Origin of the sequence: Paenibacillus ginsengarvi (genome assembly GCF_003626695.1) — a bacterium.
GTDB classification, from domain to species: domain Bacteria; phylum Bacillota; class Bacilli; order Paenibacillales; family NBRC-103111; genus Paenibacillus_AB; species Paenibacillus_AB ginsengarvi.
Window position 1 is genome coordinate 56,294 of record NZ_RBAH01000007.1, and the last position, 57,671, is coordinate 113,964.

General features: G+C 55.1%; 59 protein-coding genes and 1 riboswitch (2 of these 60 running past the window's edge). Of the genes, 7 read left to right on the forward strand and 52 right to left on the reverse strand.

Annotation, left to right across the window (positions count from 1 at the left end):
* Positions 1-87, forward strand: the 3' portion of a protein-coding gene (gene serA, locus D7M11_RS11520; protein WP_120747363.1) for a phosphoglycerate dehydrogenase. The gene continues 1,506 nt to the left of window position 1, outside the view; only the last 87 of its 1,593 coding nucleotides appear in the window; the start codon falls outside the window, past its left edge; its stop codon occupies positions 85-87.
* 201 nt (positions 88-288) lie between these two features.
* Here serA and D7M11_RS11525 read toward each other — a convergent pair whose 3' ends face one another.
* The 10 genes from D7M11_RS11525 to D7M11_RS11570 form a co-directional block, all read right to left on the reverse strand.
* Complete coding sequence (locus D7M11_RS11525; RefSeq protein ID WP_338042487.1) at positions 289-2,112, reverse strand: ATP-binding protein; 1,824 nt, start codon at positions 2,110-2,112, stop codon at positions 289-291.
* Entirely contained in the window at positions 2,113-2,832 is a 720-nt protein-coding gene (locus D7M11_RS11530; RefSeq protein WP_120747364.1) for a response regulator transcription factor, read from the reverse strand.
* A gap of 123 nt (positions 2,833-2,955) precedes the next feature.
* Positions 2,956-4,215, reverse strand: coding sequence for a cytochrome c biogenesis protein CcsA (ccsA, locus tag D7M11_RS11535; protein WP_120747365.1), 1,260 nt, complete (start codon positions 4,213-4,215; stop codon positions 2,956-2,958).
* A complete protein-coding gene (gene resB, locus D7M11_RS11540; protein WP_120747366.1) occupies positions 4,212-5,891 on the reverse strand; it encodes a cytochrome c biogenesis protein ResB in 1,680 nt (559 codons plus the stop codon). The genes ccsA and resB overlap by 4 nt, the downstream gene beginning before the upstream one ends.
* A gap of 16 nt (positions 5,892-5,907) precedes the next feature.
* Entirely contained in the window at positions 5,908-6,432 is a 525-nt protein-coding gene (gene resA, locus D7M11_RS11545; RefSeq protein WP_120747367.1) for a thiol-disulfide oxidoreductase ResA, read from the reverse strand.
* A gap of 74 nt (positions 6,433-6,506) precedes the next feature.
* Entirely contained in the window at positions 6,507-7,256 is a 750-nt protein-coding gene (locus D7M11_RS11550; protein WP_120747368.1) for a pseudouridine synthase, read from the reverse strand.
* A 16-nt stretch (positions 7,257-7,272) separates the two neighbouring features.
* A complete protein-coding gene (locus D7M11_RS11555; RefSeq protein ID WP_120747369.1) occupies positions 7,273-7,614 on the reverse strand; it encodes a hypothetical protein in 342 nt (113 codons plus the stop codon).
* Positions 7,615-7,751: 137 nt separating this feature from the next.
* Positions 7,752-8,294, reverse strand: a complete 543-nt coding sequence (locus D7M11_RS11560) for a spore maturation protein (RefSeq protein WP_120747370.1) — start codon at positions 8,292-8,294, stop codon at positions 7,752-7,754.
* A 6-nt stretch (positions 8,295-8,300) separates the two neighbouring features.
* Positions 8,301-8,900: a nucleoside recognition domain-containing protein gene (locus tag D7M11_RS11565; protein WP_120747371.1), complete on the reverse strand. Its 600-nt coding sequence runs from the start codon at positions 8,898-8,900 to the stop codon at positions 8,301-8,303.
* 24 nt (positions 8,901-8,924) lie between these two features.
* Positions 8,925-10,103 (reverse strand): D-alanyl-D-alanine carboxypeptidase family protein, encoded by a 1,179-nt coding sequence (locus tag D7M11_RS11570; RefSeq protein WP_120747372.1) that lies wholly within the window; start codon positions 10,101-10,103, stop codon positions 8,925-8,927.
* Between the two features lie 390 nt (positions 10,104-10,493).
* Here D7M11_RS11570 and murA point away from each other — a divergent pair, with 390 nt between their 5' ends.
* Positions 10,494-11,798 (forward strand): UDP-N-acetylglucosamine 1-carboxyvinyltransferase, encoded by a 1,305-nt coding sequence (gene murA, locus D7M11_RS11575; RefSeq protein ID WP_120747373.1) that lies wholly within the window; start codon positions 10,494-10,496, stop codon positions 11,796-11,798.
* Between the two features lie 131 nt (positions 11,799-11,929).
* Here the strand turns inward: murA and D7M11_RS11580 are convergent, their stop codons facing one another.
* On the reverse strand, positions 11,930-12,661 hold the full coding sequence (locus D7M11_RS11580) for a FadR/GntR family transcriptional regulator (RefSeq protein ID WP_120747374.1): 732 nt from the start codon (positions 12,659-12,661) through the stop codon (positions 11,930-11,932).
* A 134-nt stretch (positions 12,662-12,795) separates the two neighbouring features.
* On the opposite strand from D7M11_RS11580, the gene D7M11_RS11585 reads away from it, so the two are divergent.
* Both D7M11_RS11585 and D7M11_RS11590 read left to right on the forward strand, forming a co-directional pair.
* A complete protein-coding gene (locus tag D7M11_RS11585; RefSeq protein ID WP_120747375.1) occupies positions 12,796-14,220 on the forward strand; it encodes an FAD-binding oxidoreductase in 1,425 nt (474 codons plus the stop codon).
* Positions 14,207-15,622, forward strand: coding sequence for a (Fe-S)-binding protein (locus D7M11_RS11590; protein WP_120747376.1), 1,416 nt, complete (start codon positions 14,207-14,209; stop codon positions 15,620-15,622). The genes D7M11_RS11585 and D7M11_RS11590 overlap by 14 nt, the downstream gene beginning before the upstream one ends.
* Before the next feature lie 67 nt (positions 15,623-15,689).
* On the opposite strand, the gene ytfJ is transcribed toward D7M11_RS11590, so the two are convergent.
* From ytfJ to D7M11_RS11640, 10 genes are all read right to left on the reverse strand, one after another.
* Complete coding sequence (gene ytfJ, locus D7M11_RS11595) at positions 15,690-16,196, reverse strand: GerW family sporulation protein (protein ID WP_120747377.1); 507 nt, start codon at positions 16,194-16,196, stop codon at positions 15,690-15,692.
* Between the two features lie 109 nt (positions 16,197-16,305).
* Positions 16,306-16,599, reverse strand: coding sequence for a hypothetical protein (locus D7M11_RS11600; protein WP_193556171.1), 294 nt, complete (start codon positions 16,597-16,599; stop codon positions 16,306-16,308).
* Positions 16,600-16,805: 206 nt separating this feature from the next.
* Entirely contained in the window at positions 16,806-17,480 is a 675-nt protein-coding gene (locus D7M11_RS11605) for a DUF2953 domain-containing protein (RefSeq protein WP_120747378.1), read from the reverse strand.
* Positions 17,481-17,578: 98 nt separating this feature from the next.
* Positions 17,579-18,178, reverse strand: a complete 600-nt coding sequence (gene scpB / locus D7M11_RS11610; RefSeq protein ID WP_120747379.1) for an SMC-Scp complex subunit ScpB — start codon at positions 18,176-18,178, stop codon at positions 17,579-17,581.
* Positions 18,147-18,929 carry a segregation and condensation protein A gene (locus D7M11_RS11615; RefSeq protein ID WP_120747380.1) on the reverse strand — a complete coding sequence of 261 codons (783 nt, stop codon included), beginning with the start codon at positions 18,927-18,929 and terminating at the stop codon, positions 18,147-18,149. The genes scpB and D7M11_RS11615 overlap by 32 nt, the downstream gene beginning before the upstream one ends.
* A gap of 73 nt (positions 18,930-19,002) precedes the next feature.
* Positions 19,003-19,470 carry a 6,7-dimethyl-8-ribityllumazine synthase gene (ribH, locus tag D7M11_RS11620; RefSeq protein WP_120747381.1) on the reverse strand — a complete coding sequence of 156 codons (468 nt, stop codon included), beginning with the start codon at positions 19,468-19,470 and terminating at the stop codon, positions 19,003-19,005.
* 36 nt (positions 19,471-19,506) lie between these two features.
* Positions 19,507-20,727: a bifunctional 3,4-dihydroxy-2-butanone-4-phosphate synthase/GTP cyclohydrolase II gene (locus tag D7M11_RS11625; protein ID WP_240041061.1), complete on the reverse strand. Its 1,221-nt coding sequence runs from the start codon at positions 20,725-20,727 to the stop codon at positions 19,507-19,509.
* Positions 20,728-20,796: 69 nt separating this feature from the next.
* Positions 20,797-21,459, reverse strand: a complete 663-nt coding sequence (gene ribE / locus D7M11_RS11630) for a riboflavin synthase (RefSeq protein WP_120747383.1) — start codon at positions 21,457-21,459, stop codon at positions 20,797-20,799.
* Positions 21,441-22,574 (reverse strand): bifunctional diaminohydroxyphosphoribosylaminopyrimidine deaminase/5-amino-6-(5-phosphoribosylamino)uracil reductase RibD, encoded by a 1,134-nt coding sequence (gene ribD / locus D7M11_RS11635; RefSeq protein WP_193556172.1) that lies wholly within the window; start codon positions 22,572-22,574, stop codon positions 21,441-21,443. Before ribD ends, ribE begins: the two co-directional genes overlap by 19 nt.
* Before the next feature lie 269 nt (positions 22,575-22,843).
* Positions 22,844-23,019, reverse strand: a riboswitch (FMN riboswitch).
* A 195-nt stretch (positions 23,020-23,214) separates the two neighbouring features.
* A complete protein-coding gene (locus tag D7M11_RS11640) occupies positions 23,215-23,466 on the reverse strand; it encodes a YolD-like family protein (protein ID WP_120747384.1) in 252 nt (83 codons plus the stop codon).
* 167 nt (positions 23,467-23,633) lie between these two features.
* Here D7M11_RS11640 and D7M11_RS38035 point away from each other — a divergent pair, with 167 nt between their 5' ends.
* Positions 23,634-23,945: a cyclic-phosphate processing receiver domain-containing protein gene (locus D7M11_RS38035; RefSeq protein ID WP_120747385.1), complete on the forward strand. Its 312-nt coding sequence runs from the start codon at positions 23,634-23,636 to the stop codon at positions 23,943-23,945.
* Between the two features lie 84 nt (positions 23,946-24,029).
* Here D7M11_RS38035 and D7M11_RS11650 read toward each other — a convergent pair whose 3' ends face one another.
* The 19 genes from D7M11_RS11650 to D7M11_RS11740 all read right to left on the reverse strand — a co-directional run bounded on the left by D7M11_RS11650 (position 24,030) and on the right by D7M11_RS11740 (position 42,802).
* The gene (locus tag D7M11_RS11650) at positions 24,030-24,467 is read right to left on the reverse strand and encodes a peptidylprolyl isomerase (RefSeq protein WP_120747386.1); all 438 of its coding nucleotides are present in this window, start codon (positions 24,465-24,467) and stop codon (positions 24,030-24,032) included.
* Between the two features lie 92 nt (positions 24,468-24,559).
* Entirely contained in the window at positions 24,560-25,768 is a 1,209-nt protein-coding gene (locus D7M11_RS11655; RefSeq protein WP_120747387.1) for an MFS transporter, read from the reverse strand.
* A 147-nt stretch (positions 25,769-25,915) separates the two neighbouring features.
* The gene (lysA, locus tag D7M11_RS11660; RefSeq protein WP_120747388.1) at positions 25,916-27,250 is read right to left on the reverse strand and encodes a diaminopimelate decarboxylase; all 1,335 of its coding nucleotides are present in this window, start codon (positions 27,248-27,250) and stop codon (positions 25,916-25,918) included.
* A 195-nt stretch (positions 27,251-27,445) separates the two neighbouring features.
* The gene (locus D7M11_RS11665; protein WP_120747389.1) at positions 27,446-29,023 is read right to left on the reverse strand and encodes a spore germination protein; all 1,578 of its coding nucleotides are present in this window, start codon (positions 29,021-29,023) and stop codon (positions 27,446-27,448) included.
* Positions 29,024-29,059: 36 nt separating this feature from the next.
* On the reverse strand, positions 29,060-29,485 hold the full coding sequence (locus tag D7M11_RS11670) for a stage V sporulation protein AB (protein WP_120747390.1): 426 nt from the start codon (positions 29,483-29,485) through the stop codon (positions 29,060-29,062).
* Between the two features lie 3 nt (positions 29,486-29,488).
* A complete protein-coding gene (locus D7M11_RS11675) occupies positions 29,489-30,169 on the reverse strand; it encodes a stage V sporulation protein AA (RefSeq protein WP_120747391.1) in 681 nt (226 codons plus the stop codon).
* Between the two features lie 164 nt (positions 30,170-30,333).
* A complete protein-coding gene (sigF, locus tag D7M11_RS11680) occupies positions 30,334-31,089 on the reverse strand; it encodes an RNA polymerase sporulation sigma factor SigF (RefSeq protein ID WP_120747392.1) in 756 nt (251 codons plus the stop codon).
* Between the two features lie 12 nt (positions 31,090-31,101).
* The gene (spoIIAB, locus tag D7M11_RS11685; RefSeq protein WP_120747393.1) at positions 31,102-31,548 is read right to left on the reverse strand and encodes an anti-sigma F factor; all 447 of its coding nucleotides are present in this window, start codon (positions 31,546-31,548) and stop codon (positions 31,102-31,104) included.
* Positions 31,545-31,898 carry an anti-sigma F factor antagonist gene (gene spoIIAA, locus D7M11_RS11690; RefSeq protein WP_120747394.1) on the reverse strand — a complete coding sequence of 118 codons (354 nt, stop codon included), beginning with the start codon at positions 31,896-31,898 and terminating at the stop codon, positions 31,545-31,547. The genes spoIIAB and spoIIAA overlap by 4 nt, the downstream gene beginning before the upstream one ends.
* A gap of 208 nt (positions 31,899-32,106) precedes the next feature.
* Positions 32,107-33,297, reverse strand: a complete 1,191-nt coding sequence (locus D7M11_RS11695; protein WP_120747395.1) for a D-alanyl-D-alanine carboxypeptidase family protein — start codon at positions 33,295-33,297, stop codon at positions 32,107-32,109.
* 208 nt (positions 33,298-33,505) lie between these two features.
* Positions 33,506-34,534 carry a type 2 isopentenyl-diphosphate Delta-isomerase gene (fni, locus tag D7M11_RS11700; RefSeq protein ID WP_120747396.1) on the reverse strand — a complete coding sequence of 343 codons (1,029 nt, stop codon included), beginning with the start codon at positions 34,532-34,534 and terminating at the stop codon, positions 33,506-33,508.
* 155 nt (positions 34,535-34,689) lie between these two features.
* The gene (locus D7M11_RS11705) at positions 34,690-35,991 is read right to left on the reverse strand and encodes a pyrimidine-nucleoside phosphorylase (protein ID WP_120747397.1); all 1,302 of its coding nucleotides are present in this window, start codon (positions 35,989-35,991) and stop codon (positions 34,690-34,692) included.
* A gap of 48 nt (positions 35,992-36,039) precedes the next feature.
* The gene (locus tag D7M11_RS11710; RefSeq protein WP_120747398.1) at positions 36,040-36,891 is read right to left on the reverse strand and encodes a purine-nucleoside phosphorylase; all 852 of its coding nucleotides are present in this window, start codon (positions 36,889-36,891) and stop codon (positions 36,040-36,042) included.
* 166 nt (positions 36,892-37,057) lie between these two features.
* Complete coding sequence (locus D7M11_RS11715) at positions 37,058-37,885, reverse strand: purine-nucleoside phosphorylase (protein ID WP_120747399.1); 828 nt, start codon at positions 37,883-37,885, stop codon at positions 37,058-37,060.
* A 54-nt stretch (positions 37,886-37,939) separates the two neighbouring features.
* The gene (gene deoB, locus D7M11_RS11720) at positions 37,940-39,112 is read right to left on the reverse strand and encodes a phosphopentomutase (RefSeq protein ID WP_120747400.1); all 1,173 of its coding nucleotides are present in this window, start codon (positions 39,110-39,112) and stop codon (positions 37,940-37,942) included.
* Between the two features lie 116 nt (positions 39,113-39,228).
* Positions 39,229-40,131 (reverse strand): site-specific tyrosine recombinase XerD, encoded by a 903-nt coding sequence (gene xerD / locus D7M11_RS11725; RefSeq protein ID WP_120747401.1) that lies wholly within the window; start codon positions 40,129-40,131, stop codon positions 39,229-39,231.
* A 197-nt stretch (positions 40,132-40,328) separates the two neighbouring features.
* Positions 40,329-40,565, reverse strand: coding sequence for a DUF4227 family protein (locus D7M11_RS11730; RefSeq protein ID WP_120747402.1), 237 nt, complete (start codon positions 40,563-40,565; stop codon positions 40,329-40,331).
* A 275-nt stretch (positions 40,566-40,840) separates the two neighbouring features.
* Complete coding sequence (gene fur, locus D7M11_RS11735; protein WP_120747403.1) at positions 40,841-41,302, reverse strand: ferric iron uptake transcriptional regulator; 462 nt, start codon at positions 41,300-41,302, stop codon at positions 40,841-40,843.
* 159 nt (positions 41,303-41,461) lie between these two features.
* Positions 41,462-42,802, reverse strand: coding sequence for an ABC transporter substrate-binding protein (locus D7M11_RS11740; protein ID WP_120747404.1), 1,341 nt, complete (start codon positions 42,800-42,802; stop codon positions 41,462-41,464).
* Positions 42,803-43,193: 391 nt separating this feature from the next.
* On the opposite strand from D7M11_RS11740, the gene D7M11_RS11745 reads away from it, so the two are divergent.
* Positions 43,194-44,183 carry a LacI family DNA-binding transcriptional regulator gene (locus tag D7M11_RS11745; RefSeq protein WP_158606561.1) on the forward strand — a complete coding sequence of 330 codons (990 nt, stop codon included), beginning with the start codon at positions 43,194-43,196 and terminating at the stop codon, positions 44,181-44,183.
* A 4-nt stretch (positions 44,184-44,187) separates the two neighbouring features.
* Here D7M11_RS11745 and spoIIM read toward each other — a convergent pair whose 3' ends face one another.
* From spoIIM to D7M11_RS11760, 3 genes are all read right to left on the reverse strand, one after another.
* Entirely contained in the window at positions 44,188-44,829 is a 642-nt protein-coding gene (gene spoIIM, locus D7M11_RS11750) for a stage II sporulation protein M (RefSeq protein WP_120747406.1), read from the reverse strand.
* A gap of 106 nt (positions 44,830-44,935) precedes the next feature.
* Positions 44,936-46,111, reverse strand: coding sequence for an endonuclease Q family protein (locus D7M11_RS11755; RefSeq protein ID WP_120747407.1), 1,176 nt, complete (start codon positions 46,109-46,111; stop codon positions 44,936-44,938).
* Positions 46,108-46,689, reverse strand: a complete 582-nt coding sequence (locus D7M11_RS11760; protein ID WP_120747408.1) for an NUDIX hydrolase — start codon at positions 46,687-46,689, stop codon at positions 46,108-46,110. The genes D7M11_RS11755 and D7M11_RS11760 overlap by 4 nt, the downstream gene beginning before the upstream one ends.
* A gap of 123 nt (positions 46,690-46,812) precedes the next feature.
* Between D7M11_RS11760 and mciZ the strand changes: the two genes are divergently transcribed.
* Entirely contained in the window at positions 46,813-47,043 is a 231-nt protein-coding gene (gene mciZ / locus D7M11_RS11765) for a Z-ring formation inhibitor MciZ (protein ID WP_120747409.1), read from the forward strand.
* On the opposite strand, the gene D7M11_RS11770 is transcribed toward mciZ, so the two are convergent.
* The 9 genes from D7M11_RS11770 to D7M11_RS11810 form a co-directional block, all read right to left on the reverse strand.
* Positions 46,943-48,136 carry a DUF3866 family protein gene (locus D7M11_RS11770; protein ID WP_158606562.1) on the reverse strand — a complete coding sequence of 398 codons (1,194 nt, stop codon included), beginning with the start codon at positions 48,134-48,136 and terminating at the stop codon, positions 46,943-46,945. The two genes, mciZ and D7M11_RS11770, sit on opposite strands and share 101 nt — an antisense overlap.
* A 172-nt stretch (positions 48,137-48,308) precedes the next feature.
* On the reverse strand, positions 48,309-49,184 hold the full coding sequence (locus tag D7M11_RS11775) for a sugar phosphate isomerase/epimerase family protein (RefSeq protein WP_120747411.1): 876 nt from the start codon (positions 49,182-49,184) through the stop codon (positions 48,309-48,311).
* Between the two features lie 46 nt (positions 49,185-49,230).
* Positions 49,231-50,223 (reverse strand): Gfo/Idh/MocA family protein, encoded by a 993-nt coding sequence (locus D7M11_RS11780; protein WP_120747412.1) that lies wholly within the window; start codon positions 50,221-50,223, stop codon positions 49,231-49,233.
* A gap of 220 nt (positions 50,224-50,443) precedes the next feature.
* Entirely contained in the window at positions 50,444-51,490 is a 1,047-nt protein-coding gene (gene purM / locus D7M11_RS11785; RefSeq protein ID WP_120747413.1) for a phosphoribosylformylglycinamidine cyclo-ligase, read from the reverse strand.
* Positions 51,491-51,517: 27 nt separating this feature from the next.
* Positions 51,518-52,519 (reverse strand): hypothetical protein, encoded by a 1,002-nt coding sequence (locus D7M11_RS11790; protein WP_147433422.1) that lies wholly within the window; start codon positions 52,517-52,519, stop codon positions 51,518-51,520.
* 270 nt (positions 52,520-52,789) lie between these two features.
* Entirely contained in the window at positions 52,790-53,929 is a 1,140-nt protein-coding gene (locus D7M11_RS11795; protein ID WP_120747415.1) for a M20/M25/M40 family metallo-hydrolase, read from the reverse strand.
* A gap of 276 nt (positions 53,930-54,205) precedes the next feature.
* The gene (locus tag D7M11_RS11800; protein WP_120747416.1) at positions 54,206-55,573 is read right to left on the reverse strand and encodes a dihydrolipoamide acetyltransferase family protein; all 1,368 of its coding nucleotides are present in this window, start codon (positions 55,571-55,573) and stop codon (positions 54,206-54,208) included.
* Between the two features lie 109 nt (positions 55,574-55,682).
* On the reverse strand, positions 55,683-56,666 hold the full coding sequence (locus D7M11_RS11805; RefSeq protein ID WP_120747417.1) for an alpha-ketoacid dehydrogenase subunit beta: 984 nt from the start codon (positions 56,664-56,666) through the stop codon (positions 55,683-55,685).
* A gap of 3 nt (positions 56,667-56,669) precedes the next feature.
* Positions 56,670-57,671, reverse strand: partial view of a thiamine pyrophosphate-dependent dehydrogenase E1 component subunit alpha gene (locus tag D7M11_RS11810; protein WP_120747418.1) — the 3' portion only. It continues 9 nt past the right edge of the window; only the last 1,002 of its 1,011 coding nucleotides appear in the window; the start codon falls outside the window, past its right edge; its stop codon occupies positions 56,670-56,672.

The following is a 57,671-nucleotide window of genomic DNA, read 5'->3' on the forward strand; positions in this document are numbered from 1 at the left end:
ATCGACAGACAAGCGACGAAGACGGTGCTGGACCAGTTGTCCGCCCTGCCTGAAATCAAGCGTGTTCGCGAAATTACGCTCGACTAATGCCACTTGAGGCCGTTTAAGGGGAATGTTTCACGAACAACAAGATTTGTCGCGCTTGTTCAACAATTTATAGCCTTCTATCGACTTCCGATTTGACGCTTTCCGTCATGCGGCCGTCGAATCACCGGGAAGTAAGGAACTGAAGAAATCGAAACGGCGGTGAAGCTTAGCTTCGCCGCCGTTTTTTGGTACGTTCTTAACCTATACCGATCTCGCCCGATTCGGGAGCTGGATCGTGAAGGTGGTGCCTTGACCTAGCTCGCTCTGCGCCCCAATTGTCGCCTGATGCGCGTCGACAATATTTTTGACGATCGCAAGGCCGAGACCGGTGCCGCCGGAAGAACCTCTTGTTCTTGCCTTATCCGCTTTGTAAAATCGCTCGAAAATAAACGGCAGATCCTCCGGCGGAATTCCCCGGCCACCGTCCGCGATTTCGATGACGACCGTCTCGCCCTGCTGCTCCATTTGCGTGTTCACCCGGATTTCGACCCACGCCCCCTCCGGCGTATGCCGGATCGCATTGTCGAGCAGATTCGTCAGCACCTGTTCCAGCCGGTCCTCATCGGCATGGCGCATCGTGATGTCGATCGGATGCACGTTCAGCTTCAGGCTGATGCCGCGCTCCTTGCAAAGCGCGCCGAACTTGCGATGGACGCGCTGGAGAAGCGGCTCCAGCTCGAATTCGCGGAAGCTCATCTCCATATGTCCCGCTTCCATACGGGCCAGATCGAGCAAATCTTTGACGAGACGTCCCATACGAAGCGACTCGTCATGAATGACCTGAGCCAACTCGCGCCGTTCCTCGGGAGTCGCGGCAATATCGTCAAGCAGCGCTTCGCTATAGCCCTGCAGCATCGACAGCGGCGTACGCAGCTCGTGCGAGACGTTGGCGACGAAATCTTTGCGCAATTTATCGAGCCGATGCTCCTCCGTCACGTCCCGCAACACGGCGACCGTCCCGCGCAAACCTTCTATGGAATATAGCGGCGCCATAACAACCGAGTAAACGCTGCTGCGAACGCGAATCGTCGAAGCGATATCCCGATTGCTTTTGACGACGTCCTCGAACAGCGGCTGCAAAGGGTCCGGGGCGCGCATTTTGCCGGAATGATCTCCACTTGAATCTTCCCAGCCGATTTCATGCCATTCCTTGACCAGCTTCTCTCCTTGCGGATTCGTCAGCACGACACAGCCGTCCGCATCCAGCGTGATGACCGCGTCGGTCATGCTGCGCAGCACGCTCGACAGATGCTCCTTCTCCTGATTGAGCGCATTGATCGTATGATCGAGCCGTTCCGTCATCTGGTTGATCGCCACCGCGAGCTGCCCGATTTCATCCGACGACGTTACGGGAACACGGGTCTTGTATTCGCCGAGCGTAATGAAATCTGCCGCCTTTTTCATTTGCAGCAGCGGCTGCGTAATCCGGCTCGACAGGAAGAAAGCGAACAGTGTCGTTAACAAAAAGCCGATAATACCGGCGATAACAAACAAATTCTGAAAATACGCCTGCGTATAGTCGAGCGCGATCTGCGCCTGGTACAAAATAACGACGCCGATCGCCCTGCTTTTGTCTGCCTCGTATTGGGGAACCGCGACGGCCAAAAAGCGCCTGCCCGACTGCCCATCGAAATAGATCGAAGGTCGTGTGCTCCCTCCGAGCACCTGCCTGAGCTGATCCGGCTCAAACAAGCTCAGCGCATTCAGCTTCGGAATTTGCGTCACCTTCGAGGCCGGAATCATCTCGTCCAGCTTGTCGTTCAACACAATCATGGCCGCATCCTGCGCATCCAGCAGCTCCGCCACCGCATTCACATATAAAAATTCATCGCGATGCAGCGTCAGATCCGCAGACACCTTAGACGCCAGCTTTTGCAAGCTGCGTTCCTGGTCTTTGGAATTGGCAAAATTCGTATCGAGAAATTGCCCCATAAAGATGCCGTTGATCACAAGAACAACGGCAACCAGTCCGATAATCGTCATCCATAACTTGCCGACAACGCTTTTCCATGTCCACAGCTTCACTTATTTAGGCACCTCGAGTTTGTAGCCGACTCCCCATACGGTCGTAATCATCGCAGCGGCATCCGGCGAAACTTTGTTGAGCTTCTCGCGGAGCCGCTTCACATGCGTGTCGACCGTGCGCAAATCGCCGAAAAACTCGTAGTTCCATACGTCCTTCAGCAGGTCTTCGCGCGAAAAAACTTTATCCGGCGAGGTAGCCAAATAATGAAGCAGCTCGTATTCCTTCGGCGTCAGCGCCACCTCTTGTCCGCCAGCCGTCACCCGGTGGGCGTCGTGCTCGATGACGAGATGCGGGAATACGATATTGTTGCTCGCATGAATGGCATCCTTAGCCAAGTATGCGGTCGCGGACGAACGGCGCAAAATCGCCTTCACGCGGTAAATCACCTCGCGCGGACTGAACGGCTTGACGACATAATCGTCTGCGCCGACTTCAAAGCCTTGTACCCGATTCGCTTCCTCGCCCTTCGCCGTCAGCATAATAATCGGCGTCGCCTTCACTTGTCTCAGTCTGGCGCATACTTCCGTTCCGTCGATCCCCGGCAGCATCACGTCCAGCAAGATTAAGTCGTAATGGCCCTCGAGCCCTTTGGCGAGCGCCGTCTCTCCATCCTCGGCTTCGTCAATGACGAAGCCTTCTTTCTCCAGGTACATGCGAAGCAAACGGCGAATGCGCTCCTCGTCGTCCACAACGAGAATATTAGCTTTCAAATCCACCATATTCGCTCAACTCCTTCAGCAACTTGGAATCAGGATATCCTATTTCGATTACATCTTTTGAGGGGCTCCCCGCAAAGTAATTGGAATATGCTTCGAAGCCTGGGCTGCACTTTGCGGGGATATTTATACCCCCGCGTACGAGTGAAGCCCGGCAATAATCAGGTTGACGCCCACATTCGTAAACATGACGACAACGAAGCCGATAACGGCCATCCAGGCCGACTTGCGGCCCTGCCAGCCGCGGGACAAGCGGAAGTGCAAGTAAGCGGTATAGTACAGCCAAGTAATAAGCGCCCACGTTTCTTTCGGGTCCCAGCCCCAGAAGCGTCCCCACGCCTCGTGAGCCCATATCATCGCGAAGATGAGCGCGCCCAGCGTAAACAGCGGAAACCCGATTGCAATCGCGCGGTAGCTAATTTCATCCAAATCCTCCGCGTCCATGCCCGACATCGCCGGCTGGATCGCCGCACCGATCTGCTTGCGCAAGGCGAGACGAATGAGCACATACAGGATGGCGCCGGCGATCAGCGACCATATAAACGTATTCAGCTTGCGCCCTGCATTGATACCGTTCATCCAAGACGGAGCCGTCATCAGAGGCTCGTCCATGCCGAGGAACGGCTGCATCGATACGACCGTGCTGCTGAACGGCTGGACGATCGGCGGGAGCACGTAGTCTACGATGCTCGTTTCGACCGTTTCTTGACCGGTTTGACTGATCTTCGTAATTTCCTGCTTAAACTGCGCCTCATAACCGATTCCTTTAAAAATAAACACGGTGATGACGAACGCCAGCGTAGTGATGACGACAAAAATAACGACTTCCACGCCGCGCCGCTCTTTGATGTCCGCTTTGGACGTACCCTTGAAATTAACGACACGCAGCAGGTACATCAGACCGGCCGCAAAACCAACGGCGTAGAACGCTTCCGAGAAGGCGGCCATCGTGACGTGAATTTTGAGCCAGTAGCTTTGCAGCGCCGGGATCAGCGGCTGAATATCCGGCGGGAATACAAGCGCATAGGCGAGGATCAGTATGCATACCGGCATCGCGAACAGGCCAAGCACGGCAGTCCGGTATATGGCATACACAATAATGAAGGCAAGCGCGATCATCATCGACAAAAACGTTAAAAATTCGAACATATTGCTGACAGGAATATGCCCTGCCGCAATCCAGCGGGTAATGAAATACCCGAACTGGAAGAGAAGACCGAAAACGGTAAGCACCAGTCCCAGTCTGCCCCACCGCTTCACATGCTTCTCCGGGTCTCGCTCGCTCCATTTTTTCCCCGTCACCGCAATGCCGAAAATGATGAACGACAACGTATACAGGATAAAAGCGATCAATAGAAACGTTCCGCTAAGCGACTCTGTCGTCAAGATTTGTTCACCTCGTTAGCCAACTGTTTCGGAGTAACGGCGATGCCTGTTTTATTCAGCACAGCTGCCACTTCGTTTCTCAGTCCGTACCAGTTTTTATTCGTGTGCGCTCCAAGCGTCAGCTTATCTCCGTCGTCAAAGCGGAGCCAGATGCGCCGGTGCTGCCAGTATAACCCCATCACAACCCCGATAAGGAAAATCATGCCGCCGGTGAAAATGTACGGCAGCGCCGTATCGCGCCGGATGTTCAAATAACTCGTAAAGTTGGCGATTTCGACATCGTTCATCGAGTTCACGGAGATATCCCATACGCTGCTGAACGCTCCGTTAATCTGATCCTGACTATATTTCACCTTGTCGATCTCGCGCGGGAAGTACAAATAGGACTGCCCTTCCTTCGGCATATCCGGTCCCGTAATGAGGAAGACGAAAGCCGGTGCGTTCGGTTCGTTCGACACCGTAATCGGAACTCCCTTATCATTAATCGAGAAGTCGGGGAAATACTCCTTCAGCTCAAGCTTGTACGGACCGGCGGTGTAGGAGGACTCCGGATTTTTCATTCGGATCGTTAGCGGGCCGTACGACTGTCCGGTCGTTTTGTTTTTCAGCAGCGGCCTTACCGATAGCAGCTTCGGCGTTTGCGAGTAATCGAACTGATAGGCTAACAAGCCCTTGTACTTCAGCGGATGGTTGACGGTGATCGTCTGGCGGGTAACCTCCTTCAGCTGAGGCTGCTTGTCCGGGTTGTCGCAATCGGCGACGCATTCGTACAAAACGGCCTTCGTCTCATACAACTTTGCTACCGTTTGCCCCTTCTCGCGGAAGGCTTCCGTCATCTCATTCTCGTTGTAAAACTCAACATTAAACTGGTCGTTCTCGAGATAATACCGCGTGTCCGGAATTTTCGTCGGCTCCCCTTCGAGAAAGCCGATATACTGGTCCATCTGCCAGCCGGGAAGCGTTCGCAACAAAATCGTCAGCAAAACGATAATGAGGCCGATATGGTTGACGTACGGCCCCCATCGGCTGAAGCGGTGCTTCTCCGCGAGCAGCGCCGCGCCGTCCGTATGTACCCGATATCCTTTTTTGCGCAGCTTGGCGGCGGTATCCTGCACCCATGCTTCAGGCTCCGCTATGGTAGAGCCGGAGGAGGCCAGCGTGCCAGTGTACACGACATTTTGACGCATCAAGAAGCTCATATGCTTGCGGATCTGCTGCTTGCTAAGCGCACGATATAGCGGAAGTACCCGGTCCAGACTGCATATGACGAGCGAGGTCCCGATGCATACAAGCAGTCCGATAAACCACCACGAGCTGTATGTGTCGGACAAGCCGAGCTTGTAATACAGATCGCCGGTCCAGCCATACGTTTCCTTATAATACTTGGCCGGATCCACATTCAGAAACGTATTTTCCTGCGGATAAATCGATCCGAGCGTAGAGCCGACGAGCGTGGCCAAAATCAGATAAACCGCTACCTTCACGGATGAGAAAAAATTCCACAATCGATCGAGCACAGACGGGTTCGTTTTTTGCGATCGTCTGGCTACGCCGTCGTATCTCATCTCGAGCGGAGCTTCGCCCTTGTCGTCGAAAAGCGGTTTCCCGCATGACTCGCATAAGACGGTACCCACATGATTTTGGTGTCCGCACTCGCATTTCGTATTCGCAATCACGGAGTGTATCGCTCCTTTACTGTTTCAGCAGCGGCTGGATCGTCTGCTCGATATAAGCGTCGTCCATTTCCAGAACCGCAATTTTGACGATTTTCCCTTGCGGATCGATAAAAAACGTCGTCGGATAATAACGAACCGCATAGCGGTCCCGCATCCGCAGCTCCTTGTCGAACAACACGGGAAACGTAACGCCGGTTTGCTGAACAAAGCTTTGCACGGTCACCCTGCTTTCGTCGAGATTTAGTCCGAGCACAACAAGCCCTTTGTCCTTCCACTTCTCGTACTGGCGCTGAATGGCCGGCATCTCGCGAATGCACGGCTCGCACCAGGAGCCCCAGAAGTTGACGATGACCGGCTTCCCGCGGTAATCGGACAAAGATACTTTGCTGCCGTCCAGCCCCGTTAACGAAAAATCAGGAGCAGTGCTCCCTTCCCGCGGAATGTCTTCCTTGGCGAACAAGCTGCTCCCTATCGTATATCCCCCGATCAGCAAAACCGCAGTTAAAATGATGCCTTGAATCCACTTATTACGTCCGCGCATCTCGGATCACCTTCGCTTCCTTTCATCCATGCGGCTACACTCATTATAGCGAAATCGCATCAGAAAAAACCGCGTCATTCCGAAGTTTTTTGAACATTATGTGACTGCACCGCACTTTGCCGGAGCTCCTCGACTTCCTGGGCTGTGAGCTTCCGATGCTTCCCTCTTTGAAGCCCTGCGAGCAGCAGCGACCCGAACTGTACGCGCTTCAGTCGGATAACCGGATACTTAATCGCCTCGAACATGCGGCGCACTTGCCGGTTGCGTCCCTCGTGAATCGTAATCGAAATGATCGTTTCGTTTTTCTCCGGGTCGATGTCGAGATATTCCAGCTCCGCCGGCGCGGTCATGCCGTCCTCCAGCTTGACTCCCGCTCGGAGCTTGTCCAGCAAATCGCCGTGCGGCACGCCTTCGACGGTTGCATGATACGTCTTCGGCACATGATGCCTCGGATGCGTGAGCAGGTTGGCCAGCTCCCCGTCGTTCGTGAGCAGCAGCAGTCCTTCGCTGTCATAGTCGAGACGCCCGACCGGATAAATTCTTTCTTTAATATCCTTCAAATAATCGTTCACGACGCTGCGCCCTTCCGGATCGGTCGTGCTTGTAATGACGCCTTTCGGCTTGTTGAACAAAATGTACTGATTCCGCTGCTTGTTAATCAGGCGTCCGTCCACTTTTATACTGTCTACGGCCGGGTCGACCTTCACCCCCAGCGTCGTAACGGTTTCATCGTTCACCTGCACCCTGCCTGCCGATATATACTCCTCGCATTTGCGCCTGGAAGCTACTCCGGCCTGGGCCAACACTTTTTGCAATCGCTCCACTAATCGTCACCTCAACCTAATGATAACCATCCTTAGGCGAAATCACAAGTTCCGACCACGGAAAGTGCTTCCCCGGACAACAGTCCGTATGCGAGATCAAGTTTCCCGCCTCAAAGCCGAACGTTTCCGCAAGCCGGAGCACCAGCTTCCGGACGATGTAAAATTGCTCTTCCCTGTAGCCGGACGCCGTTTCCTCGGGACGTGAAAAGTCGCCCTCCACGCAGATATGAATCCGCTCCGGATCGGTAGATTCGGCGGACGGAACAATATCTCCGTTTCTTGTAATGTAAAAATCGTATCCTTTGCCGTTGATCTCGGAGCAATACGATTGATGGATCGTGATGCCGATCGGCCGCATAGTCGCTTCACCCGTTCTTCGATCTGGCTACTATTATATGTAGGCATGCGAAAAAAGTGCGCGCGCCAAAAAAGCCCCGACCAACGTTCAGGGCCATGTTGTATCCTTTATATGAACATCAACCTTGGCACAGCTGTTTACCCGGTCAAGCCGAACACGAGCAAGCAGATGGCAACCGATGCCGCAAAGCCGACCAGATCGGAAAACAGCCCTACCTTAAGCGCATAACGCCCTTGCCGGATGCCGACCGCCCCAAAGTAAACGGTAAGCACATACAACGTCGTATCCGTGCTTCCCTGAATGGTCGAGGCCATTCGCCCGATCAGCGAATCGGGGCCGTATTGGCCGATGAGATCGGCGGTATAGGCGAGCGAGCCGGACCCCGTTATCGGGCGAAGTATCGCGAGCGGCAGCACCTCGCTCGGCACCCCGGCATAAGCGAGCAGCGGCTTCAGCCAGCCGATCATCAGGTCCATCGCTCCCGAAGCGCGAAACACGCTGATCGCCACCATCATGCCGACCAGATGCGGAATGATTTTTACAGCCGTATCGAAGCCGTCTTTGGCGCCTTCGACAAAGGACTCGTAAACAGGCACCTTCCTCGACATTCCGTATAAAGGGATAAGGGCGATTAGTACTGGAATCGCCCAGGCGGATAAAATGGAGACGAGCGAGTACAACCGCGATCACCCTTTCGGCACTGTTTTGGCCAGCAGCCTTCTTCGGCAATACCGGTCGGCCGCAATGGCGGCAAGCGTAGCAACGGCGGTGGCGAGAAGCGTCGTGCCGACGATTTCCGCCGGATTCGCCGAATTGTAGTTCATCCGGATCGCAATAAGCGTAGTCGGAATAAGCGTAATGCTGGCCGTATTCAAGGCAAGCAGCGTACACATGGCCGGGCTAGCCGTGCTTTTGTCCGGATTCAGCGTCTGCAGCTCCTGCATCGCTTTGATACCCATCGGCGTCGCGGCATTGCCGAGCCCGAGCAGATTGGCGCTCATATTCGACATGATGTACCCGACGGCCGGATGATCCTTCGGAACGTCGGGAAACAGCAGGCGCACGAGGGGCCGCAAGCCTTTCGCCACTTTACGCAGCAGTCCGGAATCCTCGGCGATCCGCATCATGCCGAGCCAGAAGACGAGAATGCTGATGAGTCCGAAGCTGATCGTCACGCCGTTTTTGGCGCCGTCGAACACCGCCTTCGTAACCGCGTCAATATTGCCCTGGGCGGCGGCGACGGCAAATCCGCATACGATAAAGAACAGCCAGATCCAGTTTACGATAGCCCTCTCCCCCTTTCTCCCGGCTTATTCCTGCAAGATGAAAAGCCTGCGGACAACCTCCAGCAGCCGCAGCTGCCATAAGCGAAAGCCGGAAGCCTCGTACGTTTCGCTTTCCTGATAACCGAAAGCAGATTTCTCCTTGACCGCAAGCAGCGGGCTGTTCTCCGCATACAGCGGCACAGAGCCGATTCGGCTATTGCCGAGCAGGAACGTGAGCGTCCCCCGTTCTCCGAGCTGATAAGCCGAAGAAGATGGATCGAGCAGCTCAGCCTCCTTGCGAATCGTTCCCCGCTCTTCCTCAAGCAGCGGATAAACAAATGAACGCCCGATGGCAACCGGCATGTTCTCGATTTTGTCGCCCTTCTTCACAAGCTGTTCGGGCTTGTAATACTTGAAGCCATAATCGAGCAGCTTCGTATGATCGACCCAATCGTCCGGATCGTTCAGCGTTACGACGGCAAGCTGCTGCCCGTTCCGGGTCGCTGACGAGACAAGGCATCTTTTCGCCAGCTTCGTATAACCCGTTTTAACGCCGTCGGCCCCGTCATAAATGGAGAGCATTTTGTTTTTGTTGTTCCATCTATAATCCCAGCTCTCGTTCGGATTCGGCGCGCTTTTCGATTTCGTTTTGACAATGTCTCGAAAGACGGGATTGCGCATTGCATACGCGGTCAGCCGAGCCATATCGTTCGCGGTCGAATAGTGGCCTTCCTCGTCCAGTCCGCTCGGATTTTTGAATAACGAGTGCGACATGCCAATGTTCGCCGCCTTCTCGTTCATCAGATAGACGAACCCTTCGAGCGAGCCTCCAACATGCTCGGCGATCGCGGTGGCCGCATCGTTGCCGGAGCGCAGCATAAGTCCGTACAGCATATTTTCCAGGCTCATCTGTTCGCCGGCTCGCAAATAAATGGAGGACCCTTCCTTGCCGGCCGCCCTGCTGCTCACCTCGACCTGATCGGACAACGAGCCGTGCTCGATAGCGACGATGGCAGTCATAATTTTTGTCAAACTGGCGATTCGCATCGGCTTGTTGCCGTTTTTGCTTACGAGCAGCCTTCCGGAAGCGACGTCGATGAGCGCCGCTCCTTCCGCATTCGTCTGTATGCCCGGCGGCGCCGCATGGATAACATACGGCCACAGCAGCGCCCATACGAGCAGCACCGGAGTCAGCCGCAGCCTGTACCTCCCATACTTTTCCATCTTTCCTAGTTCACCCCGTTCGTGGCGAATACCGCCGATTGGTACAAGTATATGCGGACAAGATCGCGTTATGAACGGGAAATGGGACAACCGCAGGCGGTCAATCGCCCTGCATTCACACTAAGGCTCTACATACTATATACTGGAATACCCGCTAGACCGCATGCTTCATTTCGCTCGCTTCGTTTGATTACGGACATTATTCGGCGCCTCTGTGCGAATGGTATACCGATGAATGCGCTGTCGCCCGCGTTTTCACCGGGCCAAATAGAAGCGCGCGAACTTGGGGAGAAAAATTAATTCCTTCGGTTCCTTGTACTTATTGACTTTACGGCCCAAACATGAATAAATAGTAAAAGTGACGACTTTACCGGAAAGTGGGAAACTGCGTTGAATATCATTCGCCTCGAACGATCAGGGCCTCTGCACGGCTCGGTTAAAATACAAGGCTCCAAAAACAGTTCTTTATCCCTCATGGCTGCCTGCTGCTTATGCGAAGACCCGGTTACGCTGTCTGGCGTACCGGATATTTACGATATCCGGGTTATCGAAGAGATCGCTTCCGATATCGGAATGACCGCCCAGCGCCAGGAAAACGGCGATATGATACTGGACCCGAGATCGATCCACAGCGCCAACATCGACAAAGCGAAATCTTCCTCCTACCGCGCATCCTACTATTTTATCGGAGCGCTGCTGGCGAGGTTCGGCAAAGTGTCGATCGGGTTTCCCGGCGGCGACAACTTCGTGTCGAGGCCGATCGACCAGCATTTGAAAGGGCTCAAAGCGATGGGGGCGACGTTTACGTTCCATGAGGACTATTATGTCGTGGAAGCGAAAAAGCTGACCGGGGCCGACATTTACTTCGATACGATTACATCGGGCGCCACGATCAACTGTATGCTAGCCGCGGTGCTGGCGGAAGGCAGAACGGTTCTGCGGGGGGCGGCGAAAGATCCCGAGGTCGTCGACACGGCGATCATGCTGAACGAGTTCGGAGCGAACATTTCCGGTGCGGGCACCGATACGATTCGAATAACCGGAGTCAAGCATATTGAGGGGGGACATCATACCGTCATTCCCGACCGGCTTATCGCCGGCTCGTTCCTGATGTCCGCTGGCGTTGCCGGCGGCTCGGTAACCGTAACCGACGTGATTCCCGACCATCTCGGCTCATGCATCGCCAAGCTGACGGAAATCGGCCTGCATATCGAATACGGCGATCAGAGCATTACGGCAAGCTCCACTGGCAAACTGAAGGCGACGAGAGTCCGGACGGCCATGTATCCGGGCTTCGCTACCGATTTGCAGCAGCCGCTGACCGCCTTGCTCACCCAGGCGCGAGGAAGAAGCATTATTAATGAAAAAATATATCCGCATCGTTTCCAGCATGTCGCCCAGCTTCGGCGTATGGGGGCCGACATCGAAATGCGGGGAAGCGCGGCGTTCATCCGCGGCGGCGCACCCTTGAAAGGAAGCTGGGTGCACGCTTCCGATATTCGCGCTGGCACATGCCTTATTCTGGCGGGAATGGCGGCCGAAGGCATTACGACAATTACCGGCGTGGAGCATATTGAACGCGGTTATGAAGATGCGATTCGTGCGTTCCGCTCCATCGGAGCCACGATCCGGCTCGAGCAGGTCGATGCGGCGCAAGCGGAGGAAAAGCTTCGAATCAGCTCCATCCAGCAGTAAATTCCCACTTTAGAGCGAAAAGAAAAGACGGCGCCCGTTCGTACCCGAACGATAGCGCCGTTTTTGTTTCGGGGCTCCCCGCAAAGTATTTGAAAAAGCCTCGAAGCCTAGGCTCCACTTTGTGGGGTTATTTACGGATTACGCACGGACGTGTCAAAACCGGCAATAGCTTCACGCAGCACATTTTCAACCTTAAGCAGATGCGAGCTCATCGCTTCGAACGCCTTCCGCTCGTCCTGCTGCCGAATCGCGTCATAGATATCGGTATGCTCACGCAGCAGCCGCCTCGCTTCGGCGCGCTCGCCGTAGAACCAGAGCCTTCTCGACTCGCGCATGCTGTCGTGAAGCCGTTCCGACAGCGATTCCATCATCGGAATAAGCAAGGAATTATGCGTCGCAGCCGCCAGCTTCAGATGAAACCGGACGTCCGCCTCTTCCCCCTTCGCTTCGTCATGCAGCGAAGCTTCCATAAGCGCAAGCTCTTCCCCGATCGAGCGCAGATCGTCTTCGGTGCGATTGCGGGCGGCCATCGACGCGCAGCCCGTTTCGAGGATGATCCGCACCTCGAGAAGCTCGCGGATGGACTGTGCATTGGCGAACAAGGACTGGCTTTCCGCCGGTTCCTCCTTCGATTCCGCACTTACGTAGGTGCCTCCGCCCTGACGAATTTCGACGAGCCCGATCGCTTTGAGCGCGCTTAGCGCCTCGCGGATCGTCGACCGTCCGACGCCGAAACCGGCCGCCAGATCCACGACGGAAGACAGCTTCGTGCCGGGCGCAAACTCTCCCGACGATATTCTCGCTTTGAGCTGCTCCATGACAAGCTCGGAGCTTTTGGGCGGCTTGACCGGATTAAATGTCATCCTGACTCGGCTCTCCTCTTCCTATGTTCACTTGTACGGATTTATGGTGTACATACATTCTATAGTAAGCTATAATGAGTGAAAAGTCATCTGATGACCTGATTAATTTTGTTATTGATGAGGGGGACAACACCATGCTTGATCCGTCCATTCGCTCCAAACTGTTCGGCATTGTCGGCGAATCGTGGTTTAAAGACGATATGGAAGCTTTGGTCAGCTATTCTTACGACGCCACGCCGATGCAGCAGGCATTGCCGGACGGCGTCATTTTCCCGTCCACGACCGAGCAAGTATCGGACATTCTGAAGGTCGCGAACGAGCATCGGATTCCGATTATCGGACGCGGAGCGGGCAGTAATCTTTGCGGCGGCACGGTTCCGCTGGAAGGCGGGCTCGTCGTCGTGATGAACCGGATGAACAAGCTGATCGAGATCGATACCGATAACTTGACGGCGACGTTCCAAACCGGACTGAATACGAAGCAGTTCCATCTGGCCGTAGAAAATCTCGGGCTGTTTTATCCCCCCGATCCGAGCAGCATGGTCATTTCTACGCTCGGCGGCAACATTATGGAATGCGCCGGAGGCTTGCGCGGGCTCAAGTACGGCACGACCAAAGATTACGTGCTCGGACTCGAAGCCGTACTGCCTAATGGGGATATTATCCGCACAGGCGGCAAGTTGTACAAGGACGTAGCGGGCTACGATCTGACGAAGCTGCTGGTCGGCTCCGAAGGAACGCTCGCAATCGTGACCGAGGCAACCGTCAAGCTGATCCCCGCCCCCAAATACAAAAAAACGATGGTTGCCCATTACAAGGATCTCGGCGCCGCCGCCCGTTCCGTCTCTGCCATTGTCGGCAACCGGATCATTCCGGCAACGCTCGAATTTTTGGACAACGCTACGATTCGCGTCGTGGAGGGCTTCAATAAAATCGGACTGCCGATCGATATGGAAGCGATCCTGCTGATCGAGCAGGACGGTATGGACGAAGCCGTCGTTGAAAAGGATATCGTTGAAATCGTACGGATCTGCAAGGAGCAAGGCGCTGTCGAGGTGAGGATGGCCGCCGACGCGGCCGAGGCCGAGAAGCTGATGCTTGCCCGGCGGAGTGCGCTGTCCACATGCGCGCGCATTCGGCCGACGACGATTTTGGAGGATGCTACGGTTCCCCGTTCCAAGATTGCCGAAATGGTCGTGGCTATCAACGAAATCGCCAAAAAATATAAGGTGCAAATATGTACGTTCGGCCATGCCGGAGATGGTAACCTCCATCCTACCTGCACAACCGATGCGCGGGACGCCGACGAGATTCATCGCGTGGAGATGGCGTTCGAGGAAATTTTCGAGGCGGCGATCAGCCTCGGCGGCACGATTACCGGCGAGCACGGCGTAGGCGTCATGAAAGCTCCATACCTCGAATGGAAAATCGGTGCGGCCGGCATCGAATTGATGAAGGGGCTCAAAAAAGCGTTCGATCCGAACAATATTATGAACCCCGGCAAAATTTTCGCCAAACAAACGCGGAAAAGAGTGGTGATCGATCATGGCAGCCGTTAACGATACAACGCACACCGAACCGCATACACCGTGGGGATCGTCGCCGGAGAAAAAGCCACTTAATCCGCTTGCCCAGACGATGAAGCTTCAACTGAACTATGACGAGCTGACCAACTGTATGCGCTGCGGATTTTGTCAGGCGGCTTGTCCGACCTTCCTGGAAACGGGACTGGAGGCTGCCTCTCCACGCGGGCGAATAGCGCTCATGAAAGCGGTCGTCGACGGCGTGATGGAGCCGGATCAGAAGTTCCGCGAACAAATGGACCTTTGTCTCGGCTGCCGGGCTTGCGAGCCCGTATGTCCGGCCGATGTCAAATACGGTCATCTGCTCGAAGAAACGCGAGACTCGCTGGAGCAGCACGAAGAACATCGCTGGTTCATCAAGGCCGCACGCAAAGTCGCGTTCAAGGAAATGTTTCCAAAGCCGAAGCGGATGAAGCTGGTCGGCAAGCTGCTGCGCACGTACCAGAAGTCCGGCCTGCAAAAGATAGCCCGCGGAACGGGCATTATGAACCTGTTCCCGAAAAATATGCGGGATATGGAAAAAATATTGCCGGAAGCTTCCGGTCGCGGCATCGTCGAAACGCTCGGTACGAGAGTTGCTGCGAAAGGGAATAAAATCGGCACGGTCGGCATGTTCCGCGGCTGCCTCATGGACGTCATGTTTACGCAGACGAACCTGAAAACCGTACAGCTCCTTAGCGAAGCCGGCTTCGAGGTGTTAATTCCGGATACGCAGAACTGCTGCGGCGCGCTTCACGCCCATTCCGGCGAGATCGATGCGGCCAAATCGCTCGCCAGACAAAATGTCCGCGCCTTCCGCGAAGCGGGCGTCGATTACATCGCCTCCAATGCGGGCGGCTGCGGCGCGCTGCTCGTCGAATACGACCATCTGCTGCACGACGAGCCGGAGTATGCCGATGATGCCAAATGGTTCGCTTCCCGCGTTAAGGATGTCAGCCAGCTTTTGCTGGAAAAAGGCCGCCTGCCCGATTTCGCCCAACCGGCGAACAGAGCATCGGACGGACAGCCGTTTACGATCACGTATCAGGACTCCTGCCATTTGCGCAACGTCATGCGCTCGTCTAACGCTCCGCGCAACTTGATGAAGCGTGTAGCCAACGTCAAGTTTGTCGAGCTGCAGGGCGCAGACCGCTGCTGCGGCTCGGCGGGCATCTACAATATTGTGCAAACCGAGATGGCCAACCAAATCCTCGAGCACAAGATGGAGCATGTCAAGGAAACGAACGCCCACGTTCTCATTACGAGCAACCCGGGCTGCTTGCTGCAAATGAAGCTCGGCATCGAGCGCGAGCATATGTCGGATAAAATGGAAGCCGTTCATATCGTGGACTTTTTGTACGATCGCCTCGCAAACGAACCGTCTGCTCGCAAATCATAAGAGCACAAAAAACCAAACCCAAAAAGCGACCCGCAGAACGCAAACGTTCTGGCGAGTCGCTTTTCGTTTAGTCCATCATACTCGAACCTGCATACGTGTTTGACGACGTCATGTCCGCCATATTGCCGGTTACGGGCGTATTCCGGGTCGTACGGAACATGCTCTGAATTTTGTCGACCATTTGCGGCGCCTGATCGATAATCCGCTCGTACAGATGCGTCTGGTTGTCGAGCGGCACCACCTTGACCCCTTCCTTCCCGACAACGAGGAAGGCGATCGGAGTGATCGAGACGCCTCCGCCGCTGCCTCCGCCGAAAGGCAAAGCGCCACCCTGGGCGTTATGGGCATCGTGGGTGTCGTTTACGCGGTTGTGGCCCATTCCGGAATCCGAATCGGACTCCATCGAAAATTCGCTGCCGCCTGCGGCAAAGCCGAAGCCAACTTTGGAGATCGGCATAATGACGCTGCCGTCCGGCGTTTCCACCGGATCGCCGACGATCGTATTAACGTCGACCATTTCCTTAATATTTTCCATTGCGGTTTTCATCAAACCTTGAATGGGATGATCAGCCACATTGATTCCTCCTCTAAAGTAGCTCATTCGCTGAATCGAAATAAAGATTTCGCATACAGCCATAGCATTGCCCTTAGGGGGAGGAGTTATGTACTTGCCCCGTCGTCCATTATACGGAGAGGGATAAATTCGACAGCTCCGACATCATGCTGCCCAGCAAAAGGACAAATACGACGACATAGAGGACGATACCGATTGCCATCCAGATGAGAGTGGCCTTGGCGTAGTTAGCCTTGCTTGGATTGGTGCTGCCGCCGAAAGCCCAAATACACAACAAAATGATGTTGACGACCGGGATGATCATCAGCAAAATGGTAATCATCCAGTCCTTCAAAGTAACAACCTGCGAAGTCTGGGTATTTGCAGCAAAGGTATGCTGCGTTTGGTTCAATTGTGGTTCCATGAAAACGCTCCCTTTTTATGCGAATGAAAAACAGGCGGGACTTTCACGTTATAAACGCAATAGCCCGATGACCAAAAGTCCCGCCTGCGCATGATATTTCAAATAATAGTCGATTTTTGGAAAATAATCAAGAAGGAATTCATAAAAATAACCACCGCAGTCAGCCCATGTAAACTATTTTTCGGCTTACCGAATTTCTGACGCCGTTAAGAAGGACGGAACAACAACTTTTGCCAAAAGCGGAAGCCGCCCTTCACTTTCAAAATACGGTGTATCAGCACGATGCCCGCATACAAGGCGTACACCGTCTTGATCTTGAAAAGGACGTTCGCCTCCGTTACGAACTTGAGAGAATTGAAATGAGGCTGTACGCTTAACTGAGGCATCGTTTCCGGGCGAACATGACGGAACAAATAGCTGACGACTGACGTTTTGACGCCCCATACGATCCCGGTCGTAACCGCCGTATCCGCCGCATCTCCGAGCCCGATATGCGTCGTCCAGCGCAGATCCTTGCAGACGACGCGCGCCAGCACCTTCCTCATCCACTCGGTGAGCTGGACGGTATGCGCGAGCAGCTCCTTGGCCATGTGGAAATACTCCTCGATCTTCTCTCGCGTAATCGTCACTTTCTGATCGTTCATCGTTCGTTTTGAGTTGCTGTTCACCGTTTTTGTTTTTACATGCAGTCCGTTTTCGTTCCAGATCAGCTTGGGCACGGAATAACGAAACCGGATCAGGCCGTAACAGCCTTTCACATCGATCGTAATCTCGTCGTTCCACGCCTGCCGGGACACCCGCAGCCTGACCGCAATGCTGCTGCAAACAAACAAGAGCATTCCCGTAAGGAGAATGCCCGCGATTAACCATGCCCATATCATGCGCCTGATCCTCCGGTCATCCCTAAACTTGAGACCCTATAACCAGTCTGTATCCAAGCTTAGTATGACCTTCGGGACAAGACCTATGCGTTCTAGCTTCATTCCGCGTCGTCGATCGTCAGCTGATGGCCTTCGAGCTTCTCGAACAGCATTCGCGTTTCTTCCTCAAGATCGTCGGGGTTTTGCAAAAATGCCGCCTCCGGAAGCTCGTGCAGGCCGGCAAGCCCGAAATAATCGAGAAACGACTTCGTCGTACCGTACAAAATCGGCCTGCCGATTTGCTCCGCCCGCCCCACTTCCAAAATCAAGTTTTTGGCGGTTAGCGTCTGCAAAGCCCGATCCGCCTTGACGCCGCGAATTTGCTCGATATCGACTCGCGTAATCGGCTGCTTGTATGCGATGATGGCGAGCGTCTCCAGCGCCGCCTGCGACAGACTGGACCGTGTCGGCGACTGGGCCAGACGCTCGAAATAGGGTGCGTGTGCGGGCAGCGTCGTCAGTTGAAACGCGCCGGCGATCTCCATAATCTGGATGCCGCGTTCCTCCTGCTTGTACGCCTCCGTCATCTGCTTCAGCAGGCCGGTAACTTCGTGGGTTTGCATCTCGAGCACATCCGCGATTTGCTTCGCATCAAGCCCTTCGTCGCCGGCTGCAAACAGCAATCCCTCAATCACCGATTGGATCTGACGGTAATTCACCCTGAACCCCCCCTTCTTTCCGCTGAATGACGATGTCGTCGAACAGCCGCTGCTGGTAGCAGGCGATGTGCTTCGTCTTCATCAGCTCAAGCAGCGCCATAAACGTCACTACAATTTCTTCGCGGGACATCTCGTAATCGAACAGCTTGGAGAACAGCAACCTGCCTCCCCGCTCGGATAACAGCGTCAGCACTTCGCCCATGCGCTCCTTGACCGAAATTTCGTCGCGGCGAATTTTGGCGACCGTATTGCGGCTCATCGCCTTGCGCAGCGCCCGCTGGAACGCAATGACCAGATCGGAGACGTCAAGCCCTTCTACCGGATTCACCTCGACCTCGCGCACATAAGGTGTCAAGTCTTCGGGTTCCCGCGTAAAGATGAGACTGCGCGCCAATTCCTTGTCCCGCAGTTCCTCCGCAGCCGCCTTGTACTTCCGGTATTCGAGCAGCTTCTGAACGAGCTCGGCGCGGGGGTCGAAATTTTCGTCTTCATAGAACATGTCATCCAGTTCAACCGGAGGCGGCTTCGGCAGGAGCAGCTGGCTTTTGATGGCGAGCAAGGTGGCCGCCATGACCAAAAACTCGCTCGTCACTTCCAGCTCCAGCTCCTGCATGGCGGCCAGTACTTCCATGTATTGCTCGGTGATTTCACTGATCGGGATGTTGTATATGTCGATTTCTGCCTTGTCGATCAAATGAAGCAGCAGATCGAGAGGACCTTCGAACGTTTCCAATTTGTAATGCGGCTTCAATCCGGTCCACCTCTACACTAGCGATTCCAAATTTACAGATGTGCCCTTTCGTTTGGTACGTCAGTCTCCAGCGTCAGCCTTTGAGCTGCTGCGTCAAATTTGCCATTTCGATCGCAGTGGTCGCCGCTTCCCAGCCCTTATTACCCGCTTTCGTTCCGGCCCGCTCGATCGCTTGCTCGATCGAATCCGTCGTCAGGACGCCGAAGACGGTCGGCACGCCAGTTTTCAGCCCAATTGCGGCAACGCCCTTGGCCGCTTCGTTGCATACGTAGTCAAAATGCGGCGTCGAGCCCCGGATAACCGCTCCGAGCGTAACGACGGCGTCATATTTGCCGCTCTCCGCCATTTTCTGCGCGATGAGGGGGATTTCAAACGCTCCCGGTACCCAGGCGATATCGATCTCTTCCTCTTTCGCTCCGTGGCGCTTGAAAGCATCGAGCGCGCCGCCCAGCAGCTTGGACGTAATGAACTCGTTAAACCGGCCGACTACGATCCCGTATCTATATCCTGCGGAAATTAAATTACCTTCGAAATGTGCCATTATGATATGCTCCTTCGTTGTTTTCTATAGTTGTGTTTATGCGTTTTCGCCGGCTTCGCTGCCGCGATCCATATTCAGCATATGCCCAAGCTTAACCTGCTTCGTGCGCAAATAGGTGCGGTTATCGTCATTCGCTTCCATCTGGATCGGCACTCGTTCCACTATTTGCATGCCGTATCCTTCAAGGCCGCGGATTTTGCGCGGATTGTTCGTTAACAGCCGGATTTTGCGGACGCCGAGATCTTTCAATATTTGCGCGCCGATGCCGTAATCGCGCAGGTCGGGGGCGAATCCTAATTTAATATTCGCGTCCACCGTGTCAAATCCCTGCTCCTGCAGCACATAAGCTTTCAATTTGTTGATCAGCCCGATGCCCCGGCCTTCCTGACGCAAATAAACGAGCACGCCGCTGCCTTCCTGTTCGATCTGCTCGAGCGCAGCCGCGAGCTGCGGACCGCAGTCGCACCGGTGGGAATGAAAGACGTCGCCGGTCAAGCATTCCGAGTGCATACGGACGAGAATCGGCTGATTCGGGTCGATCGTTCCTTTGACGAGCGCCACATGCTCCTGGGCGTTCACTTCGTTCGTATAGGCAATCGCCTTGAACATCCCGAAGTCGGTAGGAAGCTTAATCTCCACCTCGCGTTTCACGAGCTTTTCTTTTTCATTGCGGTAGTGGATCAGATCTTTGATCGTAATCATCTTGATGTTGAGCTTCCCGGCAATCTCCATCAGATCCGGGACGCGGGCCATCGTGCCATCCTCCTTGATAACCTCGCATATGACCGCTGCCGGATAGGAGCCGCACATGGTAGCCAGATCGACGGCCGCTTCCGTATGACCGGCCCGCCGCAGCACGCCGCCCTTTTTGGCGATTAGCGGAAAAATATGCCCCGGACGCCGCAAATCGTGCGGCTTCGTCGCCCCGTCGATCAGCGCTTGGATCGTCCGGGCTCGCTCATGGGCGGATATGCCGGTGGACGTTTCGCTATAATCGACCGATACGGTAAATGCCGTGCCGTGGTAGTCCGTATTTTTCTGCACCATCGGCGGCAGATCGAGCTCCTGCGCCCGCTCCTCGGTAATCGGCACGCAGACGAGTCCGCGGCCTTCCTTGATCATGAAATTAATCACTTCGGGCGTCGCCTTCTCGGCCAAGGCGATAAAGTCCCCTTCGTTCTCGCGGTCTTCGTCATCTACGACAATGATCACTTTGCCCAGCATCAGATCGTAGATCGCTTCTTCGATCGTGTTCATTTGGACGGGTTGTTGCATGGTACCTCACCTCTCCGTTTCCGTCTGTCTATAGTCTGATGAATCTAAAAGTCAAACGAAGCCGTTATTTGCCAAAAACTCCATCGTCAAGCCGCCTCCGGCCCGCCCGCTTTCCCCTTCGCCTCGAAAGTTCAGAAGCCGGTCGATATACTTGCCGAGCAAGTCGTATTCGATATTAACTGAATCGCCAGGATGTTTATGCTGAAGAATCGTTTGCGCGAGCGTATGCGGAATAATCGAAACCGTAAAAGAGCGCTCGCTTGCGCTCACGACTGTGAGACTGATGCCGTCTATCGTAATGGAGCCGTGAGGCAGGACATACTTCATCTCCGACGGATCAAGCGGCTCGACGCAAAAGACGACTGCATTTTCATCCGGCTGACGCGACACGATCCGTCCCGGCGTATCGACATGCCCTTGCACGATATGACCGCCGAAGCGACCGTTTGCCTGCATCGCCCGCTCCAGATTAACCGGTGCGCCCGGCTTCAGATCCTTCAGTGTCGTCTTACGGAATGTTTCAGGCATGACGTCAACCGTAAATGCCGTTTCGTCGAACTGCACGACGGTTAAACAAACGCCGCATACCGAGATGCTGTCGCCGAGATGAACGTCCTCCAGCACCTTGTTCGCCTCGACGGTTAAAATCATCGCCTGCCCCTGCTTGCCGACACGGCGGATACGGCCGATCTCTTCTATGATTCCGGTGAACACGTTTCCTCTTCTCCCCTTTCCAAACGCGGATAACCCGTCAAGCAGCAATCATCCCCGAAACGCTCCATCGTCATCCGCTCCAGCACGATCGCATCGGCCATTCGTTCAAAGCCTTCAAACATGAAGGCGCCGGGGCTATTCGCTCCTCCGACGATTTTGGGAGCGAGGAACAGCATGATTTTGTCGACCAGCCCTGCCTCCAGCATCGCGCCGTTCAGCCTGCCGCCGCCTTCCAGCAAAATCGAGCCGATCTCGCGTTGAGCCAAAATCGATAGCGCCTTACGCAAGTCGACGCGGGGACCGTCGCCGCACTTAATCACCTCGACGCCAAGCGCATTAAGCCGCAGGATTTGCTCGATAGACGCTTGGTTCGTCGACAGGACGATCGTTTTGGTCGTGCGGTCTTTGACGACCTGCGCTTCGAGCGGAATACGCAGCTTCGAATCGACGACAAGCCTTACAGGCTGAAGAGAGGTTACTTCCAAACGCGCGGTAAGAAGCGGATCGTCCGCGATAACCGTCTCTACCCCGACCATGATGCCTTGATGACGGTGACGCAGCATATGCACGCGGGAGCGGGACAACTCGCCGCTGATCCATTTGCTGTCGCCCGTTCTGGAGGCGATTTTGCCGTCGAGCGTCGTTGCCGACTTCAGCGTGACGAAGGGCAGCTTGGTCGCAATAAATTTGTTGTACATTTCATTCAGCGCCCGCGCTTCGTCCTCAAGCACGCCGACATCGACCTGGATGCCGTGGCTGCGCAGCTTCTCGATGCCGCTGCCGGCCACCTTCGGGTTCGGGTCCGTGCAAGCGACGACGACGCGTTTAACCTTTTCCGCAACGAGCCTATCCGCGCAGGGCGGCGTCCGCCCGTAGTGGCTGCAGGGCTCGAGCGTGACATAGGCGGTCGCTCCTTCCGCTTCCTTGCCCGCCATTTGCAGCGCATGCACTTCGGCATGATGGCTGCCTCTTTGCAGATGCGTGCCGATGCCGACGATGCGCCCGTCCTTTACCAAGACGCATCCGACGACCGGATTGATTCCGGTTTGTCCGAGCGATTTCTCTGCGAGCTGGAGCGCGAAGCGCATGTAGTACTCGTCACTAAGCAATTCCAACCGTTCTCACCGCCTGTCGCTTATTTAAGGCCAACCTGCCGACAAAAAATACAAAAACCCCTTTACCGGTCGTAAAGGGGCGGGATAGCGGAACAGCGGCTGTACCTACAAGCCGATGCATCCGTCTGCATGCGCAAACAGACGTCGCCAACCGGGCCGAATCGAGCCCGCTGCATACGTGTCTGACACATGGACATGCAAACTAGAGCCGGCAAGCATGTGAAAAAATACACATACTAAACACAGCAAATGATGCAAAGCCGTCAGCGCGACTCCTTCTCCCATCCAGACTATACTGTCGGTCCCGGATTTGCACCAGGTCCACCGGCCGGGCTATTTGCTCGGCACGGGTCACGGACTAATTCGGCGCGGCAACGGCAATTCGCCGCCGCTACTCACCGAAATCACCGCCGGTTGGGAATCTCACCCTGCCCCGAAGGATCGCAGCTTTATTCAATTGTTGACGAGGGTTTCATCTCGTTCCGCCATGCCTTAGTGCGAACTGTCGGCACAGTCGGAAAATTCAGGACGACACCTGACGTTGTATTGAATAGTACCATATGCAAATTAAAAAAAGCAACATTCCGCTTTGAAAAATTTGCTTGTATGCAAGAATTACTAGTAAGATGAACGATTGAATCTAGTCTCTTGGATAATCCAATTGCATAATATCCATGAATGGAACCTTTACGAGCTCACTTGGTTTTTGAACATGCACTTTTCCTGTTCGAGAATCCAAATGTACAATCTGCCCCCTTAACTGCTGCTCCCAACCCCAAACCGTCAATAACACTTCTGACTTCTCATGATAAGCCTCTGTAATTTGATTCCCTAGTTCCTCTAATACAAACTCATCGCGTGTCGGTCGCTTTGGTACTTTTGCTTTAGCCATGTTTACTCCCCCCTAATTGTTCTATTTCTATTAATATCTTACCTGATTTCTACTGATCTGTACTTTTATATTTCTATGAGTAAACATTCATATATGGCCCAAGCAATGGGTAGGATTACTTCATACAATAACAGAATATTGTACTTTCCCTTGTAGGTGATAATGAAATGATTAATGTATATTTGGACGATCTTCGGCCTTGTCCAAAAGGATATAAGTATGTGCAAACAGCTGATGAATGTATAAAGCTTATCTCAAAAAATAGCGTCAACGTACTTTCCTTAGATCACGATCTTGGCTTTGGCAAGCCTTCCGGTTACGAAGTGGTCAAATACATGGTACAGAACAGAACATATCCCAAAAAGATTGTGATTCACTCAGCTAACCCATTCGGAAGGTTTAGAATGCTCAGACTCTTGATCAAACATAAACCAAGAAAAGTTATCCTATTGGTTAGACCTGAGCCGTTATATATTTAGCTTAACGTTGGTTTAGTTTGCCAGCAAAGCGGAATATGTGAAAGCAAAAAAATTCCCCAAATGATTGAGGAATTTTCAAAAGTATTACTCGTCCCAAACCTTTACTTCCTTCATCTTGTCATTCGGTCTAATGGCGTCCACAAACTCCATGCCTTTAGAAACCTTGCCGAACACGGTATGGCCCCCATCCAAATGCGGTTGAGGTTGATAACAGATGAAAAACTGGCTTCCACCTGTGTTTGGTCCTGCATGAGCCATAGACAGTGTCCCTCGCTCATGTTTGCTTGTATTGGTTTTGGTTTCACATTTGATGGTGTAGCCGGGGCCGCCAGTTCCGGTTCCATTCGGGCAACCACCTTGGGCGACGAAGCCTTGAATAACACGATGGAACGTCAGGCCGTTATAAAATCCGCTGTTTGCCAGCTTTTCGAAGTTGGCAACCGTATTGGGCGCTTCCTCCGGGAAAAAATCGATTTGTACTTTCTCGCCGTTTTCCAGCTCGATGCTGCCTTTTTTTGCCATTTTTATTCTCTTCCCTTCGAAATTAATGATAAAATCTTACCATAATCACCAATTGATTAGCAAATTTAATACCGTTTTTGTCGACATTTTTCTCAGCTTCCTTCCCCATCCGAGGCCCCTCTTACCGCCCTCCGGCTTTGCAGGCGAATCGTCACGGCCGTAATGAGAAGCAGCAGCCCGTTCAGAACGAACACGACCGGGATCGAGATCCAGCCGCCGAGCGCCCCGCCCGCAATCGGCCCCGCCATATTGCCGAGCTGATTGGCCGACTGATTGAGGCTGAATGCCCGACCGCGGAAATTGGCCGTCGTCGCCTTCACGATCAGAGCGTTCAAGGACGGGTAAACGGCGGCGAAAAACAGCCCGTACACGAAGCGAAGCACCCCGAAGCTTACGATATTGTGAAAAAACACTTGCAGCAGATTGCCGATCCCGCCGCCCATCAAGCCGATGATAAGCGTATTGCGGTAGCCGATCCGCTGGCCGATTTTCCCCCATTGCGGGGCAGCAAGTATCGTCGCGATGCCGACGGCGGAGAAGATGATGCCCGAGCTAAGCGAAGCGTCCGAGTGGGAAACGCCCATTTTCAGCACATAAATCGTAAGCAGCGGCTCCAGCACCATGACCGAGCTTGACACGACGAGGGCGATCATTAGCTGCCTCATCAGAGGCGGATTGGCCGCCGCTTCCTTCAAATCGTCGAGTACGTGCGAACGCGGACGGCTGCGGTCGAAGCTTTCTTCCTTGACGAAAAATACGGCGACCAGCGCCGAAACAAGCACAACGGCACCGGATAACAGAAACGCCTCGCGGTACCCGACGAATTTGCTCATCATCCCTCCGACCATCGGCCCGATGATGCTGCCGGCGGCGGATGCGGTCGACATAATGCCAAGCGCATAGCCGACCTTCTTCTCGGGCGTATTCGTGCCCACAAGCGCTATCGCGGACGGCACATAACCGGCAAGCAGCCCGGACAAGATGCGGACGGCGATCAGCTCGTACGGATTCCGCACAAGCGCGGTCAGCACGTACACGGCGCACAACGAGAAGCCCGATCGGATCAGCATCGGCCTGCGCCCGTACTTGTCCGAAAGCGAGCCCCAGAACGGGGAAATCAGCGCTCCGGCAAGAAACGTAATGCCGAAGGCGAAGCCGGACCACAGCTCCAAATGCGACTCGATCCCCAGATCGTTGCTAATATATAAAGATAAAAACGGGACAACCATCGAAAAAGCCATTCCGCAAAAAAAGACGCCGATCCAGAGTACGATTAAGTTTCGTTTCCAATAGGTTTCCAAGCAGAAGTTCTCCTCGTTGGTCTTAGTTAGCTATAAACGGAATAAACTCGGCGGCAATGACGAAAAAAGAACAACGCCTCAGCTTCTCCGGGAGCTGTGTAGCTCCCGGGGCGCCGGCGCCGTCCTTTTTCCTTTTCACCAAAATGCTCAGCTTTTTGCAACCGCCTGCTTACGCAAACGTTCCGGCAGCGTATCCTTGCCTGCCACGTCCTCGTACGTTTCGCGTCTGACGACCAGATCCGCCTCGCCGTCCTTGACGAAGACGACGGCCGGACGCCGCAGCCGGTTGTAGTTGCTGGACATCGAATAGTTATATGCGCCCGTACACGACACCGCCAAAGTGTCACCAGGCTTTGTTGTAGGCAGTTCCAAATCCCAAATGAGCATATCTCCGGTTTCACAGCATTTCCCTGCAATCGAAACGGTCTCATCGTTCGGATCGTTCGCGCGGTTCGCCAGCATCGCCTCGTACTTGGCTTCGTACAGCGCTGGACGCGGGTTATCCGTCATGCCGCCATCGACCGATACGTATTTGCGCACGCCCGGTATCGTCTTCGACGAGCCGATCGTATACAGCGTCGTTCCGGCGTCCCCGACGATACTGCGGCCCGGCTCGATCCATATTTCCGGCAGCGGATAGTCGTACCGGTTGAAAAGCGTCTTGATCGAATCCGTAATCGCCTGCACGTACTGCGCGAGCGGCAGCGGGCTATCTCCCTCGATATAACGGATGCCGAAGCCGCCCCCGAGATTGATAACCGGGAACGTCACGCCCAGCTCCTGGCGAACCGTCTGGGCAAATTCTGCCACGCGCTCGGCCGCCATCGCGAAGCCGTCCACCTCGAAAATTTGCGAGCCAATGTGCGAGTGCACCCCGAGAATGCTCACATGCGGCAGCTCCATCGCTTCGCGAATCGCCTGGAACGCGGAGCCGTTGCCGATATCGAAGCCGAACTTCGTATCCGTCTGGCCGGTCGAAATGAATTCGTGCGTATGCGCTTCTACGCCCGGGGTTACACGGAACAGCACCTTCATGACCGTTCCTTTTTCCTTTGCCGATTCGTTCAGCAGATGAAGCTCGTTGAAGTTGTCGACGACGACGCAGCCGATTTTGGCGTCCAGCGCCATCTCGATTTCTTCGAGCGTTTTGTTGTTGCCGTGAAAATGGATGCGTTGCGGCGGAAATCCGGCGCGAAGCGCTGTGTATAGCTCCCCGTCCGAGACAACGTCGAGCGACATCCCTTCTTCTTCGGCGATCCGGCACATGGCCATGACGCAGAACGCTTTACTCGCATAGGCGACCTCGAACTTCATGCCTGTGGCGCGGAACGCCTCCACGAACTCGCGGCAGCGGCGGCGAATCAGTTCTTCGTCATAAACGTATAGCGGTGTTCCGAATGTTTCTGCGAGCTCAGCCGTATCGCAGCCGCCGATTTCCAGCCTGCCGGCCTCGTTGATTTTACTTGTGCCATGCAAATACATGTTCCGGTTCCTCTTTCCCTGGATCAGATTAAGATGTGTCGAAAGGCTTTCTTCTAAATTACCACAGCACCGCCGCGAAGACAATCCAAAACGCCCATAATCGCGGCTTGACCGCCGAAAAAGAGCGGGCAAAAATTTCAGAAATCGCCAAGAAGCCCGTGACAGCCACGGGCTTCGCTACTTTTCGGCGCCGCCCTATTCGGCGGGCTGCCGACTCTTGTCTATCGCATTTGTAATACTCGGCCTAGTCGTCTGAGACAGAACCGGCCGCCGGACAAGAATGGCCATGAACGCCTTGAAGTTGAACGGCAGAAAAGGCCACATGTACGGCGTGTTGTACGTACGGTTGATGGACAAGTAAATAATCCAGGCAGTGATCCCGATGACCAATCCCGGAATTTTGAATACGGCGACCAGTACGAGCAGCAGCAGCCGGACGAGACGGTTGGCAAGCCCGAGTTCATAGCTGGGTGTCGCAAACATCCCGACCGCCGCGAAAGCCATATACATAATGACTTCGTTGATAAACAGTCCTGTCTTGACGGCGATGTCGCCGACAAGAATCGCCGCTACGAGACCCATCGCCACCGTCAGCGGCGATGGCGTATGGACGGCGGCAAGCCGCATCAGATCGACGCCGATCTCGACGAGAAGAAACTGAATCAGCAGCGGCAGTTCTCCTGTTTTTTGCGGCCCGAGGAAGTCGAGACCGGGAGGTTTCAGTTCCGGATTGCTTACCATCAAGAACCAAAGCGGCAGCAGAAAAAGCGAAGCGAATATGCCGATAAACCGGACCCATCTCAAATAACTGCCCACGATCGGAGTTTGGCGGTATTCCTCCACATGCTGAACGAGATGAAAAAACGTGGTCGGCAGTATCATGACGCTCGGCGACGTATCCGCGAAAATGATAACATGCCCTTCAAGCAAATGAGCCGCTACGACGTCGGGCCGCTCCGAATAGCGGACGGTCGGATACGGGTTCCACCCTTTGCCGATGATCGCTTCCTCAAGCTGCTTGTCGCCTAGCGGAATACCGTCGATTTTCACTTTGCCCACCTTGTCGCGCAATGATTCGACCAGCTTCGGATCGGCGATATCGCCGATGTAGCCGATACATACATCCGTTCGGGAACGGATGCCTACCGTCATCAGCTCCAGCTTGAGCTTCGGATCGCGAATGCGCCGGCGGATCAGCGTCACATTTGTCAGCAGCGTCTCCACGAATCCGTCCCGTGCACCCCGGACGACTCGCTCCAGGTCCGGTTCCTCAATCGAACGGACCGGATACATCTTGGCATCGATGCCGAGCGCGCTCTCCTCCCCCTCGATGAAGAGCACTGTGGCACCTATCAGCATGAAATGGACCGCTTTCTCGAACTCGTCGATCTTCTGCACCTGAATATGCGCCACGTACTTCTCCATGAAATCGGTAAGCGTATCGGGCACGATCTGATCTCGCTGCAAGTAGCTCAGCCTCGTAATGATGTCGGTCAGCACCGTATCCTTGGCAAAGCCGTTGGCGTAGAAAAACGCCGTCTTTTTCGTCGCGAACTCCATTTCGCGAAACACCAGATCGAAGCTTGTATCCAGCCCGACCTTTTCCTGGAGCGTTTGCTTCACTTCCTCCAGATTGCGGGGAATGCCGTGTTCGTCGGTAAGCCCCATCTCTTCGTCTGTAAGCAGCTCACGCGCATCGATTTTCAAATCGTCGATTTTTTTCGGACGTTTCATCTGTTTCTCGGGCGATTTTTTGTCCGTATCGGTAGACATGTCGATCTCCTCCTGCCGCTATTGATATAGGTTAGGTCAAGCGCGAAACACAATCCATTCAAACAGCGACCCGGCCACTTTGCCTAGCACCATCGCCATTAGCAGCCATACGATAAAAGCCCCCAGCCCAAGCCGCTTCGCCATAATGGGCAGCACGTTCAGTACTTCGGTCAATGCGCCTGCAAGCATACCGTTGAAACAGCCGACCAGCAGGCCGACCACAACCGTTACGAGTGGGGAAAGCGCAACGTGCCAATTCAGAAAATCCGCAAACGTCCAGAACAGCACCCCCGTCACCATAGCTCCCTCGAAAAAATGAACCCGGTGAAAAGCTCTTGTGATTTGGGCCAGCCGAGGTACGATATCCAGCACGATCAGGAAGGCGACCATACCTCCGCCTACGGCCAGGCCGCCCGAGACGCCAACGATAACAACGGCTATCAGGCTCAGCACCGTCATCATGCTTCAGTCGCCTCCATCGGGGCGCTCCGTCCCGGCAGACGGCTTTGCAGCGTTTCCGGATCGCGGCGCTTCCAGCATTTTCTGGTATTCCTCGGTAATGACGTAATGGTTCAAGCTTTCCTGGTACGAGAACATTTCCACTTCCAGCGGGCTTGGCTCTTCGGTGAACCGCTTTTTGAACAACTGGTTGAAGAACAGCACCATCCCCGCGCCCAGTCCGAACGAATACGGAATTTGCAGCCAATACGGATGTTCGACCCGGCTGCCCGTAATCATCTCATAGATGCGCTGATGCACCTCCAGCATACTTACGTCTTCATGGAAGTTCATAATGGCGAGGCCCGAGCCGAGAAACAACAACAGCCAGACTACTATAAGTGCCAACCGGTTCGGAGGCCGGGACTTCAGATCGATATCGATGAGCGTATGCGGCTCGCCAAAATACTCGATTTTCATATCCGGATAGGCGGTGCGGATCGTCCTAACGATCAGCATCATATCGACGAGAACAATGTTGCCGTCCTTTTTCGTCGGTTTCACGAGCGGCAGCTCCATCAGCTCCCGTTCCATTTCCGGCTCGGTCAGCAGCCGGGCGATGCGCCCGAGCGTAACCGTTTCACCGACGGCGATCGAAATTCGTTTGCGAAGGCGTATGTATACGGTTGGAGTGAACGTCCGTTCCACCTGAATCGCTCCCTCTCCTTTTTTCGGCTTTGTACTAGTATGCGAAAGCAGGTTCAGGATAAACCCTCTATATTTTGGCAAGGCCGCAGCATTCCGACAAAAATGAAAAAACCGTTCCCGGCCCTTTCGGGCCGAAAACGGCGACGCCTTTGTTTGCGGTGCGATTATTGCGCGATTTGCTCGCGTATGGACTGCAAAATCTTTTTCTCCAGCCTGGATACTTGAACTTGCGAAATACCGAGCCGGCTGGCTACCTCCGACTGCGTCTGGTCGCGGAAGTACCGCAGATACACGATCAGCCGCTCCCTTTCCGTCAGCGCATTGATCGCTTCGCTGAGCGCCAGCTTGTCGAACCATTTCTCCTGGTTCTCGTCCGCGATTTGATCCATCAGCGTGATCGGGTCGCCATCGTTTTCGAACACCGTCTCGTGGATCGAGGACGGCGGCTTGTTGGCCTCCTGCGCGAACACGACATCCTCCGGCGTAATGCCGAGATCTTCGGCGACCTCTTTGATCGTCGGCATCCGGCCGAGCCGCTTGGACAGCTCATCCTTCTTCTTGCGCACCTTGTTGGCCAGCTCCTTGAGCGAACGGCTCACCTTGACCGTACCGTCGTCGCGCAAAAACCGCTGGATTTCCCCGATAATCATCGGTACCGCATAGGTGGAAAACTTGACGTCGTACGATAGATCGAATTTGTCCACGGACTTGAGCAAGCCGATGCAGCCGATCTGAAACAAATCTTCCGGCTCATAGCCTCGGTTCAAAAATCGCTGCACGACGGACCAAACGAGACGAATATTGCAATTCACGAGCGTTTCCCGAGCCAGCGAATCCCCGGACTGACTGAGAGCGATCAGCCGCTTGACCTCGCTATCGTCCAAGTACGTATGAGAGGCATGTTTCAAATCGACGTCCATATCGCATAACCCCTAGTTAAAAAGCGCTTTTTTTGATTCGATTCGCTTAACCATAACGATTTTCGTGCCTTTGCCGGGCTCGGAGTAAACGTCCATTTCGTCCATGAAATTTTCGATAATTGTGAACCCCATGCCGGATCGCTCCAGTTCGGGCTTGGACGTGTACAGCGGCTGGCGCGCCAGTTCCAAATCTTCGATACCCTTGCCCTTGTCCTCGACCGTCAAGTAGAAACGGTCATCCTCGATTGTCGCCGTAATTTCGATTTCCTCATCGGGCGAGCTGTCGTAGCCGTGAATGATCGCATTCGTTACGGCTTCGGACACAACCGTTTTGATATCAGTCAGCTCTTCCATTGTCGGGTCGAGCTGCGAAACGAAAGCGGCTACCGTTACCCTTGCAAAAGACTCGTTCTCGGATATGCTGGCAAAGCGCAGCTGCATACGATTGTTTCGGCTCATGACACCACCTCCAGGCTGGATAAGGCGAGTCTTTCATTCTCTTGGATTGACAATATTTTGAACAGGCCGGACATTTCGAACAGCCGGTGCACCGCCGGATTGACGTCGCATACGACCATTTTGCCGCCTCTTGCCGTGATCAGCTTGTAGCGGCCCAAAATGACCCCGAGCCCCGAGCTGTCCATAAAGCTTAGTTCCTTCATGCTGAGGACGACATGATTCACATCGCCTCTCAAAATCGCCTCTTCCATTTTGACCTTAACGGATTCCGCGGTATGATGATCCAGCTCCCCGCTCAGCCGAACGATCAACGTTCTGCGATGATGCTCCATGTCGATGTGTAAACTCAAGGCAGGCTCACTTCCTTTCGTTCTTGATGACTATGATTTCTACGAAATGGACGAAAACTCCTGCATGGTGACAAAACTAGAAGAAAAACGCTAAAAATAGTAGATGGACGCCAAATTTCATCAATTAATGCCCGAATTCGCGAGATTCCGCCAAAATGGATAGACGTCCCCGGACACCGCATGCGGCATCCGGGAACGCGCTAATGGCTCAGTCGGCCATGAACAGCTTCATCGACGTTCGTTTGAACAGCTTCCACCAGCCGGCTTTATTGACCTCGGCAGGGGATTCGATCGGAAATTCGCTGATTCGCTGGTCGCCCTTGTACACGATGATCTTGCCGATCGGCTGTCCGTGAGCGACCGGCGCCTTCAGCGGCATTAGCTCAAGCTCGTGGCGAATGTCCGCCGCCCCGTCTCCTTTGCGAAGCAGCACGCTGTACTGGTGCTTGGCCTTCAACTGCAGCTCGCTTTGCTCGCCCTTCTCGACCCGCACGGTTCCCATCGTATCGCCGGTTTTGAATATCGGATGCGACATGTACTGGGAGAACGCGTAGTCGAACATTTGTGTCACTTCGGCGTTGCGCGTTTTCGTGTTAGGCTCGCCGAGCACGACGGCGATCACGCGCAAATTGTCGCGCCTAGCGGTAGCCGACAGGCAAAACTTCGCTTCGCTCGTATAACCCGTTTTCAAACCGTCCGCGCCGGTATAAAACCGCACAAGCTTGTTCGTATTGACGAGCCAAAACGGCTTCTCCGAATCTTTGCGCAAATAATCCTGATACAAGCCGGTATATTTCGTAATCTCCTCGTATTTCAGCAGCTCTCGGGACATGAGCGCGATGTCGTAGGAGGATGTATAGTGATTTTCGGCAGGCAGTCCGTTTACGTTGACGAAATGGCTGTTGTTCATGCCAAGCTGCTTCGCTCTTTCGTTCATCATTTTGACGAAGCCTTCTTCGGTGCCGCCGATTTTCTCGGCCATCGCCACCGATGCATCGTTGCCGGATGCCATCGCGATGCCTTTCAGCATATCGTGAACGGTCATTTCCTCGCCCGGCTCCAAAAAGATTTGCGAGCCGCCCATCGAAGCCGCGTATTCGCTCGTCCGCACTTTATCGTCCAGCTTGATTCTTCCTTGATCCAGCGCTTCCATGATTAGCAGCATCGTCATAATTTTCGTAATGCTGGCCGGAGGCAGTTTCTGATCCCGGTTTTTCTCGTACATGATCGTACCCGTGTCAGCGTCGAGGAGCACGGCGGAGCTTGCATTCGGCGCCAAATCCACCTGCGGGCCGGACTCTTTCGCTTTTCCCGTCTTCTCCTCCGCATAGGCGGCAGGCATAACAAGCGCCGTTGCCAGTAAAGCGCAGGCAAACCAGGCAAATCCTCGTTTGAACATTAGATAAAACCCCTCCTGATCCTTGGTCGATTCATGTTCCATTCGTGCTTACTGGCACATGGATGGACTATCTTCTATCCAGTTTTGACAATCCGGAGGAAAAATAAACAACAAAAAGACGTATTTCCCGGCCAAATCGATAAACGATTATGAACCGGAAATACGTCTATACATAAAGCGCCGCCTGTCGAAGAAGGAGACAGTTTCGCTAGTTTCGTGAAACAAGCCGGGACGTACCGCGAAGCTCAGCGAGTTTACCCGCCCCAATGCCGAACATGGCCGCGCGGAGCTCGAACTCGATTCGCTCCAGCCGGGCGGCCGCCTCCTCGGCGGACTTGACCCCGGCGCCAAGCAGCGAGCGTCCGAAGCCGGCGATGTCCGCCCCCAGCGCGATCGATTTCGCCGCGTCGACTCCTGTAGCGAGGCCTCCGCTGGCGATCAGCGGTAGGTTCGGGGCAACCGCTCTCGCTTCGGTGACGCAGACGGCGGTCGGAATGCCCCAGTCGGCAAACGCTTCTGCCGCCATTTTCCGGCTCGGGTCGCCCGTCCGGTATTTTTCGACCTGGCTCCACGACGTGCCGCCCGCGCCCGCGACGTCGAGGAACGATACGCCGGCATCGGCCAAACGTTTAGCCGTTTCCCCGTCGATTCCCCAGCCAACCTCTTTGACGCCGATCGGAATCGAAAGCTGCGCACATAACGCTTCGATTTGATGCAGCAAGCCTTTAAAATTCGTATTGCCTTCGGGCTGGAACAGCTCCTGCATACCATTCAGGTGCAGCACGAGCGCGTCAGCCTCGGCAAGCTCCGCTGCCCGCCTGCACTCCGCCGCGCCATAGCCGTAATTGAGCTGTACAGCGCCTAAATTCGCTACAATCGGGATCGAAGGGGCGACATCGCGGACGCGGAATGTTCGGACCAGCTCCGGACGCTCGATCGCGGCACGGACGGAACCGATCCCCATCGCCCAACCCCTGCTCTCCGCCGCCTCCGCCAAATTCCGGTTAATCGCCCACGCCTCTTCCGTGCCGCCCGTCATCGAGCTGATCAGCAGCGGAGCCCGCATCGATCGGCCGAGCCAGCGCAGCGAGGTGTCGATTTCGGCGAAGTCGATTTCCGGCAGCGCGTTGTGGCGAAACCGGTAGCTGTCGAAGCCAGCACCTCCCGTCCTGCTGCCCACATCCTCTTCCAGGCATATTCGTATATGCTCCAGTTTTCGTTTCTCCGTACTCATCATCGTCCCCCTATGGTCCTGCTTTCTCTGTATCGGAGTCTCTCCATTTTCTCTATTAGGTTCGACGAGGCCCCCGCTTTTTTCCTGCAATAGTTCGAAATGTCCAAAAAAGGCTTCCCCTATCAGTCGTAAGGAAAGCCTTATGTCAATGCCATAGCTCACTCAATCACTTCGTACACGACGGGAACGAGTTCGGGCTTATCCGCACCGATCGCATATGCGTGAAGCAGCCGTTCCATACTATCCTGATTTTGCTCGCGATTGCTGTGAATCACCGCGAGCACATCGCCGAATGCGACGGCGTCGCCCACTTTTTTGCGCAGCGAGATGCCGACTGCATAGTCGATCGGGTCCTCCTTCGTCGCCCGCCCGGCTCCGAGCAGCATCGCCGAGACGCCGACCGCTTCTGCATCGATCGCCTGCACGTAACCTTCCTGTTCCGCCCGCACCTTGACCTGATAAGCCGCCTGCGGCAGCTGACCCGGGTCATCGACTATCGCCGGATCGCCGCCCTGCGCCTCCACGAATTTGCGGAATGTGGCGAGCGCTTGTCCCGAGTCCAGCAGCTCCTTTAGTCCTAGCTTGGCGGCGGCGAAATTCGGATAGGCGCCCCCCGCTAACGCCATGTAAGCAGCCAGCGTCAAACAAATTTCGGTCAGCCGGGCGTCGCCGTGCCCCCGCAGCACCTCGATCGCCTCCGCCACCTCGGTTGCGTTACCTACTTCCGTGCCGAGCGGCTCGCTCATATCCGACAGCACGGCGATCGTTCTGCGGTTCAAGCTTTTGCCGATCGAGACCATCGCGGACGCGAGCGTCTTCGCCTCTTCGAGCGACTTCATGAACGCCCCGGAACCGACTTTTACATCAAGAATGATGGCATCCGCCCCCGACGCGATTTTTTTGCTCATGATCGACGAGGCGATCAGCGGGATCGAGTTTACCGTAGCCGTTACATCCCGCAGCGCGTATAGCTTCTTATCCGCCGGAGCCAAATTTCCGCTTTGGCCGACGAGCGCCATTTTGTTCTCGTTTACGTTCCGGATGAACTGCTCCTTGGGCAGCTCGATGCGGAATCCGCGGATCGATTCCAGCTTGTCCACGGTTCCCCCGGTATGCCCGAGCCCACGGCCGGACATTTTGGCGACGGGAACTCCAGCCGCAGCGACAAGCGGCACGACGATCAGGCTCGTCTTGTCTCCGACTCCGCCCGTCGAATGTTTGTCAACCTTCGTTCCGTGAATGCCGGACAAGTCGACAACATCCCCCGAGCTTGCCATCGCAAGCGTCAGATCGGCGATCTCCTCCTCGTCCATACCACGGAAGTAGACGGCCATCGCGAAGGCGGACATTTGGTAATCCGGAATGTCTCCCCGCGTAAATCCGCGGACGATATCGTAAAGCTGCTCCCGCGACAAACGTCCGCCATCCCGTTTTTGCTGTATGAGATCGACCATTCTCATGACCGTTTCCTCCTTGATCCGATTGCGCCGCGTAATCCGGATGAATCGTTACACGTTTACTTCGCGAACGAACGATTTGACGAGCGCGGCGAATTTCGGCTTCGTCCGGTTCGCCACCTCCATCACCTGCTCATGGGTCAGCGGTTCCAGCTCTTCGCCGATCGCCATATCCGTTATGCACGAAATGCCCAGAACGTTCATGCCGCAGTGACGCGCGGCGATTACCTCGGCCACCGTGGACATCCCGACGGCGTCTCCTCCAAGTATGGCGAGCATCTTCAGTTCCGCCGGCGTCATGTAGGACGGGCCGCTGATGCCGCAATAAACGCCTTCCTGAAGCTCCAGCGAGTCGCCTTCGTCGCTGCGAATCTGACTCGACAACCGGTGCGCGAGCTCGCGGAATGATTTGTTGTAGGCTTCCGACATATCCGGAAAGCGCGGTCCCAGCGTCGCCTCGTTCGGACCGATCAGCGGATGATCGCCGGTCATATTGATATGATCGCAGATCAGCATCAAATCGCCCGGGCGGAAAGCTCGGTTCATCCCGCCCGCCGCGTTCGTGATGACGACGGCGCGAATGCCGAGCTTTTGCATCACATAAATAGGCGCAACGACTTTGCGCATCGCATAGCCTTCATAATAATGAAACCGGCCTTGCATGACGAGTACGGTTTTGCCTTCCAAAGTCCCTATAACGAAACGGCCGGCGTGTCCTTCAACCGTAGATACCGGAAAATGAGGCACATCCGCGAAAGGTATGATATCCGCCTGCTCGACCTGCTCCGCCAAGTCGCCGAGACCCGAACCGAGCACAAGACCGAGTACGGGAAGCTTCCCGCCGATCCGGGCGCGTATATAAGCTGCCGCCTGATTGATTTGTTCCACATAGGACAGTTCCATGATGATTGAATAACCTCCCCAAGACGTAGTAAAAAAACGTCTATCGACGTAAATCAAGGATGAGCAGCCGCTAATGAACCCCACAAAGTAAAGATAAGCTTAAAGGGAAGCGCTTATGTAAAAGGACGGTCGCGGCCAGTCTTCCCTGAAATAAGCCCGACAGCCGTTACAGCTGCGGAATAATCGCGGAAACAAGGGCGAGGAAACGTTCCTTGACCCGATTCGCCGTCTCCATCACTTCTTCGTGGGACAGCGATTGTTCGAGCATACCGGCGGCCATATTTGTAATGCATGAAATGCCCAGCACCTCGATCCCCGCATGACGGGCCGCAATCACCTCGGGGACGGTGGACATGCCGACCGCATCCGCGCCGAGAGTGCGCAGCATACGAATTTCCGCAGGCGTTTCATAGCTGGGACCGAGCAGCCCGGCATATACGCCCTCCTGAAGCTGCAAGCCCATGCCCTCCGCCGTTTGGCGCGCCAAAGCCCGCAGCTTCGCGCTGTACGCCTCAGACATATCAGGAAAGCGGACGCCGAGCGCGTTCTCGTTGCGACCTATAAGCGGGTTGCGGAACATGAAGTTGATATGGTCGCTTATCAGCATGAGCTGCCCCGGTTCATACGAGGCGTTGATGCCTCCCGCCGCATTCGTGACCAGCAGGGAGCGCACCCCAAGCGCCTTCATCACACGCACGGGAAACGAAACTTTCGTTACGTCGTAGCCTTCGTACAGATGAAAGCGTCCTTTCATCAGCAGCGTTTTCTTGCCGCGCACCGTGCCAACGAGCAGCTCGCTCGCATGGCCTTCGACGGTGGAAACCGGAAAATGCGGAATTTCTTCGTAATGGATTACGGTGACGTCCTCCATCGCATCGGCAAGCACGCCGAGACCGGAGCCGAGTATGAGTCCGACCTCGGGCGAATAAGGAATCTCCTCTTCAATGAACCGGACAGCCTCCATAATGCGCTGCTCCATCGATTGGTCGCTCATCAAGCACCTCCAACTGTTATATAGGTTGAACCCACGTTTGCAAGTTTCGTTTCATTAAACCAGTTCAGACAAAAAGCTGATGCCGTGGTCCGGGGTCGGCAGGCCGAAGTTATCCGCCACGGTCGCTCCCAGATCGGCAAACGTTCCGCGAACGCCTAGCGATCCCGGCGACTTGAAGCGAGGACTCCATACAAGCAGCGGCACATACTCCCGGGTATGATCGGTTCCCGAATGGGTCGGGTCGTTGCCGTGATCAGCCGTCAGGATAAGCAGATCCTCCTCACCTAACTGCGCCATAATAGCCGGCAGTCTGGCGTCGAACTCCGCCAAGGCGCGAGCATATCCGTCCGGATCACGCCGATGGCCGTAAAGCGAATCGAAATCGACCAGATTTGTGAATGACATCCCGTGAAAAGGCTGCTTAAGCGCCTGAATCGTCTCCTCGATTCCATGCTCGTTGCTTTTCGTCGACATCGCCTGCGTTACGCCTTCACCGGAATATATATCGTTGATTTTGCCGATCGCGATGCAGTCGAGTCCGGCGTCCTTCAGCCTGTTCATCACCGTAGGCGCAGGCGGCTTGACCGCATAATCGTGCCGGTTCGGAGTCCGTTTGAAGCTTCCTGGCTGTCCGACATAAGGACGCGCGATCACGCGCCCCACCGCGTATTCGTCCAGCGTCATCTCCCTGGCGATATGGCAGGCGCGGTACAGCTCCTCGAGCGGGATTACATCCTCATGAGCCGCGATCTGAAAAACGCTGTCGGCCGACGTATATACGATCCACGAGCCGGTTCGCATCTGCTCTTCCCCGAGCTCATCCAAAATTTCCGTGCCCGACGCCGGCTTGTTGCCGATTACTTTGCGTCCTGTCGCCTCCTCGAACGCCCCGATGAGCGGCTCCGGGAACCCTGAAGGATACGTCTGGAACGGGATCGTTACTTTTAGGCCCATAAGCTCCCAATGTCCGGTCATCGTGTCTTTGCCGACGGAAACCTCCGTCATTTTGCCGTAATAGGCTGCCGGCGCCGCTGCCGGCGGTATGCCGTCCAGGGCGGCGATATTGCCGAGTCCCAGCTTTTGCAGCATCGGCAGCGAGAAGCCCGGAATGTGCCGGGCGATATGTCCGAGCGTATGCGAGCCGGCGTCGCCGAAGCGGGCCGCATCCGGCGCTTCCCCTATACCCACACTGTCGAGAACGATTAATGCGATGCGCTTGAAGGCCATAACGACTTCCCTCCATTTGGCGTACGAACCAAAGCCTAAAATTGTTTCACATATTATCTCACGACACCCGGGCGAATGCAAAAAAGCCCCGCAAAGCGGAGCCTTGGCTTCGATGCTTAGGTCAGATTCGCGCGAGGATGCGTCCGGTCGTATATTTCCTTCATTCTTGATTTTGTTACATGCGTATACACCTGAGTCGTTGAAATGTCGGCATGGCCGAGCATTTCTTGAACGGCCCGCAGATCGGCGCCATTTTCCAGCAGATGGGTCGCAAACGAATGACGCAGCGTATGCGGCGTAATTTCCTTCTCGATTCCCGCCTCCCGCGCGCACCGTTTAATAATTTTCCAGAAGCCTTGCCGTGTCAGCCGGGTGCCGAGGTGGTTGATGAACAGCGCCTCTTCTTCCGCGTTACCCGGACGGATCAGGCGGGGACGCACCGATTCCGTATAATGGCTCAAACAAGCGGCGGCAATGCGTCCGAGCGGGATGATCCGTTCCTTGGAACCTTTGCCCATACAATGTATAAAGCCCATATCGATACGGACATCCGCCACATTCAGCGCAATCAGCTCCGAGACGCGTATTCCCGTCGCGTAGAGCAGCTCCAGCATCGCCTTGTCGCGCATGCCGGCTACGCCGTCCGAGCCCCCCGCCTCCAGCAGTCTCTCGACCTCGCCGACCGACAACACCTTGGGCAGCCGCTTCTCCAGTTTCGGCGTTTCCATATGCACCGACGGGTCCGAGCCGATCAAGCCATCCTTGACAAGATATTGGTACAGCGCCCGAATGGACACGATGTTACGCGACACGGTAGCCGGAGCCCGGCCAAGCCGCTTCAGCTCCTGCAAATACTGCGCTATGTGCAGCTTGCTTGTTTCATTAAAAGACCGCACGCCTTGCCTGCTTACATACTCAATATATTGGTTCAAGTCGCGTTCGTACGACTCCAGTGTGTTATGGGCAAGCCCCCGCTCAACGGTGAGGTATTGAATAAAGCTTTGGAGATATCTCTTCATCGCTACAAATCGTTCCCCCAGTATGTCGTTGCTATCGTTAGGAGCTTAACGTAAACTGACGCCCTGACCGGCAACCGGAAACTTACGGGACTTCGGGCTCCAGTCATCGGCGGCAGGCTTTGTAAAGCTCCGTATTACGTAACTATTCCACACCCGGGACCTTTCTCCTGCTCAAAACGAACAAAAGATTGCTTTCGTCATTCCCCGTACTTGTAAAAAAAGAGAAGCCGATCCGCGATCGTTTTCGGTTCACCTGCGGACTCTTCCGCCCGGAACGCCTTGACGGCCTTCCCAACCGGCTCCCTGTAGCGGCCGACCGGCTCGAACCAGCCGCCGATCCAATGAAACAGCTCGTACAGTATGATCGAAACAAGGAGAAAAACCGCTATATATTTGGCGCGAATCCACCATTTCCGGAACTGGAATAGAAGCATGGCTCGTCCCCTCCTGACGCGCGAGCGAAATCGTGTTCCTGCCGTTCATAATTAAAAGTATGACCACAGGACGCAACTTATGCCCTCAGCCCGCCCAACGTAAGAAAAACGTCTATCGACGTATTTCAAGGATGAGCGACCGCGACTAAGCGGAAGTTTCTCTTGGTACAGAAAGTCGTACTTCGCTTTAACGCTTTAGCGAACTTAAACTTTCTGTAACGTTCAAAAATCCCCGGACTGGCGCACAAGGCGCTGCCGGGGATGAACGGGTGTAATTATTCGGTTTCGGGAGATTGGGCCTTGTCCTTGCATCTGTGGCATATGCCTTGAAAGTCTAGCCGGTGATCGAGCACTTTGAAATTGAACTCTTGCTCCAGCCGTTCTTCAAGGGGTGTCAGCCAATCTTCCATAATTTCGTCAACCGCTCCGCATTGTACGCAGATGAGGTGGTGATGATGGTGATGCGTACTGTCGCTGCGCAGATCGTATCTCGCAACGCCGTCGCCGAAATTCATCTTCTCCACAACATGCAGCTCGCTGAGCAGCTCGAGCGTCCGGTATACGGTCGCCAGTCCGATCTCGGGAGCTTTATCCTTCACTAACATGAAGACATCTTCCGCGCTCAAATGGTCCTCTTCGTTTTCGAGCAAAACACGCACGGTCGCTTCGCGCTGGGGTGTCAACTTGTAGCCTTTGGATTGAAGTTGCTGCTTGATTTTTTCGATTCGCGCTTCCATGTTTCTCCCCCTCTACCCAAGCGCATTCGCGTGTTGCGTACACAACCTATGATTTCCGGCTATCGCGGAAATCGCCGCCATTTTCATTATAGGGGGAGCGGCAAAACAAGTCAAACTTTTTAGAATGATTATAAGAAACGAATACGTTTCCTGATGAGATTATTTGTTGTTTTTGCTCTTGTACTCCTGGATCTTCTTGACCGCTTCCTCTTCCGCAGTGCGAAGCGCCGTGTTGACGTCCATTTTGTCCAGGGCGATATTGTTGCCGGCCGTTACATACAGGTTAACCAGGTCTGCATCGTAGCCCGCTTTCGCCGGAATCGGTGCGAACTTGTTGAAATAGACGGCGTTCCAGTTTTTATCTTTAAACGTCGACTCTTTGCCGATCTCCTTCTTGACCGCATCGCTGTTGAGTACCGGCATAATGCCTTTGCGCGCAAGCTCCGTCTGGAATTCGTCGGAAAGCATGTATTTCAGCACTTCCATCGACGCTTCTTTGTTGCGCACCATATTCGTGAGCCCGAAATAGACCGGATACGACTGCGAGCCGACACCCTTCTCGATCGTCGGGAACGAGGCCATATCCCAGTTGATCGATTTGAATTCTTGCTCCCATACGTAAATCAAGCTGGACAAATAGCCGAACATGCCGACGTTCTGGTCTTTAACGAACATGTTGATGTCCGGGATTTTGTTGATTTTTTTCATACCGTCCAGATAACCCGGCACGCGCATCGGTTCCAAATAAACGGTTTGGAAATATTTTTTCCAGCGGTCGTCTTTATTGATCGTCGGTGTATCGTTCGTTAAGTCGGCGTTCGGGATTGAGAGCGGGTTCAGCCGCAGCGTATGAACCGGCGAATGGGTAAAGCCGAAGTATTGCGTATTGCCGTCAAGACGGGTCAGCTTCTTCGACGTATCCACCATCTCGGCCCATGTTATACCGTCTTTAATGTACGGGACGCCGAACTTGTCGAACAGCGTTTTATTGTAATACGTTACGAAATTGTTCGTAAATATCGGAAGTCCGTACATTTTGCCGCCGGACGCCTGCTTGACCGCATCCACGACCGTCGGATCGAGACGGCTCAAATCCAGCTTTTGCGACTTGATGAGATCGGTCATATCGTATTGAATGCCTGCTGGAAACGCTTGCGCTTCAAAGTTGCCGATAGACTGGAAAAAAATATCGAACTTGGTGCCGCTAGCGATCAATTCATCCAAACTCGTACCGGCTCCGGCCCTTTGAATATATTTGATCGTCCAATTCGGAAACTTTTTGCGCAGCGAATTGCCGAAGCGATAATCGAAGCTTTCCACCGGGTCCCCGTTATTGGAGTAAATGACGACTTCGGCCGGCTCCTTCGTAATATCTTTCGTCGAAACGGCGTCTTTGCCGCTTTCGGAAGATTTGGCTCCGTCTCCGCCGTTCGAGCAGGCGGCCAGCGAGCTTGCGACTACAAGGCATGATACGAATAAAAGCATCCGTTTGTTGAACATATTGTTTCCCCCTCCATAACAATTAAATTAAGTAATCGATCTCTAACCATCGAAAAGACGTCGATTTGTGCCCACGAATCGGGGCTCCCTCCAGCATCCTTTACTCGCTCGTACCACCTCACCTTCCGAAATCTTCCATTCATTTCGGTTCCTGTACAAGAATCCCCCAAAACTTACATAGAAATCGCTTTCAAATAAAGTAACGAAAACAATTAATTTCACTATTATCATAAATCCGCAACAATAAAATGTAAAGTTGTATTTTTCGTAATTTATTATTATTTTTTTGCAATATTACATTTTACGCAACTTCTCATTTTATATGCACTCATGTTATGATAACAACTAGAAGAATTACAGCGATATGTTGCTTGAAGAGAGGAAGAACAAGGTGGTCACTTTAAAAGATATTGCCGACGCGGCGGGCGTAACGACTGCAACCGTGTCCAGGGCGTTAAACGACGGGCCGGGCGTCAAACCGGCGACCCGCGATAAAATTATGGCGATCGCTAGACAATTGAACTATTTCTCCGGATCGCCGGCCAAACGGGTTTCCGGCACCAAGCCGAACAGTATAGGCATCATCTGGAGCTATGCATACGGCTTGTTCTTCAATCACGTATGCCTTGAATTGCAGCGTCAGGCTGCGCTGCGCGGCTACTATTCGCTCGTCTCGTTCGCCCCTCCCGACGAAGCGCTGCTTCATATGAACGAGCACGGCATCGATAAAGTTTTTTTTTGGTGCGGGCCGGGCTGGAAGCCCAGCCTGGAGTTTTTGCAGGAAAAGCAGCGATTTCACGGAGAGATGCTTGTAGTCGGGGGCGGCAGCATCGAGGGGGCGCATCGCTTGTCCATAGATCGGGTCGGCGCGATAAAAAAGGCTATCCATCATTTGGCCGAGCTTGGGCATAAGCGAATCGCGTTTGTTGGCGCCTCCTCGGAAAAGCTTGTCGGTTATACGCTCGGTCTGCTCGAGAACCGTCTCGAATACGATCCGGAATTTTTTGTGCAGCCCCTTAATGGATCTATGCCAGAGCAGCAGATCGCCAAGCTGCTCGTCCATAACGACAAACCGCAGAGACCGACGGCGGTTATCGTCGACTCTCACGGCTATTTATTTCCGTTCCTCCAAACGATTCGCAAGCTGAAGCTTAGCGTACCGGAGCATTTTTCGCTCGTCGCCTACGAGCTCATTCCCGAATTGGAGAAGCTGCTGGAAGTCCCCATTACGGCTGTCGGCCCGCGTTACGAGCGATTGGCGGAGCGGTCGCTTGATCTGCTGCTCAGCGGCGCTGGCGGGCAGCCGGAAGGACACTGGCAGGATTTGATGCTGGAGACTGAACTGATCGTCCGGGAATCGACCGCTTCTCCGCAAGAGTAAGGCTTTAGCCCGCTTGCCCCGTCACCATCGGTGCGACCCATCCAATGACCGACGGAGACAAATAAGCTTCGAACAGCGCAACCAGAAACAGCAGCACGGCCATACCGATTGTCGTTGTCGTATATTTCATAAATGCGGGGTATAAGGCTCCCCGCTTCTGCATGAAACGGTTCCGCACCATATAGATCGAAAACGCGCAAGCGCCCACGCTGCACAGGACAAGCGCCGGGATTATAATCAGGTTTTGCGGCGCGATCGAGACGAAGGCGAGCAGCATGCCTTTCCACGACAGCTGTCCGACCAGATAACCAACGGAAAATCCGACCAGTACCCCTTTCAGAAAATCGAGCACAAAAATAAGCGGCAATCCGACGACCGATAAGCCCAGTATCCAGATCAGTCCGATCCACTTTAAATGAAGCGAAAAGGAGTCCCACAGCGTATTCGTCCCTCCGAATTCGCTGCCCTGATTCGCAATCTGGAGAAAGCTGTTCACATGCCGCGCCATCTCCTCTTTCTGTCCGGGCGACAGCGCATTCACCATAAGCGCCCCGAAGACGATTCCCATCACAAGCAGCACCGAGACGAACAAATAAAGCGGCAAATGCTCCCGCATGTAGAGGCGCATTTGATAGTTACGATTCATGCCGGTTTCCTCCCTTGTCCTACTGATCCCAGTATATGAACGCGGGGAGGAAACTATGACTTCGATTCTATCAAATCGGCTCTGATCGCTTCATGCAGGCGCGTAGTTAAGACTTGGAAACTTTCCCGTAGCGGCCGCCGCCTCCGGCCTCAAACGTGAGCGTTCCGTCGCGTGCGCTCCTAATGGAAGAGGCGATGTCGTCCCCCGCTACCTCCCGGATATCGGATTCTGAAGCGCGATGCAAAATGTTCATCTCCGTTCCGAACGCCGCCAGCAGCTTCTCCATCGTTTTTTTGCCTAGGCCGGGAATAAACTCTAGCGGCACCTGGAAATGGTACGGTGGGTGGTGTTCCGGGATGTGCGGATTCTCCCGGTCCGCGATCGCCCGAATGCGGTCCATAACCCCGCGTACGACTTTCTCGCTGCCGCAGTACAAGCAGCGCCGGGTCGTTGTCTCGGCTTCGTCCAGCACCGAATCGCAGGAATCGCAATACGTCCGGTGATATTTGCCGAGCCGCGGATTAAGTCCGTAATTGGCGGTTACGCCTCGCCCCGCTTCCCGGAAAAGCGCCAGCTTCAGCTCTTGGAAGGTAGGCGCGCCCAGCGCCATCCGGTTGTACTCCCTGCCGATTTTGCCGAGCGAATGGGCATCCGAGTTGGTCACGAACGTGTACCGGTCCAGCTCCGACAACCAGCTTGCCATTTCCGTGTCCGCCGACAGCCCGAGCTCCACGGCCGCCACCTGCTCCGGATCGAGCATAGCCGCAAGCCGGTCGGTTCCGCTGCCGTACAAGCTTTTGTACGGCGTGAAGATATGGGCGGGGATCATCAGCCCGCCGCGGGCGACGACTTCTTCCTGCAAAATGCGGGCTGGAACATAAAGCCGTTGGGAGCTGAGCGTCACGTTTTTCATATGCGGACGCATCCATTCCGTAAATTCCCGCATCGCTTCGAGCGTCGGCAAGTACGCCAGCAGATGAGCCGGTCCGAGACCCGGGTCCCGTACCTCAATCTCGCTTCCGAGCATAACGGTCGTCCGGTTGTACCGGATGCCGCCGCCTTCCTGCTCGACCATCTCCCCCTTGTCCAAATACCGCATGATTTCTTCCTGAACGGCCGGCGATTGGCAGTCGATAATGCCGATCACTTCGATTCCTTTCCGCTCCGAAGCTTCCTTGGCAATGTTGTAAAACGTCAAATCGCGACTGCCGCTTATTTTGACCGGTTCGCCCTTCTCCGTGCGCCCGATATGAATATGCAGGTCGACAAAATGCTGGTTCATAGCGTATACGAGCCGGTTAAACGGTAAAGCTGCCAAGCGTACACGGCCGCTATCGTTTTGGCGTCGCTAATCCTTCCTTCCGTTATATATTGTTTGGCTGTCTCCAGCGTAATCGCTTCGCAATCGAGAAACTCGTCCTCGTCGGGTCGTGCTTCGCCAGCCGTCAGACGGTCCGCCACATAGAGATGCAGAATTTCATCGGCAAATCCCGGCGATGTGTAAAAAGAATGAAGCAGCCGCACTTCCTCGCAGCTATAGCCGGTCTCTTCCTCCAATTCCCGGATGGCCGCCTGCGCCAAATCTTCGCCCGGCTCCAGCTTGCCCGCCGGAATTTCCACCTGGCAACGCCCAAGCGGTTTGCGGTATTGCTCGACAACGATCATCTTGTCGTCCGTTATCGCCAGCACCGCTACCGCGCCCGGATGCTTGACCACCTCGCGAGTAGCCGTCTCGCCGTTCGGCAGCTTTACGTGATCGATTTGCAGCGAGATGATTTTACCTTGAAAGATCGGCTCCGTTCGGAGCGTAATTTCTTCATATTTATTACGGTTATAATGTGTGGATCGATTATCAGTCATCTTGTTCTCTCCTTTGCTTGAAACGCCTGCCTGCCCCTACGCCGGTCATAGCTTGTCCGGGCGACGCATATGGTGATAGTATAACAAACTTTCATCCGGAATAAGAAGGCGGGATATTTGGTAATGAAAAGCTATATAACGGAAACGCAGCTTCGTTTGGTCGGCAAAGGCTGGGAAATTCGCCGGCAGCTTCGGGACATGAACGCCTTGGCGGAAGGCGGCCGGACCCCGCTGGCCGCCCTGCTGCCGGCGCTCATTCGCGCGGACGATGCCGCGACAGCGCCTGCTGCGCCGCCGCGCAAACCGAACAAAAAAACGCCGGATCGTCGCGTAGTCCCCTTCCCATCGTCGTAACCGGCTCCCTGTAGGCTGCCAGCCTTCTCTCCGCCTCGGCGGGCCCAGCCGCCGGCTCCCAAACGAGCTCGTGGCGCTCCGCGCACCCCGACGCTTCCCACTGGCGGCGCAATAGCGCCTCCTGCGGTTCGGGCAATCCGGCGGGCAGAGCCACCGTCGAACGCACGAGTGTCAGCTTGCCGAGCGTCTCCAAACTATGATGGCTGATGCCGATATGCCGCTCTCTCGTATCGGCGAAGCTGACTCTCGCGATCGCAATCGGCACGCCGCCTAGAGCCGCCGCGGCATGGATCAGCTCCGCCAGCTCCGTCCCCGTATGGCCAAACGGCGTTCCGGTGCCGACGATGCCCGGCCCCATCGCGGCAATGACGATATCCGCCCGCTGGATGTGCCTCGCCGCCAGCAGCGCCGTATACACGTTAACGGCTTCGAGTTCGCCCCCGTAAGCGTGTCCGCACGTGACCATGCCGTCCAGAAATCCTTCCCGCCGCAGCCGGGCGGCATGGCGGCTGTACGCCAGCGGCAGCGCGGCCCCATCCGTCATCACATAGGACAAGCGCAGCGGACGTTTCGTTTCCGCGCCGCGCAGCCAGGCCGCAGCAACCGGCAGCATGCTGTGCAGCTCGCCGATCAGCACCGGCATTCCGTCGAGCCCGCGCGGCTCGGCGAAAACGTCATGATGCGGGCTTGACTTCTCCTCCACCGACAGAACAGCCCGCTGTGCGGCAGTGAAGCGCAGCTTCACGATATGTCCCCGCTGGCCGCTGCTCACGGCGTATCCGCTCAGCCGTGTCCCGCCTGAGTCATCTTCCGTTTGAACGTCCGGTTCCTTGTCCGTCCCCCCGCTTGTCATCTGCAGCGCGTCGCTGGCCGGCAGCACATCGTGGACGAAACCGACACCCCCGTCAAGCCCCAGCTCTTCCGCCGTCACATTGAGAACTACGTGGTCTCCGAGACGCAGCGAAGGCCGAACGTCTGTATAGTGGATCGCTTTCCTTGTCCCGCTCCCGTCATCGGCCAGCACCTCGACCTCCTGGACGGAGCCGTTTTCCCCCGTAATTCCGACGACAGTTCCTCTGCTCCAGACGATCATGCTTCCCCTCCATCTTGCAGTTCGCATCGGCTCCCATTGGAAGCTTATGGGAAATTATGCCCATTTATGAGTGCGGTCGTTATAACGTACTTGCGCCCGTTTTTAAAAGAAAAAAGGCCCTGCCATATAGTGACACGGCAAGACCATTTGTTCTTCTTTTGTTTCGTATTCGTCAGCGATATCCTTTAATAAACTCGACAGCCTGACGAATATTCGCCTCCGGCTGATCGCCCGCTTCCCGCTCGATCGTCAAATATCCCGTGTAACCGATGTCCGCCAGCGCTTGAAAATAACGGTCGAAATCGACGTGTCCTTCGCCTAGCGGCGTCTCGGTATATACTTGCCGCGCCCGAACCAAGTCGCGGATTTTTCCGTTATCACCTGGGACGTAGTCGACAGAGCCATACACTTCGCGCGGGTCGACCGCCACGAAGCGAACCCCATCCTTCGCGTGGGTATGTACGATGTAGTCTTTCAGCGTATAAACGCCCCGCACCGGATCATCCCCGGTCACCATGACCATATTGGCCGGATCGTAATTAACGGCCACTCCTTTGCCGCCAAGCGTGTCCAAGAAGCTTTTCAAATGATGCGCGGTCGTCGGCCCGGTTTCGATCGCGAAATAGGCACCCATGCTTTCGGCGAACGCGCACAGTTCCCGGCAGGCGTTCTGCATGGCTGCGTATCGCTCGCTCTCCGGATCGTACGGAATGACGCCGATATGCGTCGTGACGATATCGGTGCCGAGCTCTTTGGCCAGCTCCATAATCTGCTTGGACTTTTCGATTTTGTCCCGATTGGCCGCCTCATCCTCGAACCCGAAACGGCCCAAATCGCCGCACAGCGCCGAAATGTCCAGCCCCAGCGAAGCGATGTAATCTTTTAACTCCCTGCGCTTCTGCGCCGTTAACGCAGACGGCTCCATCTCGCCTCTGACGGCGTAAAGCTGTACCCCTTCGGCTCCGACCTCCTTGGCCTTGGCAATGCCTTCGCGCAAGCCCAGGCGGAAGCTGTCGGTGATGACGCCGATTTTATTCGATACGTTCACGTCAGTCTGCTCCTTATCCTAATGTAATAGGGATTGATCTTATCGGCTACACATTGTCCTTGTCCTCAGGCAAATGCGGACAATAACCGGCCGCCTCATAGATCGATTCGGTCAGCCGCAGCACTTTCACCGCGTACGTGCCCGGCACCGACACTTCGCTATGCCCGAGAATAGCGGCGACAAAGCTTCGGTCGGGATCCGAAACCGCGACGGGAAGCTCGGGCTCGGCCGGTTCCGCTCCGTTTTGGCGCAGCGTGATTTTGCCGTTATCGTAAAAAATGCCGCCCTTCTCTCCGATGAAAGCATACGTCTCCAAAAAAAGCTTTTCCGGCGTCTTCCCGATAATATTCAGGCTGCCGACCGCTCCTTCCGCAAAACGGATCGAGGTAAACGTATCGACTTCCACCGGCGAGCCTTGGTTATGCAGCTGCGTCGTGACCGTCTCCGGCGTCAGGCCGGTCGTCCACAACAACACGTCGATAATATGGCTGCCGGAATCCATCAGCATGCCGCCCCCGGACAATTGCGGATTTTGCCGCCACGTCCCTTGCTGCGCGTCTTTCCAATCCTGATACAGCGTGGCGGTAACCGAGGTCAGCGGACCGATCGCCCCTTCCGCGATCGCCTGCCGAATATACATGAACGCCGGCAAGAAATGTCTCTGGAACGACACTTGAAGCACTTTCCCGGCTTTGTCGGCCTGCGCGATCAGCCGTTCCGCGGCAGCCGACGTGCAGGTGAGCGGCTTTTCAACCAACACATGCTTGCCCGCCGCCAGCGCATCGGAAGCGTGCCGGTAATGAAGCGTGTGCGGCGAACAGATGATGACCGCGTCCAGCTCGCTTTGCTCCAGCATATCGGCATAGTTTTCGAATTCGGCCGCCTGCTCGAGAGCGAATTTGTTTTTCAGCGCTTGACGGCTTGCTGCATTCGGATCGGATATGGCGGCGATAACCGCCGACGGCTCCTTTTTCAGCCTGTGGACATGCGTATGGGCGATATTGCCCGTACCGATCAAACCAATGCGAACTTGATCCATGTTTTAGCACCCCTTGCAAAAGTCCCGTAATTGCGATATGGTTTGCGCTTATGCGCCTAATCACAGTATACGAACGGCCGCTGCCGCTGTATTGGTCCATAACGGTCCAATAATTGTGCACTATCCGCTGCCGCTTTGCGGCGGAAGACAAAATAGCCCAAACAAAAAGCGGCAGCCGAATTATCACTATCGGCTTACCGCTAATTTCCACGATCCTGCACTACTCCCAGTTCAAACGATTGCGGTATACGACCCGCTTGTCCCCGTCCGTCACTTCGCCGATCGCATAAGACTCCATACCGTTTGCTCTAAGGTGCTCTATCGTCTGCTCCGCCGTATCCGGGCTGACCACCAGAACCATCCCGACGCCGAGATTAAAGGTGCGCAGCATCTCCCGCTCCTCAACTTGTCCCGCTTCGCGGAGCAGCTTGAACACCGGCAATACGCGAATGGCGGACAAATCGACCGAGGCGTCGAGTCCGTCCGGGATAACCCGGTTCAAATTGCCCACGATCCCGCCTCCCGTAATATGCGCCATCCCGTGCAGCCCGCGGCTTCCGAACAGTCCCCGCAGCGCCTTGTAGTAGCATAAGTGCGGCTTCATGATCGCATCCAGGAAGCTTTCTCCCACTACGGGCCGTTCCATAATGCCGGGGCTTTGGTCCATAATCGCACGGACCAGCGTATACCCATTCGTATGTACGCCGTTCGATGCAACGGCGATTATGACGTCGCCCTTGCAGATCGCCGAACCGTCTACAATGTTTGCTTTGTCGACAACCCCGACGATGCTGGAGGTAAGGATAAACGTTCCCGGTTCCAACACGCCGGGCTGAATCGACGTTTCGCCGCCGGTCAGCACGCAGTCCTGCTCCCTGCAAGCGGCAGCTACCGCGTCCACGATTTCGGCGATCGTTTCCTTCTCGACCGAGCCGCATATGATCGCGTCCTGAACGGCGAGCGGCTTCGCGCCCATGACGATAATATCGTTGATCAGGTGGTTGATCATATCGTAGCAAACCGAGCGTACGCGACCGTGCTGAACGGCCAGTTTTTGCTTCGATCCCGGCTCCTCCGTCTTCATGACGAGAATGGGATGCTCGTATTCCGGAAACTTGAAATCAAACAGCGAGGCAAAGGCGCCCAGCGAGTTCAGCACTCGTCCGTCGTTTGTTTCCAGACTTTTGGCCATCTTCTGCTTCACTTCGTCCGTATCGTCGATATTGATTCCCGCGCCGGCATACGTCAATCTGTTCTGCTCGCTCATCGTACCCTCCAAAAATGTAATATAGGCCTACACGTCCGTGCGGAAAAACCGGTAAGCTCCGGACCATTCCAGCGTATCGCCGGCCCGAAAATGCGGAACAGGTCCGTGAATCAGATTGAAGTACGATTTCCCGTACACTTTAGAGAAGGCGATCGGCAGCTCGCCGGACACGTACTTCGCCCGGCCCAATCCGGAGCTCCGGTCGAGGCAAGCTTCCAGCGCATGCAACCGGTCGGCGGAGACGACGCGAACCCGGTCCGTTTTCCTGGTATGCGCTCCCGTCCCCGAATCACTTTCGCCGTTCACCGGATAAGTTTCGCCATAAGCGATCCCCGCACTCCCGTATTGCACGCTGCCGTTCCAGAAACGGTTGACGGTTTGCAGTCCGTAATACCGGTGCATCGTAACGTCTTCGAGCATTTCGATCCGGTTATGAATCCGAACCGAATCCGCAACGAACGTATACGTTACCGTTTCCCTCAGTACGGCACGTCCCGATCCGTCTTCCAGCTTCGTGTTAAACCCTTGCACTTCATTGACGGTCCGCAGCGTTACCGTGTCAACGCTTATGGCTGTTCGCTCGGCAATGTCCGCTTCGTCGGCATAAACATCGCAGCGTGAAGTTACGGCCGTAGTCGTGCCGCCGGTATTGCCGTCGAAAGCATGATTGCCCCCGGTAAACGTTCTTCGGCAATCCGCCGAGCCCTCCGCCGCTTCCACGATATAGGGACCAATCCAATCGGACCCTTCCCCCTGGCATCCGATCGACGGTCGGCCAAAATCCGGGTCCGGCTCGGCTCCCGCGTTCGGAGCGAGCCGCCATTCGAGAAAACCGATCAGCCGATTCGAGCCGTAATGATCCATCACGATCCATAGATCGTTTGCGGAGTCGTATTTGCGGGAAACGATCAGCCGCGATCCGTCCTTGTACACCAGCAAATTTGAGATTTGCCGCTCTTCGTTCATGTCCGCCGCTCCCCCCATCGCCGAGCGGCGATCCCGGCGCATAAAGGCCGATTGTCGGTCCAATCGAGCACATCGTCCGTTTGGAGTGATTCCTGCATGACTGGCTCTTCCCCCTATGCTCCCGCCTATAATCCATTCCTATTGTTTCCATCCTTACTGTAACACAGGCTCCGGTGTATAGAAACCAGCGATCGAACCGTGAAGCTCAAATGAAAAAGAAAAAAGCCCCCAGCCGCCATATAAGCGGTCTTGGAGGCACTTTACTGAATCCATAGTCTAGAGATTGTGTTACTCGGCTGCATGGCTGAGCTGGCTCTTAGCGAATCGGGGTTATTACTCCTTTGCGGCCTCTTTGACGATGGCTACCACAAGCTCGGACACGGCTACCAGCTCCGAGATCGGCATTTGCTCCTCCGTCGTATGAATGTTCTCGTAGCCGACAGCGAGGTTTACGGTCGGAATGCCCATGCCGTTGAACATATTGGCGTCGCTGCCGCCGCCCGTATGGAACGTGGAGCCGGTGCGTCCGATCGACTCGATCGCCTTCATCGCCAGCTTCACGACCGGAGCCGTTTCGTCGTACTTGTAAGCGGGATAGATGATCTCGCTATGGAATTCCAGCTTCGCGCCCATCTCCTCGGTCGCCGATTCGCAAGCGCGCTTCATCGCCTCCAGTTGGCGATCCAGCTTCGCTTGCTCCAGGCTTCTCGCTTCGGCCGCGATATCAACCCGCTCGCATACGATATTCGTCGCCCCGCCGCCGGCAAAGCTGCCGATATTGGCGGTTGTCTCGAAATCGATCCGGCCAAGCGGCATGCGGGAAATGGCCTTGCTTGCCACCTGAATCGCGCTGATGCCGTCCTCCGGGTTGACCCCTGCATGAGCCGAGCGGCCTTTGATCGTAATCTGGATGCGGGCCTGTGTTGGCGCGGCTACGGCGATTTGTCCCACTTTGCCGTTGGAGTCGAGCGCATAGCCATACTTCGCCTGCAGCTCTTTCGGCGGATTTTGGGCCATCGCCCTGGAGCCGAGCAGACCCGATTCCTCGCCTGCGGTAATGACGAACAGCAGCTTGCCGTGCGGAATCGCTTCTTTCTTCAGCACTTGAATCGCCTCGATCATCGCTGCAATCCCGGCTTTATCGTCGCTGCCGAGGATCGTCGTGCCGTCGCTGCGTATGTAGCCGTCGTTATCCACTCGCGGCTTGATGCCTTTGCCCGGCGTTACCGTATCCATGTGGCAAGTAAACAGAAGCACCGGAACCAACTCTTGGCCCGGGGTCGCGTCCAGCGTAAAGATCAGATTGCCCGCCCCGTGACCGGTCACCGCCGCCGTATCGTCCTCGAACACGGACAGCCCGAGACCGCCGAACAGCGTTTTTAACACGCCCGAGATTTCCTGCTCATGCTTTGTTTCGCTGTCGATCTTCACCAACTGCAAAAATTGCTCGACTAACCGATTTTGCTCTATCATCATGCTTTCCTCCCGGACATGGATTCTTGCGCGATCAAAAAAATGATAGACCCGATATTTTTTTGATCGCGCTTAAGGTACAATACAGGTATGTCCTTATCGCTTGCGAAATAACCTGATTCGAGGAGTTGAGACCGTTGTTCAGCAAAACATTCGTCAAAGTCATGGTTTATCTAATGCTGTTCGCCATGCTTTCTTCCGTTATCCTGTACTCTGTTTCCGTTTTGTTCAGTTAAGGAGCTGCGAACAAACGGCCTGCCTCGCGGCTGTGTCGCCTTAATACAGCTTCGTTTCCGTACTGTAGCTTTCCAAATTTTGTTTGACCCGCTGCAAAAATCTTCCGCAGATGACCCCGTCCAGGATGCGATGGTCGAGCGACAGGCAGATGTTCGCCATCCACCGGACCGCGATCATGTCGTTGATGACGACCGGCCGTTTTACGATCTGCTCGAACGTCAGATTGACCGCCTGCGGATAGTTAATGATCGGATAAGATAAAATGGAGCCGAACGATCCTGTGTTGTTGACCGTAATCGTGCCGCCCTGCACATCGTCGAGCTTCAGCTTGCCCGTACGCGCCTTGCGCGACAATTCGTCGATCTCCCTCGCGAGACCGGCGATATTTTTTTGATCGGCTTTTTTGATCACCGGCGTAATGACCGAATCTTCCGTGCCGACCGACAACGAGATGTTAATGTCCCGCTTAATAATAATTTTGTCGACCGCCCATACCGAGTTCATAATCGGATAGTCTTTGATCGCATTCACGACCGCCTTCAGCATAAACGCGAGGTACGTCAGGTTGACGCCTTCCTTCTTCATGAACTCGTCCTTAATCTTGTTGCGAAGCAAGACGAGATTGGTTACGTCGACCTCGATCATCGTCCAGGCGTGCGGAATTTCCGCAACGCTTTGGCGCATCCGGGTGGCGATCGTATTGCGGATCGGCGTGACGTCGATGATCGTTTCCCCGCGTCCGTCGTCCTTGCCCGACTCCACCTCGATTTTCGGAATCGGCGGCTCCTCGGACAGATGAAGTCCGGTTGAACGCACCGGCACTTTAGGCACTTCGGGCGATACCGGAAGCGAACCCGGTTGTACCGCGATGTTAGCGGGAGCAGCCGCTTTCGGACTTGCGGACGCCCGCTCGTTTACTCCTTCTTCCAGCGCGCGCAGCACGTCCTTGCGCGTTACGCGTCCGCCAAGCCCCGTTCCGGCAATGGAACGGAGGTCGATGCCGTTATCCGCCGCGAGCTGCTGTACGGCGGGCGAATATCGGTTCCGCATGCCTTCGTCCGTAGATGCGGCGATGGCAGCCTTATCCGTATGGGCCTGAGCGGGTACGTCCGCCTGCTGGTCGGCGGGTGCGGCAGCGGTGCTTTCCGAGCCTGCTTCCAGGATGATCGCGACCGCTCCGCCAACCGGGATGGTGTCGCCCTCCTCGGCCAGCAGCTCGAGCAGCGTCCCCTCCACCGTCGAAGGAAGCTCCGCATTCACCTTTTCCGTAATCAGCTCGCATATAGGTTCGTATTGCTCCACGTAATCGCCCGGCTTTTTCAGCCATTTGCTGATCGTTGCCGAAACGAGCGATTCCGCGAGCTGGGGGATAATAATCTCGGTACCCTGCGCCTTCGTTCCTTTCATTTCCATATACCCTCCCGGAGAAAAGGGCTCGCAGCAATTATGCTTCGAGCCTGTGCCTGTTTATTTAAAAGAACGTCGAACGTTATCGCTGCACGTCTATGCTTTCATTTTAATACAGCGCGAGATCTCTCATCGCTTCTTTCACTTTATCCTTGTTCAGCATATAGTGCTTCTCGAGGACAGGGCTGATCGGCATCGCCGGAACGTCCGGACTGCACAGCCGTTTAATCGGCGCATCCAGGTCGTACAGCAGCTCCTCCGAGATGATCGCGGACACTTCCGCCCCGACGCCGCCCGTTTTGTTGTCCTCGTGGATGATGAGCACTTTGCCGGTTTTGGCTGCGGCTTCGAGAATCGCTTCCTTGTCCAGCGGCTGAATCGTGCGCAGGTCGAGCACGAGCGAGCTGATGTTTTCCTTTGCCAGCTCGGCGGCCGCCTCCAGCGCGAAATGCACCGGCAGCCCGTACGTGATGACGGTAATATCGTCCCCGTCTCGCTTCACATCGGCCTTGCCGATCGGTACGATGTAATCGTCATCCGGCACTTCGCCCTCGGCGAGCTGATATATTTTTTTGTGTTCGAAGTAAAGCACCGGATCGGCATCGCGAATCGACGCCTTGAGCAATCCCTTTGCATCGTACGGCGTAGACGGAAATACGATCTTGAGACCCGGCGTGCCGAAAAAAATCGCTTCCGTACACTGGGAATGGTACAAACCGCCTTTAATACCGCCGCCGATAGGCGAGCGTATGACAACAGGGCAGGTCCAGTCATTGTTGGAGCGGTAACGGATTTTCGCCGCTTCGCTGATAATCTGGTTCGTCGCCGGCAGCATAAAGTCCGCGTACTGCATCTCCGCAATCGGACGCATGCCGTACATCGCCGCTCCGATTGCCACGCCGGCAATCGCCGACTCCGCCAGCGGCGTGTCGAGAACGCGCTGCTCGCCGAACTGCTCGATCAGCCCTTGCGTGGCGGTGAACACGCCGCCCTTGTAGCCAACGTCTTCGCCGAGCACGAATACATTGTCGTCGCGCGCCATCTCTTCGCGCATCGCCTCGCGAATTGCGGTCAAATAATTGATGACAGCCATCGGTTATTGCCCCTCCTCTTCCGCATACACAAAACGATACAGATCCTGCTCATCCGGGAAAGGCGCTTTCTCCCCGAATTCGGTCGCTTCCTTGATCTCAGCAGCGAGCCGCTGGTGCAGCAGCACGTCTTCCTCTTCGTTCCAGATGCCGCTCGCGATCAAATACTCCTTGTAGCGCGGTATCGCATCCTTGCCGCGGTGCAGGTCGATCTCCTCTTTCGTCCGGTAAGCCAGATCGTTGTCCGACGTAGAGTGCGGGGACAGCCGGTACGTGACGGCCTCGATCAAGGTCGGACCTTCGCCGCGGATCGCCCGCTCGCGGGCTTCCTTGACGACGCGGAATACTTCCAGCACGTCGTTCCCGTCAACCTTGATGCCCGGGAAGCCGTAACCGATCGCCCGGTCGGCGATCGAGCCGGCCACTTGGCGGTGAATCGGAACCGATATGGCGTATTGGTTGTTTTCACACATCAGGATGACAGGCAACTTGTGTACTCCGGCAAAATTGCAGCCTTCGTGGAAGTCGCCTTGATTGCTCGAGCCGTCTCCGAACGTAACGAAGGTGGCTAACGATTCGCCTTTCATTTTGGCCGCCAGAGCGATGCCTACGGCATGCGGCACTTGGGTCGTTACGGGAGAGGAGCCGGTCACGATCCGCAGCTTGCGATGCGAAAAATGCCCAGGCATCTGCCGTCCGCCGCTGTTCGGATCGCTGGCTTTGGCGAATAGCGACAGCATCAGCTCTTTGGTCGTCATCCCGACCGACAAGACGAATCCGTAATCACGGTAATAAGGCAAATAATAATCACGTTCCCGGTCAAGCGCAAACGCCGCTCCGACTTGGGCCGCCTCCTGTCCGATGCCGGAAACGTGAAAGTTGATTTTGCCCGCACGCTGGAGCAGCAGTGCGCGCTCGTCATACTTCCGTGCCAGCAGCATAAACTTGTACATCTCGAGCGCTTGTTCGTCGTTAAGGCCAAGTTGCTTGTGCTTCGTCAATTGACC

Bases quoted from the DNA above. Each gene is read 5' to 3' on its own strand.
- D7M11_RS11770 (WP_158606562.1), bottom strand. From the start codon at position 48,136: ATGATCGTCTGGAGCAGAGGAACTGTCGTCGGAATTACGGGGGAAAAC.
- deoB (WP_120747400.1), bottom strand. From the start codon at position 39,112: ATGGCCTTCAAGCGCATCGCATTAATCGTTCTCGACAGTGTGGGTATA.
- ribH (WP_120747381.1), bottom strand. From the start codon at position 19,470: ATGGCACATTTCGAAGGTAATTTAATTTCCGCAGGATATAGATACGGG.
- D7M11_RS11730 (WP_120747402.1), bottom strand. From the start codon at position 40,565: ATGCTTCTATTCCAGTTCCGGAAATGGTGGATTCGCGCCAAATATATA.
- sigF (WP_120747392.1), bottom strand. From the start codon at position 31,089: ATGGACGTCGATTTGAAACATGCCTCTCATACGTACTTGGACGATAGC.
- D7M11_RS11590 (WP_120747376.1), top strand. From the start codon at position 14,207: ATGGCAGCCGTTAACGATACAACGCACACCGAACCGCATACACCGTGG.
- resA (WP_120747367.1), bottom strand. From the start codon at position 6,432: ATGCGCGGACGTAATAAGTGGATTCAAGGCATCATTTTAACTGCGGTT.
- D7M11_RS11795 (WP_120747415.1), bottom strand. From the start codon at position 53,929: ATGATAGAGCAAAATCGGTTAGTCGAGCAATTTTTGCAGTTGGTGAAG.
- D7M11_RS11755 (WP_120747407.1), bottom strand. From the start codon at position 46,111: ATGAACCAGCATTTTGTCGACCTGCATATTCATATCGGGCGCACGGAG.
- spoIIAB (WP_120747393.1), bottom strand. From the start codon at position 31,548: ATGAGCCGAAACAATCGTATGCAGCTGCGCTTTGCCAGCATATCCGAG.
- lysA (WP_120747388.1), bottom strand. From the start codon at position 27,250: ATGTATTTGCATGGCACAAGTAAAATCAACGAGGCCGGCAGGCTGGAA.
- D7M11_RS11625 (WP_240041061.1), bottom strand. From the start codon at position 20,727: ATGAACACGATCGAAGAAGCGATCTACGATCTGATGCTGGGCAAAGTG.
- D7M11_RS11780 (WP_120747412.1), bottom strand. From the start codon at position 50,223: ATGGATCAAGTTCGCATTGGTTTGATCGGTACGGGCAATATCGCCCAT.
- spoIIM (WP_120747406.1), bottom strand. From the start codon at position 44,829: ATGAATCGTAACTATCAAATGCGCCTCTACATGCGGGAGCATTTGCCG.
- mciZ (WP_120747409.1), top strand. From the start codon at position 46,813: ATGAAAAGCTATATAACGGAAACGCAGCTTCGTTTGGTCGGCAAAGGC.
- D7M11_RS11530 (WP_120747364.1), bottom strand. From the start codon at position 2,832: ATGGTGGATTTGAAAGCTAATATTCTCGTTGTGGACGACGAGGAGCGC.
- purM (WP_120747413.1), bottom strand. From the start codon at position 51,490: ATGAGCGAGCAGAACAGATTGACGTATGCCGGCGCGGGAATCAATATC.
- D7M11_RS11695 (WP_120747395.1), bottom strand. From the start codon at position 33,297: ATGTTCAAACGAGGATTTGCCTGGTTTGCCTGCGCTTTACTGGCAACG.
- D7M11_RS11665 (WP_120747389.1), bottom strand. From the start codon at position 29,023: ATGTCTACCGATACGGACAAAAAATCGCCCGAGAAACAGATGAAACGT.
- D7M11_RS38035 (WP_120747385.1), top strand. From the start codon at position 23,634: ATGATTAATGTATATTTGGACGATCTTCGGCCTTGTCCAAAAGGATAT.
- D7M11_RS11570 (WP_120747372.1), bottom strand. From the start codon at position 10,103: ATGGAAAAGTATGGGAGGTACAGGCTGCGGCTGACTCCGGTGCTGCTC.
- D7M11_RS11715 (WP_120747399.1), bottom strand. From the start codon at position 37,885: ATGAGCGACCAATCGATGGAGCAGCGCATTATGGAGGCTGTCCGGTTC.
- D7M11_RS11585 (WP_120747375.1), top strand. From the start codon at position 12,796: ATGCTTGATCCGTCCATTCGCTCCAAACTGTTCGGCATTGTCGGCGAA.
- D7M11_RS11800 (WP_120747416.1), bottom strand. From the start codon at position 55,573: ATGAAAGGAACGAAGGCGCAGGGTACCGAGATTATTATCCCCCAGCTC.
- D7M11_RS11740 (WP_120747404.1), bottom strand. From the start codon at position 42,802: ATGTTCAACAAACGGATGCTTTTATTCGTATCATGCCTTGTAGTCGCA.
- D7M11_RS11705 (WP_120747397.1), bottom strand. From the start codon at position 35,991: ATGAGAATGGTCGATCTCATACAGCAAAAACGGGATGGCGGACGTTTG.
- fni (WP_120747396.1), bottom strand. From the start codon at position 34,534: ATGATGAGTACGGAGAAACGAAAACTGGAGCATATACGAATATGCCTG.
- fur (WP_120747403.1), bottom strand. From the start codon at position 41,302: ATGGAAGCGCGAATCGAAAAAATCAAGCAGCAACTTCAATCCAAAGGC.
- D7M11_RS11580 (WP_120747374.1), bottom strand. From the start codon at position 12,661: ATGACATTTAATCCGGTCAAGCCGCCCAAAAGCTCCGAGCTTGTCATG.
- D7M11_RS11670 (WP_120747390.1), bottom strand. From the start codon at position 29,485: ATGATGACGGTGCTGAGCCTGATAGCCGTTGTTATCGTTGGCGTCTCG.
- xerD (WP_120747401.1), bottom strand. From the start codon at position 40,131: ATGAAGAGATATCTCCAAAGCTTTATTCAATACCTCACCGTTGAGCGG.
- D7M11_RS11805 (WP_120747417.1), bottom strand. From the start codon at position 56,666: ATGGCTGTCATCAATTATTTGACCGCAATTCGCGAGGCGATGCGCGAA.
- D7M11_RS11640 (WP_120747384.1), bottom strand. From the start codon at position 23,466: ATGGCTAAAGCAAAAGTACCAAAGCGACCGACACGCGATGAGTTTGTA.
- D7M11_RS11605 (WP_120747378.1), bottom strand. From the start codon at position 17,480: ATGATATGGGCATGGTTAATCGCGGGCATTCTCCTTACGGGAATGCTC.
- D7M11_RS11760 (WP_120747408.1), bottom strand. From the start codon at position 46,689: ATGACTGATAATCGATCCACACATTATAACCGTAATAAATATGAAGAA.
- D7M11_RS11555 (WP_120747369.1), bottom strand. From the start codon at position 7,614: ATGCGGCCGATCGGCATCACGATCCATCAATCGTATTGCTCCGAGATC.
- D7M11_RS11650 (WP_120747386.1), bottom strand. From the start codon at position 24,467: ATGGCAAAAAAAGGCAGCATCGAGCTGGAAAACGGCGAGAAAGTACAA.
- D7M11_RS11600 (WP_193556171.1), bottom strand. From the start codon at position 16,599: ATGGAACCACAATTGAACCAAACGCAGCATACCTTTGCTGCAAATACC.
- D7M11_RS11710 (WP_120747398.1), bottom strand. From the start codon at position 36,891: ATGGAACTGTCCTATGTGGAACAAATCAATCAGGCGGCAGCTTATATA.